General features: G+C 61.1%; 60 protein-coding genes and 1 pseudogene (2 of these 61 running past the window's edge). 41 read left to right on the forward strand and 20 right to left on the reverse strand.

Annotated elements, in window-relative coordinates:
* The 11 genes from AC1RME_RS27085 to flhB all read left to right on the forward strand — a co-directional run.
* Window positions 1-401: the 3' portion of an ATP-binding SpoIIE family protein phosphatase gene (locus tag AC1RME_RS27085; RefSeq protein WP_096822177.1), read on the forward strand. 1,303 nt of this gene lie to the left of the window's left edge; the window shows 401 of its 1,704 coding nt (coding positions 1,304-1,704); its start codon lies off the left edge, out of view; its stop codon occupies window positions 399-401.
* A 30-nt stretch (window positions 402-431) separates the two neighbouring features.
* Window positions 432-779, forward strand: coding sequence for an Hpt domain-containing protein (locus AC1RME_RS27090; protein WP_096822176.1), 348 nt, complete (start codon window positions 432-434; stop codon window positions 777-779).
* Between the two features lie 105 nt (window positions 780-884).
* Window positions 885-2,258 carry a flagellar hook-length control protein FliK gene (locus tag AC1RME_RS27095; RefSeq protein ID WP_096822175.1) on the forward strand — a complete coding sequence of 458 codons (1,374 nt, stop codon included), beginning with the start codon at window positions 885-887 and terminating at the stop codon, window positions 2,256-2,258.
* Window positions 2,259-2,403: 145 nt separating this feature from the next.
* On the forward strand, window positions 2,404-2,907 hold the full coding sequence (gene fliL / locus AC1RME_RS27100) for a flagellar basal body-associated protein FliL (RefSeq protein WP_096822174.1): 504 nt from the start codon (window positions 2,404-2,406) through the stop codon (window positions 2,905-2,907).
* A 9-nt stretch (window positions 2,908-2,916) separates the two neighbouring features.
* On the forward strand, window positions 2,917-3,885 hold the full coding sequence (gene fliM, locus AC1RME_RS27105; protein ID WP_003222890.1) for a flagellar motor switch protein FliM: 969 nt from the start codon (window positions 2,917-2,919) through the stop codon (window positions 3,883-3,885).
* Between the two features lie 56 nt (window positions 3,886-3,941).
* A complete protein-coding gene (gene fliN / locus AC1RME_RS27110) occupies window positions 3,942-4,400 on the forward strand; it encodes a flagellar motor switch protein FliN (RefSeq protein WP_096822173.1) in 459 nt (152 codons plus the stop codon).
* Window positions 4,401-4,859 carry a flagellar biosynthetic protein FliO gene (fliO, locus tag AC1RME_RS27115; RefSeq protein ID WP_173861342.1) on the forward strand — a complete coding sequence of 153 codons (459 nt, stop codon included), beginning with the start codon at window positions 4,401-4,403 and terminating at the stop codon, window positions 4,857-4,859. It begins immediately after the preceding gene.
* Window positions 4,859-5,617 carry a flagellar type III secretion system pore protein FliP gene (gene fliP / locus AC1RME_RS27120; RefSeq protein WP_096822171.1) on the forward strand — a complete coding sequence of 253 codons (759 nt, stop codon included), beginning with the start codon at window positions 4,859-4,861 and terminating at the stop codon, window positions 5,615-5,617. Before fliO ends, fliP begins: the two co-directional genes overlap by 1 nt.
* A complete protein-coding gene (gene fliQ / locus AC1RME_RS27125) occupies window positions 5,614-5,883 on the forward strand; it encodes a flagellar biosynthesis protein FliQ (RefSeq protein WP_096822170.1) in 270 nt (89 codons plus the stop codon). The genes fliP and fliQ overlap by 4 nt, the downstream gene beginning before the upstream one ends.
* Window positions 5,884-5,886: 3 nt before the next feature.
* On the forward strand, window positions 5,887-6,672 hold the full coding sequence (fliR, locus tag AC1RME_RS27130; RefSeq protein WP_096822169.1) for a flagellar biosynthetic protein FliR: 786 nt from the start codon (window positions 5,887-5,889) through the stop codon (window positions 6,670-6,672).
* 3 nt (window positions 6,673-6,675) lie between these two features.
* Window positions 6,676-7,815 carry a flagellar biosynthesis protein FlhB gene (flhB, locus tag AC1RME_RS27135; RefSeq protein ID WP_096822168.1) on the forward strand — a complete coding sequence of 380 codons (1,140 nt, stop codon included), beginning with the start codon at window positions 6,676-6,678 and terminating at the stop codon, window positions 7,813-7,815.
* Between the two features lie 122 nt (window positions 7,816-7,937).
* Here flhB and AC1RME_RS27140 read toward each other — a convergent pair whose 3' ends face one another.
* Window positions 7,938-8,312, reverse strand: coding sequence for a DUF6124 family protein (locus AC1RME_RS27140; RefSeq protein WP_096822167.1), 375 nt, complete (start codon window positions 8,310-8,312; stop codon window positions 7,938-7,940).
* 524 nt (window positions 8,313-8,836) lie between these two features.
* Between AC1RME_RS27140 and flhA the strand changes: the two genes are divergently transcribed.
* From flhA to AC1RME_RS27210, 14 genes are all read left to right on the forward strand, one after another.
* Window positions 8,837-10,966, forward strand: a complete 2,130-nt coding sequence (gene flhA / locus AC1RME_RS27145; protein ID WP_096822166.1) for a flagellar biosynthesis protein FlhA — start codon at window positions 8,837-8,839, stop codon at window positions 10,964-10,966.
* A gap of 11 nt (window positions 10,967-10,977) precedes the next feature.
* Window positions 10,978-12,318: a flagellar biosynthesis GTPase FlhF gene (gene flhF / locus AC1RME_RS27150; protein ID WP_096822165.1), complete on the forward strand. Its 1,341-nt coding sequence runs from the start codon at window positions 10,978-10,980 to the stop codon at window positions 12,316-12,318.
* Between the two features lie 113 nt (window positions 12,319-12,431).
* On the forward strand, window positions 12,432-13,262 hold the full coding sequence (gene fleN / locus AC1RME_RS27155) for a flagellar synthesis regulator FleN (protein ID WP_003222917.1): 831 nt from the start codon (window positions 12,432-12,434) through the stop codon (window positions 13,260-13,262).
* A complete protein-coding gene (gene fliA / locus AC1RME_RS27160; protein ID WP_011333070.1) occupies window positions 13,259-13,999 on the forward strand; it encodes an RNA polymerase sigma factor FliA in 741 nt (246 codons plus the stop codon). Before fleN ends, fliA begins: the two co-directional genes overlap by 4 nt.
* 167 nt (window positions 14,000-14,166) lie before the next feature.
* Window positions 14,167-14,538 carry a chemotaxis response regulator CheY gene (locus AC1RME_RS27165; RefSeq protein WP_003183998.1) on the forward strand — a complete coding sequence of 124 codons (372 nt, stop codon included), beginning with the start codon at window positions 14,167-14,169 and terminating at the stop codon, window positions 14,536-14,538.
* Window positions 14,539-14,555: 17 nt separating this feature from the next.
* The gene (locus tag AC1RME_RS27170) at window positions 14,556-15,344 is read left to right on the forward strand and encodes a protein phosphatase CheZ (RefSeq protein ID WP_096822164.1); all 789 of its coding nucleotides are present in this window, start codon (window positions 14,556-14,558) and stop codon (window positions 15,342-15,344) included.
* 39 nt (window positions 15,345-15,383) lie between these two features.
* A complete protein-coding gene (locus AC1RME_RS27175) occupies window positions 15,384-17,654 on the forward strand; it encodes a chemotaxis protein CheA (RefSeq protein WP_493091993.1) in 2,271 nt (756 codons plus the stop codon).
* A 49-nt stretch (window positions 17,655-17,703) separates the two neighbouring features.
* The gene (locus tag AC1RME_RS27180) at window positions 17,704-18,840 is read left to right on the forward strand and encodes a protein-glutamate methylesterase/protein-glutamine glutaminase (protein ID WP_102620345.1); all 1,137 of its coding nucleotides are present in this window, start codon (window positions 17,704-17,706) and stop codon (window positions 18,838-18,840) included.
* Entirely contained in the window at window positions 18,840-19,580 is a 741-nt protein-coding gene (locus tag AC1RME_RS27185) for a flagellar motor protein (protein ID WP_096822161.1), read from the forward strand. Before AC1RME_RS27180 ends, AC1RME_RS27185 begins: the two co-directional genes overlap by 1 nt.
* Window positions 19,581-19,592: 12 nt before the next feature.
* A complete protein-coding gene (motD, locus tag AC1RME_RS27190; protein WP_096822160.1) occupies window positions 19,593-20,483 on the forward strand; it encodes a flagellar motor protein MotD in 891 nt (296 codons plus the stop codon).
* A gap of 43 nt (window positions 20,484-20,526) precedes the next feature.
* On the forward strand, window positions 20,527-21,315 hold the full coding sequence (locus AC1RME_RS27195; protein WP_085710493.1) for a ParA family protein: 789 nt from the start codon (window positions 20,527-20,529) through the stop codon (window positions 21,313-21,315).
* Between the two features lie 2 nt (window positions 21,316-21,317).
* A complete protein-coding gene (locus tag AC1RME_RS27200; RefSeq protein WP_493091994.1) occupies window positions 21,318-22,283 on the forward strand; it encodes a CheW domain-containing protein in 966 nt (321 codons plus the stop codon).
* Between the two features lie 84 nt (window positions 22,284-22,367).
* A complete protein-coding gene (locus AC1RME_RS27205; protein WP_007959223.1) occupies window positions 22,368-22,853 on the forward strand; it encodes a chemotaxis protein CheW in 486 nt (161 codons plus the stop codon).
* Complete coding sequence (locus AC1RME_RS27210; protein WP_096822158.1) at window positions 22,854-23,246, forward strand: DUF2802 domain-containing protein; 393 nt, start codon at window positions 22,854-22,856, stop codon at window positions 23,244-23,246.
* Window positions 23,247-23,374: 128 nt separating this feature from the next.
* Here AC1RME_RS27210 and AC1RME_RS27215 read toward each other — a convergent pair whose 3' ends face one another.
* The 3 genes from AC1RME_RS27215 to fliK all read right to left on the reverse strand — a co-directional run bounded on the left by AC1RME_RS27215 (window position 23,375) and on the right by fliK (window position 26,873).
* Window positions 23,375-24,763, reverse strand: coding sequence for an RCC1 domain-containing protein (locus tag AC1RME_RS27215; RefSeq protein ID WP_493091996.1), 1,389 nt, complete (start codon window positions 24,761-24,763; stop codon window positions 23,375-23,377).
* Window positions 24,764-24,969: 206 nt separating this feature from the next.
* The gene (locus tag AC1RME_RS27220; protein ID WP_096822156.1) at window positions 24,970-25,299 is read right to left on the reverse strand and encodes an EscU/YscU/HrcU family type III secretion system export apparatus switch protein; all 330 of its coding nucleotides are present in this window, start codon (window positions 25,297-25,299) and stop codon (window positions 24,970-24,972) included.
* Entirely contained in the window at window positions 25,296-26,873 is a 1,578-nt protein-coding gene (fliK, locus tag AC1RME_RS27225; protein ID WP_096822155.1) for a flagellar hook-length control protein FliK, read from the reverse strand. Before fliK ends, AC1RME_RS27220 begins: the two co-directional genes overlap by 4 nt.
* A gap of 197 nt (window positions 26,874-27,070) precedes the next feature.
* On the opposite strand from fliK, the gene ccmA reads away from it, so the two are divergent.
* From ccmA to AC1RME_RS27275, 10 genes are all read left to right on the forward strand, one after another.
* On the forward strand, window positions 27,071-27,706 hold the full coding sequence (ccmA, locus tag AC1RME_RS27230) for a cytochrome c biogenesis heme-transporting ATPase CcmA (protein WP_096822154.1): 636 nt from the start codon (window positions 27,071-27,073) through the stop codon (window positions 27,704-27,706).
* Complete coding sequence (ccmB, locus tag AC1RME_RS27235; protein WP_096822153.1) at window positions 27,703-28,371, forward strand: heme exporter protein CcmB; 669 nt, start codon at window positions 27,703-27,705, stop codon at window positions 28,369-28,371. Before ccmA ends, ccmB begins: the two co-directional genes overlap by 4 nt.
* 78 nt (window positions 28,372-28,449) lie before the next feature.
* Window positions 28,450-29,205: a heme ABC transporter permease gene (locus tag AC1RME_RS27240; protein WP_096822152.1), complete on the forward strand. Its 756-nt coding sequence runs from the start codon at window positions 28,450-28,452 to the stop codon at window positions 29,203-29,205.
* On the forward strand, window positions 29,202-29,378 hold the full coding sequence (gene ccmD / locus AC1RME_RS27245) for a heme exporter protein CcmD (protein ID WP_008055370.1): 177 nt from the start codon (window positions 29,202-29,204) through the stop codon (window positions 29,376-29,378). The genes AC1RME_RS27240 and ccmD overlap by 4 nt, the downstream gene beginning before the upstream one ends.
* The gene (gene ccmE, locus AC1RME_RS27250; RefSeq protein ID WP_096822151.1) at window positions 29,375-29,830 is read left to right on the forward strand and encodes a cytochrome c maturation protein CcmE; all 456 of its coding nucleotides are present in this window, start codon (window positions 29,375-29,377) and stop codon (window positions 29,828-29,830) included. Before ccmD ends, ccmE begins: the two co-directional genes overlap by 4 nt.
* A gap of 3 nt (window positions 29,831-29,833) precedes the next feature.
* Window positions 29,834-31,822, forward strand: coding sequence for a heme lyase CcmF/NrfE family subunit (locus AC1RME_RS27255; RefSeq protein WP_102620350.1), 1,989 nt, complete (start codon window positions 29,834-29,836; stop codon window positions 31,820-31,822).
* Window positions 31,819-32,355: a DsbE family thiol:disulfide interchange protein gene (locus AC1RME_RS27260; RefSeq protein ID WP_007959246.1), complete on the forward strand. Its 537-nt coding sequence runs from the start codon at window positions 31,819-31,821 to the stop codon at window positions 32,353-32,355. Before AC1RME_RS27255 ends, AC1RME_RS27260 begins: the two co-directional genes overlap by 4 nt.
* Entirely contained in the window at window positions 32,352-32,822 is a 471-nt protein-coding gene (locus AC1RME_RS27265; RefSeq protein ID WP_011333089.1) for a cytochrome c-type biogenesis protein, read from the forward strand. The genes AC1RME_RS27260 and AC1RME_RS27265 overlap by 4 nt, the downstream gene beginning before the upstream one ends.
* Window positions 32,819-34,018 carry a c-type cytochrome biogenesis protein CcmI gene (ccmI, locus tag AC1RME_RS27270; RefSeq protein WP_096822149.1) on the forward strand — a complete coding sequence of 400 codons (1,200 nt, stop codon included), beginning with the start codon at window positions 32,819-32,821 and terminating at the stop codon, window positions 34,016-34,018. The genes AC1RME_RS27265 and ccmI overlap by 4 nt, the downstream gene beginning before the upstream one ends.
* A 25-nt stretch (window positions 34,019-34,043) precedes the next feature.
* Entirely contained in the window at window positions 34,044-34,451 is a 408-nt protein-coding gene (locus AC1RME_RS27275; protein WP_493065507.1) for a hypothetical protein, read from the forward strand.
* A gap of 52 nt (window positions 34,452-34,503) precedes the next feature.
* On the opposite strand, the pseudogene AC1RME_RS27280 reads toward AC1RME_RS27275, so the two are convergent.
* From AC1RME_RS27280 to AC1RME_RS27295, 4 genes and pseudogenes are all read right to left on the reverse strand, one after another.
* Window positions 34,504-35,079, reverse strand: a pseudogene (locus AC1RME_RS27280) (PIN domain-containing protein).
* A complete protein-coding gene (locus AC1RME_RS27285) occupies window positions 35,076-35,543 on the reverse strand; it encodes a helix-turn-helix domain-containing protein (protein WP_096822147.1) in 468 nt (155 codons plus the stop codon). The pseudogene AC1RME_RS27280 and the gene AC1RME_RS27285 overlap by 4 nt, the downstream one beginning before the upstream one ends.
* An 84-nt stretch (window positions 35,544-35,627) precedes the next feature.
* Entirely contained in the window at window positions 35,628-36,515 is an 888-nt protein-coding gene (locus tag AC1RME_RS27290) for a LysR family transcriptional regulator (RefSeq protein ID WP_096822146.1), read from the reverse strand.
* 21 nt (window positions 36,516-36,536) lie between these two features.
* Window positions 36,537-37,256, reverse strand: a complete 720-nt coding sequence (locus AC1RME_RS27295; protein ID WP_096822145.1) for an SDR family oxidoreductase — start codon at window positions 37,254-37,256, stop codon at window positions 36,537-36,539.
* Window positions 37,257-37,480: 224 nt separating this feature from the next.
* On the opposite strand from AC1RME_RS27295, the gene AC1RME_RS27300 reads away from it, so the two are divergent.
* On the forward strand, window positions 37,481-37,693 hold the full coding sequence (locus tag AC1RME_RS27300) for a type II toxin-antitoxin system HicA family toxin (protein ID WP_096822144.1): 213 nt from the start codon (window positions 37,481-37,483) through the stop codon (window positions 37,691-37,693).
* Window positions 37,693-38,097: a type II toxin-antitoxin system HicB family antitoxin gene (locus AC1RME_RS27305; RefSeq protein WP_096822143.1), complete on the forward strand. Its 405-nt coding sequence runs from the start codon at window positions 37,693-37,695 to the stop codon at window positions 38,095-38,097. Before AC1RME_RS27300 ends, AC1RME_RS27305 begins: the two co-directional genes overlap by 1 nt.
* A 46-nt stretch (window positions 38,098-38,143) precedes the next feature.
* Here the strand turns inward: AC1RME_RS27305 and AC1RME_RS27310 are convergent, their stop codons facing one another.
* Complete coding sequence (locus AC1RME_RS27310; RefSeq protein WP_096822142.1) at window positions 38,144-39,331, reverse strand: MFS transporter; 1,188 nt, start codon at window positions 39,329-39,331, stop codon at window positions 38,144-38,146.
* A 243-nt stretch (window positions 39,332-39,574) separates the two neighbouring features.
* Here AC1RME_RS27310 and AC1RME_RS27315 point away from each other — a divergent pair, with 243 nt between their 5' ends.
* On the forward strand, window positions 39,575-40,195 hold the full coding sequence (locus AC1RME_RS27315) for a DUF5666 domain-containing protein (protein WP_096822141.1): 621 nt from the start codon (window positions 39,575-39,577) through the stop codon (window positions 40,193-40,195).
* 53 nt (window positions 40,196-40,248) lie between these two features.
* On the opposite strand, the gene AC1RME_RS27320 is transcribed toward AC1RME_RS27315, so the two are convergent.
* The 8 genes from AC1RME_RS27320 to gcl form a co-directional block, all read right to left on the reverse strand.
* Window positions 40,249-41,247 (reverse strand): sulfate ABC transporter substrate-binding protein, encoded by a 999-nt coding sequence (locus AC1RME_RS27320; protein WP_096822140.1) that lies wholly within the window; start codon window positions 41,245-41,247, stop codon window positions 40,249-40,251.
* Between the two features lie 105 nt (window positions 41,248-41,352).
* Window positions 41,353-42,177: an ion transporter gene (locus tag AC1RME_RS27325; RefSeq protein ID WP_096822139.1), complete on the reverse strand. Its 825-nt coding sequence runs from the start codon at window positions 42,175-42,177 to the stop codon at window positions 41,353-41,355.
* A 21-nt stretch (window positions 42,178-42,198) separates the two neighbouring features.
* Window positions 42,199-43,113: an urea transporter gene (locus AC1RME_RS27330; RefSeq protein ID WP_096822138.1), complete on the reverse strand. Its 915-nt coding sequence runs from the start codon at window positions 43,111-43,113 to the stop codon at window positions 42,199-42,201.
* A 145-nt stretch (window positions 43,114-43,258) separates the two neighbouring features.
* Window positions 43,259-44,674 carry a pyruvate kinase gene (gene pyk, locus AC1RME_RS27335; protein WP_096822137.1) on the reverse strand — a complete coding sequence of 472 codons (1,416 nt, stop codon included), beginning with the start codon at window positions 44,672-44,674 and terminating at the stop codon, window positions 43,259-43,261.
* Window positions 44,671-45,945 (reverse strand): glycerate kinase type-2 family protein, encoded by a 1,275-nt coding sequence (locus AC1RME_RS27340; RefSeq protein ID WP_096822136.1) that lies wholly within the window; start codon window positions 45,943-45,945, stop codon window positions 44,671-44,673. The genes pyk and AC1RME_RS27340 overlap by 4 nt, the downstream gene beginning before the upstream one ends.
* An 88-nt stretch (window positions 45,946-46,033) precedes the next feature.
* The gene (locus AC1RME_RS27345; protein ID WP_007959284.1) at window positions 46,034-46,927 is read right to left on the reverse strand and encodes a 2-hydroxy-3-oxopropionate reductase; all 894 of its coding nucleotides are present in this window, start codon (window positions 46,925-46,927) and stop codon (window positions 46,034-46,036) included.
* 43 nt (window positions 46,928-46,970) lie between these two features.
* The gene (gene hyi, locus AC1RME_RS27350; protein WP_096822135.1) at window positions 46,971-47,753 is read right to left on the reverse strand and encodes a hydroxypyruvate isomerase; all 783 of its coding nucleotides are present in this window, start codon (window positions 47,751-47,753) and stop codon (window positions 46,971-46,973) included.
* A gap of 61 nt (window positions 47,754-47,814) precedes the next feature.
* A complete protein-coding gene (gene gcl, locus AC1RME_RS27355; protein ID WP_096822134.1) occupies window positions 47,815-49,590 on the reverse strand; it encodes a glyoxylate carboligase in 1,776 nt (591 codons plus the stop codon).
* Window positions 49,591-49,858: 268 nt separating this feature from the next.
* Here gcl and AC1RME_RS27360 point away from each other — a divergent pair, with 268 nt between their 5' ends.
* Together AC1RME_RS27360 and AC1RME_RS27365 are read left to right on the forward strand one after the other, a co-directional pair.
* A complete protein-coding gene (locus tag AC1RME_RS27360; protein ID WP_085710524.1) occupies window positions 49,859-50,299 on the forward strand; it encodes a GlcG/HbpS family heme-binding protein in 441 nt (146 codons plus the stop codon).
* Window positions 50,300-50,394: 95 nt separating this feature from the next.
* The gene (locus tag AC1RME_RS27365) at window positions 50,395-51,465 is read left to right on the forward strand and encodes an alpha/beta hydrolase-fold protein (protein ID WP_096822133.1); all 1,071 of its coding nucleotides are present in this window, start codon (window positions 50,395-50,397) and stop codon (window positions 51,463-51,465) included.
* Between the two features lie 80 nt (window positions 51,466-51,545).
* Here AC1RME_RS27365 and AC1RME_RS27370 read toward each other — a convergent pair whose 3' ends face one another.
* On the reverse strand, window positions 51,546-52,151 hold the full coding sequence (locus tag AC1RME_RS27370) for a TetR/AcrR family transcriptional regulator (RefSeq protein WP_096822132.1): 606 nt from the start codon (window positions 52,149-52,151) through the stop codon (window positions 51,546-51,548).
* 134 nt (window positions 52,152-52,285) lie between these two features.
* Between AC1RME_RS27370 and AC1RME_RS27375 the strand changes: the two genes are divergently transcribed.
* The gene (locus AC1RME_RS27375) at window positions 52,286-53,200 is read left to right on the forward strand and encodes a DUF808 domain-containing protein (protein WP_096822131.1); all 915 of its coding nucleotides are present in this window, start codon (window positions 52,286-52,288) and stop codon (window positions 53,198-53,200) included.
* Window positions 53,201-53,264: 64 nt separating this feature from the next.
* Here the strand turns inward: AC1RME_RS27375 and AC1RME_RS27380 are convergent, their stop codons facing one another.
* Together AC1RME_RS27380 and AC1RME_RS27385 are read right to left on the reverse strand one after the other, a co-directional pair.
* The gene (locus AC1RME_RS27380) at window positions 53,265-54,053 is read right to left on the reverse strand and encodes an MlaA family lipoprotein (RefSeq protein ID WP_096822130.1); all 789 of its coding nucleotides are present in this window, start codon (window positions 54,051-54,053) and stop codon (window positions 53,265-53,267) included.
* Window positions 54,046-55,265 carry the 3' portion of a serine/threonine protein kinase gene (locus AC1RME_RS27385; protein ID WP_096822129.1) on the reverse strand. Its footprint extends 79 nt past the window's final position, so only the last 1,220 of its 1,299 coding nucleotides appear in the window; its start codon lies off the right edge, out of view — the gene reads right to left on this strand; it ends in the stop codon at window positions 54,046-54,048. Before AC1RME_RS27385 ends, AC1RME_RS27380 begins: the two co-directional genes overlap by 8 nt.

Here is a 55,265-nt window from a genome sequence, read left to right on the forward strand (position 1 = left end):
GCTTGCGCACGCAGAGCGGGGCGTTGTACAGCGTGCTCGCCGAGCTTTACTCCAATGCGCTGGAGCACGGGGTGTTGGGGCTGGACTCCAGTCTCAAACGCGATGCTTCAGGCTTTGCCCGCTATTATGAGCAGCGTAATGCTCGACTGGATGCCTTGCAGGATGGCTATGTGCGCGTGCACTTGCAGGTCCGCCCGGAAGGCGAGGGTGGTTGTCTGATCGTGCGGGTGGAAGACAGTGGCAAAGGCTTTGACGTGGCCCGGGTGATGGAGCGGCCACTCGACGGTGTCCGTTTGTCGGGGCGTGGCGTCAGCCTGATCCGGCAACTGAGCAGGAATCCGAGCTGGTCAGACGATGGTCGCAGTGCTCGCGTGGAGTTTTTCTGGGAGGCTCTGGCATAATCCGCGCATTCTTGATCAAGGAGTGAACAAGTGACTGATGCCTGTGTAGATCGCGACGTACTGAGTGCGTTGCAAGAAGTCATGGAGGATGGCTATCCGGAGTTGCTGGATACGTTCCTGGCAGATTCCGAAGCGCGCCTGCGTGAATTGCAAAAGACCGCCGATGCCGACGCCTTGTCGTCGGTGGCTCATAGCTTCAAAGGCAGTAGCAGCAATATGGGGGCGACCCGTCTGGCCGAGCTTTGCCAGGAGCTGGAGCTGCACGCGAGGGACAAGAGCCCGTCCGAAATCATCAAGCTGGTGGCTGACATCCATAACGAGTTTGCGGATGTGCGCCCCGTCTATGAAGCCGAGCGACAGCGCTCTCCCGCCCATTGAGCCAGCCGTCCGGCGTTTTTATTCGGCGCCGGACAAAACTGGCCCGGCACTTGCAGTCATCTCGTTCAACTGTACCTACGATCCCAGTGCAGCGGAGACCGTGCCATGCCTGCTACCCCTAACATTCTTATTCAGACTGCCGCCCAGGCCAAGGCGCAAGCCGCCTCTGCCAAACCGTCAGTGGTGGCCGCAGGCCCCGGGGACAAGGCTTCAAGCTTCGCTCAGGTGTTTGCCGATCAGGGACAGAACAAGCCTTCCGTTACCACCGATAACTCGGTGAAACCTGCACGCGACAAGGACACCGGCAGCGTCAGCAAGAAGGACAGCGGCAAGGATCAGTCTGCCGCCCCCGAGCCGGCCGTTGCCGATAGCGGCAATGCCTTGCCCGCCGACAAAACGTCGTCGACCGCAACGGATGACGCGGTGGCCAGCGACGATACATCCGATACACCGACCACGCCGGTCGCCGACACCACGCCTGTCGTAGATCCGACGCTGGACCCGGCGCTGATGCAAGTCGCGCAGCCGGTCGTCACGCCGCCGGTCGTGGCGGCGCCAGTCGTTGAAACACCCGTGAAGCCTGAAACCCAGGCGCCAGCGGTGGCTGCATTGCCGGCGGCCGCCACGGCGGCGCCTGCCGCCGACAGTGATTTCGATCCCGAGGCCGATCCGCTCGACTCGATGCCGGCCGTGCGTATGGCGATGGAGCAGAGCGGTCACATTTCCGCTTCCAGCCAGTCGCAGCCCAAGGCGACGCCGGCCCAGGCCCAGGCTGATGGCGAGTTGACCTCGGCTCAGACCTTCGCCGCCGGCATGGCCAGCATGCTGGATGTGCAGGCTGACAAGGACAGCACCAGCCAGGGCGGGGAAAAGGCCTTCAGTGGTCTGATCGACGATGGTTTGAAAGACCTGAAATCCGCCACCAGCGATACCCGCGTGGATGACTTCGCCAACCGTCTGGCGGCGCTGACTCAGGCGGCCACACCGAAAACCGCCAACGCGGTGCCGGTGAACCAGCCGATCGCCATGCATCAGAGTGGCTGGACCGAGGAAGTGGTCAACCGCGTCATGTACCTGTCGAGCAACAACCTGAAAGCCGCCGATATCCAGTTGCAGCCGGCCGAGCTGGGTCGTCTGGACATTCGGGTGAACATGGTGCCGGACCAGCAGACCCAGGTGACCTTCATGAGCGCACACCCGAGTGTTCGCGAAGCGCTCGACGGCCAGATGCATCGTCTGCGTGACATGTTCACGCAGCAAGGCATGGGGCAGGTCGATGTCAACGTTGCCGACCAGAACCGTGGCTGGCAGGGGCAAGGCCAGGAACAGGCGCAACAGGGGCAGCAGGGTGGTCGCACCAGCGCCGCCGGCGGTCGCCTGGACTCGTCGGAAGAAGAGTTGACGCCTGCGGCCGTGGCTGAAGCCGCCGCTCAAACCACTAGCGTGATCGGCAGCAGCGCCGTCGACTACTACGCCTGATTCATCCTCCCCCGAGGGAGCGGCCCTGTCCGCTCCCTCGTCTGTTTTGCCACCGCTCTCCATTCCCCTCCGACACTTCTGGCATAACACTTGCTCTTGCCTTGCCGTGCGACTGTGAAAACCCGATTAGTGACGGATTATTGGCATGGCGAAGAGCGAAGCAGCAGCAGTAAAAGACCCCGCAACCAAAGGCAAACTCAAGATGATCATTGTGATCGTGCTCGGGTTGCTGCTGGCCATCGGCGCGTCTGTGGGGGCGACGTGGTTCTTCATGCACAGCGCCCAGAGCAAACCTGCGGCTGCCGCGGAAACCGCTCCGGTCGGCAAGCAGCCGGCGATTTTCGAGCCGATGGCGCCGGCCTTCGTGGCCAACTACAACCAGAACGGCCGTCAGCGCTACATGCAGGTGAGCATCACCATGCTGGCGCGCAACCAGGCCGATCTTGAAGCGCTCAAAGTGCACATGCCGGTGATCCGCAACAACCTGGTGATGCTCTTCTCCGGTCAGGACTTCGCCACTTTGGCGACGCCGGTCGGTCAAGAGATGTTGCGTCAGAAGGCCACGGCCAGCGTCCAGGAAGTGGCGCAGAAAGAGCTGGGCAAAGTGGTGATCGAACAGTTGCTTTTCACTAATTTCGTACTGCAGTAGGAACACGACATGGCCGTGCAGGATCTGCTGTCCCAGGATGAAATCGACGCGCTGTTGCATGGCGTCGACGATGGTCTGGTACAGACCGATAACGCTGCCGAACCCGGCAGTGTCAAAAGCTACGACCTGACCAGCCAGGATCGCATCGTCCGCGGACGCATGCCGACTCTTGAGATGATCAACGAGCGTTTTGCCCGTTACACCCGCATCAGCATGTTCAACATGCTGCGCCGCTCGGCGGACGTTGCCGTCGGTGGCGTACAGGTGATGAAGTTCGGCGAATACGTGCACTCGCTGTACGTGCCGACCAGTCTCAACCTGGTCAAGATCAAACCCCTGCGCGGCACCGCGCTGTTCATCCTCGACGCCAAACTGGTGTTCAAGCTGGTGGACAACTTCTTCGGCGGCGACGGCCGTCACGCCAAGATCGAAGGGCGTGAATTCACCCCGACCGAACTGCGCGTGGTGCGCATGGTGCTGGAGCAGGCGTTCGTCGACCTGAAAGAAGCCTGGCAGGCGATCATGGAAGTCAACTTCGAGTACATCAACTCGGAAGTGAACCCGGCCATGGCCAACATCGTCGGCCCGAGCGAAGCGATCGTGGTTTCCACGTTCCACATCGAACTCGACGGCGGTGGCGGCGACCTGCACGTGACCATGCCGTACTCGATGATCGAGCCGGTGCGCGAAATGCTCGACGCCGGTTTCCAGTCGGACCTCGACGACCAGGACGAGCGCTGGGTCAACGCCCTGCGTCAGGACGTCCTCGATGTCGACGTGCCGATCGGTGCCACCGTGGCTCGCCGCCAGTTGAAACTGCGCGACATCCTGCACATGCAGCCGGGTGACGTGATCCCGGTCGAGATGCCGGAAGACATGATCATGCGCGCCAACGGCGTGCCGGCCTTCAAGGTCAAGATGGGCTCGCACAAAGGCAACCTCGCGTTGCAGGTGATCGAGCCGATCGAGCGCCGCTGAAGCGGCGCAACACCCCTTTCGCATTTAACTGAATTGTTGCCCGCCGAGGACAAATGATGAACGACGATATGAACGCCCAGGACGATCAGGCACTGGCCGACGAGTGGGCTGCCGCCCTGGAAGAAACCGGTGAAGCCGGGCAGGCCGACATCGACGCGCTGCTGGCCGCCGACGCTGGTGTTTCGAGCTCCAACCGTCTGCCGATGGAAGAGTTCGGCAGCGTGCCGAAGAACAACGATCCGGTGACCCTCGACGGTCCGAACCTGGACGTGATTCTCGACATTCCGGTGTCGATCTCGATGGAAGTGGGCAGCACCGACATCAACATCCGCAACCTGCTGCAACTCAACCAGGGTTCGGTGATCGAGCTCGATCGTCTGGCCGGCGAGCCGCTGGACGTGCTGGTCAACGGCACCCTCATCGCTCACGGTGAAGTGGTTGTGGTCAACGAAAAGTTCGGCATCCGCCTGACCGACGTGATCAGCCCAAGCGAACGCATCAAGAAGCTGCGCTGAGTGAAAAAGGTTCTGGGTTCTTTGCTGGCCTCGGCGCTGGCGCTGCCATCGATCGTGATGGCCGCCGAGCCGGCGGCTGCCACTGCGGCGGCGGTGACGCCTGCGGTCAACAGCGGTGTCGCCGGGCAATTGACGCAGCTGGTGTTCGGCCTGTTGCTGGTGCTGGGGTTGATCTTCTTCCTCGCCTGGCTATTGCGCCGGGTGCAGCAGGCAGGCCCGGCGGGCAAGGGCCAGGTGATCGAGCTGATCGGTTCCCGGGCGCTCGGTCCGCGTGACCGACTGATGCTGGTGCAGGTCGGCAAGGAGCAGATCCTGCTGGGTCTCAGCCCCGGCACGATCACCGCGCTGCACGTACTCAAGGAACCGGTGGACGTCCCGGCGACCTCCGAAAAAGCGACTCCGGAATTTGCCCAGCATCTGTTGAAGATCCTCGGCAAGGATCAAAAGGATACGAAGTAATGGGTGCGTTGCGCATCGTCTTGACCCTGGCCTTGATGTTGGCCGCGCCACTGGCGTTCGCCGCCGATCCGTTGTCGATCCCGGCGATCACCCTGGGCACCAATGCCAACGGTGCGCAGGAATATTCGGTCAGCCTGCAGATCCTGCTGATCATGACGGCGCTGAGCTTCATTCCGGCCGCCGTCATCCTGATGACCAGCTTCACCCGGATCATCATCGTTTTCTCGATCCTGCGTCAGGCCCTCGGTCTGCAACAGACGCCGTCGAACCAGATCCTCACCGGCATGGCGCTGTTCCTGACCATGTTCATCATGGCCCCGGTGTTTGACCGGGTGAACAACGACGCCCTGCAACCGTATCTGGCGGAGAAACTCACCGCCCAGCAAGCGGTGGAAAAGGCTCAGGTGCCGATCAAGGACTTCATGCTCGCGCAGACGCGTTCCAGCGATCTGGAGCTGTTCATGCGCCTGTCCAAGCGCACCGATATCGCGACGCCTGATCAGGCACCGCTGACCATTCTGGTGCCGGCCTTCGTCACGTCTGAACTGAAAACCGCGTTCCAGATCGGCTTCATGATCTTCATTCCGTTCCTCATCATCGACCTGGTCGTGGCGAGTGTGCTGATGGCGATGGGTATGATGATGCTGTCGCCGCTGATCATTTCCCTGCCGTTCAAGATCATGCTGTTCGTGCTGGTGGATGGGTGGGCGCTGATCATCGGCACCCTGGCCAGCAGTTTCGGAGGTGTATCGCCATGACGCCAGAAGTTGCGGTCGACATTTTTCGCGAAGCCTTGTGGCTGACCACGATGATGGTCGCGATTCTGGTGATCCCGAGTCTGCTGGTGGGCCTGCTGGTGTCGATGTTCCAGGCCGCCACGCAGATCAACGAACAGACCCTGAGCTTTCTGCCGCGTCTGCTGGTGATGCTGGTGACCCTGATTGTCGGCGGTCCGTGGATCATCCAGACCTTCATGGAATACATCATCCAGCTGTACAAAAACATTCCGCTGGTCATCGGCTGAGTCATGCAGTCGCTGCTTCAGTTGACCGACACGCAGATCAGCACCTGGGTGGCGACGTTCATGCTGCCGCTGTTTCGCATCGGCTCGATGCTGATGGTGATGCCGGTGTTCGGCACCACGCTGGTTCCCAAACGCGTCCGTCTCTACCTCGCCCTCGCGATCACCGTGGTGATCGCGCCGAGCCTGCCGCCGATGCCGGCCGTCAGTCCGCTCGATCTCAGTGGCTTGCTGTTGATTGCCGAGCAGATCCTGGTCGGCGCCGTGTTGGGCTTCTCCTTGCAGCTGTTCTTCCAGGCCTTCGTGGTCGCGGGGCAGATCGTTGCGATTCAGATGGGCATGGGCTTCGCCTCGATGATCGACCCCACCAACGGCGTGTCGGTGGCGGTGATCGGGCAGTTCTTCACCATGCTGGTGACGCTGTTGTTCCTCGGCATGAACGGTCACCTTGTAGTCTTTGAGGTGCTGACTGAAAGCTTCACCACGCTGCCGGTCGGCGCGGGTCTGATGACCGCGCATTACTGGGAGCTGGCCGGCAAGCTCGGCTGGGTGCTGGGCGCGGCATTGATGCTGGTGCTGCCGGCTGTCACTGCGCTGTTGGTGGTCAACATTGCATTCGGTGTGATGACCCGGGCGGCGCCGCAACTGAACATCTTCTCGATCGGCTTCCCGCTGACCCTCGTGCTCGGCCTGTTCATTGTCTGGGTCGGGCTGGCGGACATTCTCAATCAGTATCAGCCGCTGGCCGTCGAGGCCTTGCAGTTGCTACGCGAACTGGCACAGGCGCGCTGAGTCATGGCAGAGAGCGAGAGCGGTCAGGATAAAACAGAAGACCCCACGGAGAAGCGCAAGAAGGACTCCCGGGAAAAAGGCGAGATTGCGCGCTCCAAGGAACTCAACACCTTGGCGATCATGCTCGCCGGCTCCGGTGCGCTGCTGGTGTTCGGCGGCATGTTGGCGCAGGACTTGATGGAGCTGATGCGCCTGAATTTCACGCTGTCGCGCGAAGTCATCATGGATCAGAGCTCCATGGGCAAGTTCCTGATGAATTCCGGGGTGATCGCACTGGTGGCGATCCAACCGATCATGATCACCTTGCTGCTGGCGGCGTTTCTGGGGCCGATCGCGCTCGGCGGCTGGCTGTTTGCTGCGGGTTCCCTGGCACCCAAGTTCAGTCGGATGAACCCTGGCGCGGGTCTCAAGCGCATGTTCTCCATGAAGTCGGTGATCGAACTGCTCAAGGCGCTGGCCAAGTTTCTGATCATTCTGGCGGTGGCGCTGGTGGTGTTGTCCGGGGATGTCGACGACTTGTTGCGCATTGCCCACGAACCGCTGGACCGGGCGATCATTCACAGTCTGCAACTGGTGGGCTGGAGCACTTTGTGGATGGCGTGCGGTTTGATCATCATCGCGGCCGTCGACGTCCCGGTGCAGCTCTGGGAGAGCATTAAAAAGCTCAAGATGACCAAGCAGGAAGTGCGCGACGAGCACAAGGACCAGGAAGGTCGGCCGGAGGTCAAACAGCGGATTCGTCAGGTCCAGCGCGAGATGTCGCAGCGGCGGATGATGGCGGCGATCCCGGATGCCGACGTGGTCATCACCAACCCGACGCACTACGCCGTGGCGCTCAAATACGACTCGGAGAAGGGCGGGGCGCCGATGCTGCTGGCCAAGGGCAGCGACTTCCTGGCGCTGAAAATCCGCGAAATCGCCGTGGCCAACAACGTCATGCTGCTCGAATCGCCGGCCCTGGCGCGTTCGATCTACTACTCCACCGAGCTGGAAGAAGAAATTCCCGGCGGTCTGTACCTGGCGGTCGCACAGGTACTGGCCTACGTCTACCAGATCCGCCAGCACCGCGCAGGCAAGGGCAAGTTCCCGGAACCGCTCAAGGACGATCTGCCGATCCCGCCGGATCTGCGGCGCGATTCCTGATGGTGATGAAGCAAAAAAACCGCCTCCGGTTGAGCCCGGTGGCGGTTTTTTTATGCCCGATGACCTGTGTTGCTTGTGAGGTCGCTTACGCGATCAGCAGCCGCGACACATCACTCAAGTCTTTACATGGGGATCTGCGACGGCGGTAGTTCCAGATTATTCAGCACCCGATTCGCTGCCAGTTCCCCGAGCATGATCAATTGCCCGATGCCCATCAGCGTCCTGCGCTGCGAGGCGGGCATGAGATGGGCGAAGTCATTGGCGATGGTTCTGGCAGAAGCGAGGGTTTCGCAGAGCTCGACCAGCAGCTCTTCGTTTTTGAAGTCTGCGGTGACGGCATACATTCTGCGGGTTTTGCGCGGTGGTGGCGTGGAGCCGGGCGGGCAGAGATAGTGATCGAGGGCGCGGTCGGCGGCTTCGTGAAGCTTTCTGGAATCGAGGGATTCGTAGGGCGAGGCGGGGTCGGTTTCGGGGGGATTGGGTGTTGGTTTGATCATGGTGAAGCTCCTATAAAGTGGAGCCGCCCTGAACTGTCGCTAAACAGGAAGGTGGCGGCTGTACGCGGGTTAGCGAACCGGTTATAGGCACCCGGCAGACCCGAGGGTCTCCCGCATACAGCCACCATAGCGGAGTTGCAGACATTGAGTCTGCGACAAGGCATGGAGCGCTGGTGCACCTATTTATGATTCGAGTCGCTAAACCCGATCGCTGATTCGTCAGCGACCGACCCACAATAGAACCCGACCCCAAGGCGCACAAGCCGGCGGATTCTGGCGTAGCTGTAGGCAACGGCGCAAGGATTCGTAGCCTGTAAGGCGTGTCTGAAGGTGTCTTTTAAACACCCGAGTTTAAAAGGTACTTTTTGCTGACTTCTTGCGAAGGCAACATCCCGCCCAGCAGAAAAACCGCGCTCAAACCCCTCTGTTTCAATCATCGGCAAAAGTTGGAAGGCTTCTTGCAGTAGCCGCCGTGCGCCTGCTTCGGGCGTCAAAAGTTTGCTTTAAAGGAACGGGGAAAACCGGTGGATCGCTCTCAGTTAATCAACAGTGCTCGCTCGAACATTGCCGATCTCAGTCGGGGCAATCTGGGTGTGCCGCTGTTGCTGCTGGTCATGCTGGCGATGATGATGTTGCCGGTGCCGCCGTTCCTGCTCGACGTCTTCTTCACCTTCAACATTGCCCTGTCGATCGTCGTGCTGCTGGTCTGCGTGTACGCGTTGCGGCCGCTGGATTTCGCGGTGTTCCCGACGATCCTGCTGGTGGCGACGCTGTTGCGACTGGCGCTGAACGTGGCGTCGACGCGGGTGGTGATGCTCCACGGTCAGGATGGCCACGCCGCTGCCGGTAAGGTGATCCAGGCCTTCGGTGAGGTGGTGATCGGCGGTAACTACGTGGTCGGTATCGTGGTCTTCGCGATTTTGATGATCATCAACTTCGTCGTGGTCACCAAGGGTGCCGGGCGGATTTCCGAGGTGAGCGCGCGTTTCACCCTCGACGCGATGCCCGGCAAACAAATGGCAATCGACGCCGACCTCAACGCCGGTCTGATCGACCAGAACCAGGCCAAGGCCCGCCGTTCTGAAGTTGCCCAAGAGGCAGAGTTCTACGGTTCGATGGACGGTGCCAGCAAGTTCGTTCGCGGTGACGCCATCGCCGGCCTGCTGATTCTGTTCATCAACCTCATCGGCGGCATGGCCGTCGGTATCTTCCAGCACAACATGACCTTCGCTGACGCGGGCAAGGTTTACGCCTTGCTGACCATCGGTGACGGTTTAGTGGCGCAATTGCCATCACTGTTGTTATCTACAGCGGCAGCGATCATGGTGACCCGTGCTTCCGGTTCGGAAGACATGGGCAAGCAGATCAATCGCCAGATGTTCGCCTCGCCGAAAGCGCTGGCGGTGGCGGCCGGTCTGATGGCGGTCATGGGCCTGGTGCCGGGCATGCCGCACTTCTCCTTCCTGAGCATGGCGGCCCTGGCGGCTGGTGGCGCGTACCTGTTCTGGAAAAAGCAGAACGTCGCCAAGGTGCAGGCGCTGCAAGAGGTTCAGCGTCAGCAGGAGCTGCTGCCTTCGCCGGCCCGCGCCATGGAAACCAAGGAGCTGGGCTGGGACGACGTGACGCCAATCGACATGATCGGCCTGGAAGTCGGTTATCGCCTGATTCCGCTGGTGGACCGCAACCAGGGCGGGCAATTGCTGGCGCGGATCAAGGGCGTGCGCAAGAAACTCTCGCAGGATCTGGGCTTCCTGATGCCGACCGTGCACATCCGCGACAACCTCGACCTGGCGCCGAGTGCCTATCGCCTGACCCTGATGGGCGTGATCCTGGCCGAAGCCGAGATCTACCCGGATCGCGAACTGGCGATCAACCCGGGGCAGGTCTACGGCACGCTCAACGGCATTACCGCCAAAGATCCGGCTTTCGGCCTGGAGGCGGTGTGGATCGAAGTCAGCCAGCGCGCCCAGGCACAATCGCTCGGTTACACCGTGGTGGACGCCAGCACCGTGGTCGCCACGCACTTGAACCAGATTCTGTACAAGCACTCCAGTGAGCTGATCGGCCACGAAGAAGTGCAGCAACTCATGCAATTGCTGGCCAAGAGCTCGCCAAAACTGGCGGAAGAGCTGGTGCCGGGTGTGGTGTCGCTGTCGCAACTGCTCAAGGTGCTGCAAGCACTGCTGGCCGAACACGTGCCGGTGCGCGACATCCGCAGCATTGCCGAAGCCATCGCCAACAATGCCGCCAAGAGTCAAGATACCGCCGCTTTGGTGGCCGCTGTGCGGGTCGGCGTTTCTCGCGCCATCGTCCAAAGCATTGTAGGGACTGAGTCGGAGCTGCCAGTTATCACGCTGGAGCCAAGGTTGGAACAAATATTGCTCAATAGTCTGCAGAAGGCAGGACAAGGCTCGGAAGAGGGCGTTCTGCTGGAGCCAAGCATGGCCGAGAAGCTGCAGCGTTCGCTCATCGAAGCGGCGCAGCGTCAGGAAATGCAAGGTCAGCCGGTGATCCTGTTGGTAGCAGGCCCGGTTCGCGCGATGCTCTCGCGCTTTGGCCGCCTGGCAGTCCCTGGACTGCATGTGCTGGCCTACCAGGAAATTCCGGACAACAAGCAAGTGACCATCGTTGCGACAGTAGGGCCCAACGGCTGAGGTAGTGGTTTATGCAAGTTAAGCGTTTTTTCGCCGCCGATATGCGTCAGGCCATGAAGCTGGTTCGTGATGAGCTGGGCGCTGATGCCGCCATCATTGGCAACCGCCGCATTGCCGGCGGCGTCGAGCTGACGGCGGCGCTGGATTACAAACTGTCGGCGCTGGCGCCACGGGTTCCGAACATGGAACTCGAAGACGAGCTGCGCAAGACCCAGTCGCGCATCGTCACCGCCCAGGCCGAACTGAGCATGCGTGGTGAAGCCGACGGCAACACCAATCGCCAGTTGTTCTCCGGTCTGCCATTGACCGCCGGCCTGCCGCTGACGGCTGCCGAGCCTCTGACAGAACCGACTTACGCTGCTCCGGCGCGTCCAGCTCCGGCACCTGCGCCGGCTGCCGCTGGCGTTGATCCGCGTGCGCTGGATTCGATGCGTTTCGAACTCAACAGCCTGCGCGAGCTGATGGAAGTGCAGCTCGGCACTCTGGCCTGGAATCAGCTGCAAGGCAGCCGTCCGGCTCAGGCGAACCTTTATCGTCGTCTGCAACGCATCGGCTTGTCCGGCCCGTTGTCCCGCGACCTGCTGGCGCTGACCAGCGATATCGAAGAACCTCGTCAGGCCTGGCGCATGTTGCTGGCGCACCTGGCGCGGATGATCGCCACGCCGGAAGTCGAGCCGCTGGAAGAGGGCGGGATCATTGCCATGGTCGGTCCGGCCGGCATGGGCAAGACCACCACCCTGGCCAAACTGGCCGCCCGTTACGTGCTCAAGTACGGCGCGCAGAACATTGCGCTGGTGAGCATGGACAGCTTCCGCATCGGTGCTCAGGAACAGTTGAAAACCCTGGGCCGGATCCTCAATGTGTCGGTGACCCACGTCGACCCGGGCCAGTCCCTGGTGCAGGCGCTGGATCCACTGCTGCGCAAACGCGTTGTGCTGATCGATACCGCCGGCCTGCAGGCCAGCGATCCGGCACTGCGCATGCAGCTGGAAAGCCTGGCCGGTCGTGGCATTCGGTCGAAAAATTATCTGGTACTGGCAACCACCAGCCAGAAACAGGTTCTAACCGCCGCTTATCACAGTTACAAGCGTTGCGGGCTCGCCGGGTGCATCCTGACTAAACTGGATGAGACGGCCAGCCTTGGCGAAGTGCTGAGCCTGGCGATCAGTCATGAACTGCCGGTCGCCTACCTGACCGACGGCCCACGGATTCCGGATGATCTGCATCTGCCGCGCCGTCATCAATTGGTCAGCCGCGCCGTCAGCGTGCAAATGCAGGAAGAACCCAGCGAAGAAGCCATGGCTGACATGTTCGCTGATATCTACCACAGTCCCACCAAGCAGGTTGGCTGAGGTAATGAACAGTTTTTGTACCTACATCGATGGTCTGCCATGCATTGTTCCGGTTGTGAACGCGCAGCCAGTAATGTGGCCTCCGTCTATGCAAGACAAGGTAAAGAAATAACATGGGCAGCATGCATCCCGTACAGGTGATCGCGGTGACCGGCGGCAAAGGTGGCGTCGGCAAGACTAACGTGTCAGTGAACTTGTCCCTGGCGCTGGCAGAGCTTGGCCGTCGGGTCATGCTGCTGGACGCCGACCTGGGTCTGGCGAACGTCGACGTTCTGCTGGGCCTCACGCCCAAACGTACCCTGGCCGATGTGATCGAGGGCCGCTGCGAGCTGCGCGACGTGCTGTTGCAAGGCCCCGGCGGGATCCGCATCGTGCCGGCCGCTTCCGGCACGCAGAGCATGGTTCACCTGAGCCCGGCCCAGCATGCCGGTCTGATTCAGGCGTTCAGCGACATCGGCGACAATCTCGACGTACTGGTGATCGACACCGCTGCGGGTATTGGTGACTCGGTAGTCAGTTTCGTTCGCGCAGCCCAGGAAGTGTTGCTGGTGGTCTGCGACGAGCCGACCTCGATCACCGACGCCTACGCCCTGATCAAACTGCTGAACCGCGATTACGGCATGAACCGCTTCCGCGTCCTGGCCAACATGGCCCAGAGCCCGCAGGAAGGTCGCAATCTGTTCGCCAAGTTGACCAAGGTCACGGATCGCTTCCTCGACGTCGCCCTACAATACGTCGGTGCGGTGCCTTACGACGAAAGCGTGCGCAAGGCGGTGCAGAAGCAGCGTGCGGTCTATGAAGCCTTCCCGCGTTCCAAGTGCGCACTGGCGTTCAAGGCGATCGCGCAAAAGGTCGACACCTGGCCGCTGCCCGCCAATCCGCGCGGCCACCTCGAATTTTTCGTCGAGCGCCTCGTGCAGCAAACGGCAGGACCTGTGCTATGACCGCCAGCGGTATGAATTTCTACAAGAAGTCGGCACGTGACGCGCAGTACGAGCTGATCGAGCGTTACGCGCCACTGGTCAAACGCATTGCTTACCACTTGCTGGCGCGATTGCCGGCCAGTGTGCAGGTCGAAGACCTGATCCAGGCCGGGATGATCGGCCTGCTCGAAGTCTCGACCAAATACGACGCCAGCAAAGGCGCCAGTTTCGAAACGTACGCGGGCATCCGGATCCGCGGCGCCATGCTCGATGAAGTACGCAAGGGGGACTGGGCACCGCGCTCGGTTCACCGCAACACCCGTATGGTCAGCGACGCGATTCGCTCGATTGAAGCTAAAACCGGCCGTGACGCTAAAGATCACGAGGTTGCGGCCGAACTCCAATTGAGTCTCGACGATTACTACGGGATTTTGAACGACACCCTGGGCAGCCGACTGTTCAGTTTCGACGACCTGTTGCAGGACGGCGAACACGAAGGGCTGCACGAGGATGGCGCAAGTGCTCATCTTGAGCCGTCGCGCGATCTGGAAGATGAGCGCTTCCAGGCTGCGTTGGCGGACGCGATTGCCAATTTGCCGGAGCGTGAGCGACTGGTGTTGGCGCTGTACTACGACGAAGAGCTGAACCTCAAGGAAATCGGTGAAGTCCTTGGCGTCAGTGAATCGCGGGTCAGCCAGTTACACAGCCAGTGCGCGGCCCGCTTGCGGGGGCGTTTGGGGGAGTGGCGAGCGCGCTGAAGGCAGTGTGGGGACGCTGCGAACGAGGCTGGTGCGGTGGTGAACGGCACCGGTCTTGCTCTGTTGTGCTCCAGACAGTCATCGAGTGCTTTGCCGGATTGATTGAAATGGCGCGTCCAGGTGCTGGGCGCGTTTAAGACTGCTTGGAGGTCGAATTGAACAAAGACATGAAAATCCTCATCGTTGATGACTTCTCAACGATGCGGCGGATCATCAAGAACCTGTTGCGTGACCTTGGGTTCACCAACACCGTTGAAGCCGACGATGGCACCACTGCCATTCCGGTGCTCAACAGCGGCAGCATCGACTTTCTGGTGACCGACTGGAACATGCCTGGCATGACCGGTATCGACCTGCTGCGTCACGTGCGCGCCGATGAAAAACTCAAGCACCTGCCAGTGCTGATGGTGACTGCTGAAGCCAAGCGCGAGCAGATCATCGAAGCGGCCCAGGCCGGCGTTAACGGCTACGTGGTCAAACCTTTCACGGCTCAGGCGCTGAAAGAAAAAATCGAGAAGATTTTCGAACGCATCGGCTGATGACGCGCGGGGGAGCTATGGAGCATAACGAATCTTCACAGGGCGACTTCGAGTCGACTCTGAAAAAACACGCGGTCGAACTGGTCGAAAGCCTTGAAAAAGGCAGGTTCGGCGACGCTGTGCAACTGATCCATGAGCTCAATCAGACCCGTGACCGTGGCCTGTACCAGGAAGTGGGCAAGCTCACGCGCGAACTGCACAGTGCAATCGTCAACTTCCAGATCGACCCGCATATGCCGCAGGCCGAGGAAGTGTCGCAGATCACTGATGCGACCGAGCGTCTGGGCTATGTGGTCAAGCTGACTGAAGCTGCGGCCAACCGCACCATGGACCTGGTGGAAAGCGCCACGCCGGTGGTCAATGGCCTGGCTGACGAAGCCCAGGCATTGAGTGCCGACTGGGGACGTTTCATGCGCCGTGAAGTCGGGGCTGAAGAGTTCCGCGAGCTGGCGCGTCGGGTCGACGGTTTTCTGGCACGCAGCAGCGCGGACAACCGCGCGGTGTCGAGCAACCTCAACGACATTCTGCTGGCCCAGGATTACCAGGACCTCACAGGTCAGGTGATCAAGCGCGTGACCCAATTGGTCACCGAAGTCGAAAGCAATCTGCTCAAACTCGTGCTCATGGCCAGTCAGGTGGACCGCTTTGCGGGCATCGAACATGACCGTGCGGCAATGCTCGCTGAAAAAGATCCACAAAAACATCTCTCGCAGGGTGAAGGTCCGCAGATTCATGCCGATAAACGAGAAGACGTTGTGTCCGGTCAGGACGATGTGGACGATTTGCTATCCAGCCTTGGATTTTGAGTTTTTTTGGGTTTTTAGACCTGTAGGAGCACCCCATTAATGAGCTTCGGCGCCGATGAAGAGATCCTTCAGGATTTCCTGGTTGAGGCCGGCGAGATTCTTGAGCAACTGTCCGAACAACTGGTCGAGCTGGAAAGCCGTCCGGATGACGCAGATCTGCTCAACGCAATTTTTCGCGGTTTCCACACTGTAAAAGGGGGCGCCGGCTTCCTTCAGCTCAATGAGCTGGTGGAGTGCTGTCACATCGCCGAAAACGTGTTCGACATCCTGCGCAAGGGTGAACGTCGCGTAGATGCAGAACTGATGGACGTGGTGCTCGAAGCGCTGGACGCGGTGAACAGCATGTTCAGCGAAGTCCGCGATCGCAGCCCGATTACTGCCGCAACCCCGGAATTGCTGGCCGCCCTGGCGCGTCTGGCTGAACCGCAATCGGCGGATGAAGCCCCGGCTTCGCCTGTTGCCGAGATGATCGAAGAACTGGTCGTCGAAGGCGATTCGGGCGATATCACCGATAACGAATTTGAACAGTTGCTGGACTCGCTGAACGCCGTCAAGGCCGAAGCCGAAGCCCCGGCGGCTGCCGCTGCGCCTGCTTCCGATGAAGCAGCCAGTGATGAAATCACCGACGCCGAATTCGAGTCGCTGCTCGACCAGTTGCACGGCAAGGGCCAGTTCGCGGCCGACGCCGTGGCACCGACAGCCGCTGCACCTTCTGCTCCGGTGGCGGGCGACAGCTCCGACATCACCGACGACGAATTCGAAGCCTTGCTCGATCAGCTGCACGGCAAGGGCAACTTTGCCGTCGATGCGCTGGAATCGGCGATTGCGTCGGTGCCTGCATCTGCTGCTCCGGCAGCGGCTGCGGCCGGTAGCGATCTGATCAGCGACCATGAGTTCGAATCGCTGCTCGACGATCTGCATGGCAAAGGCAAGTTCACTGACGTCGCCACCGGTGCCGTCGTGACGGCCGGCAATGCTTCTGCTGTTGCAGCGCCTGCCGCCAAGGCCCCGGCCGCTGCGGCAAAACCTGCTGCAAAAGCGCCTGAGCCTAAAGCCGAACCGGCCAAGCCAGCCGCCGCTGCTGCACCGGCTCCAGCCCGTGCACCGGCGACTCCGCCACCGGAAAAACCGGCGAGCGAAGCCGAAACCACCGTTCGTGTGGACACCGCACGTCTCGACGAAATCATGAACATGGTCGGCGAGCTGGTACTGGTGCGTAACCGTCTGGTGCGCCTGGGCCTGAACAGCGGCGACGAGTCGATGCAGAAGGCCGTGTCGAACCTCGACGTGGTTACCGCCGACTTGCAGACCGCGGTAATGAAGACCCGGATGCAGCCGATCAAGAAAGTCTTCGGCCGCTTCCCGCGTCTGGTTCGCGATCTGGCGCGTCAGCTCAAGAAAGAGATCAACCTGGAACTGGTGGGCGAAGAGACCGACCTCGACAAGAACCTCGTCGAGGCACTGGCCGACCCGCTGGTCCACTTGGTGCGCAACGCGGTCGACCACGGTATCGAGTCGCCGGAAGAGCGCGAAGCCTCGGGCAAGGCCCGTGGCGGCAAGGTGATCCTGGCCGCCGAGCAGGAAGGCGACCATATCCTGCTGTCGATTTCCGACGACGGCAAAGGCATGGACCCGAACGTCCTGCGTGCCATCGCCGTGAAACGCGGTGTGATGGACAAGGATGCCGCCGATCGCCTTAGCGACACCGAGTGCTACAACCTGATTTTCGCCCCGGGTTTCTCGACCAAGACCGAGATCTCCGACGTGTCCGGCCGCGGTGTGGGCATGGACGTGGTGAAGACCAAGATTTCCCAGCTCAACGGTTCGATCAACATCTACTCGACCAAGGGCGCCGGCTCGAAAATCGTCATCAAGGTGCCGCTGACGCTCGCGATCATGCCGACCCTGATGGTGATGCTCGGCAACCAGGCGTTCGCGTTCCCGCTGGTGAACGTCAACGAAATCTTCCACCTCGACCTGTCGACCACCAACGTGGTGGACGGCCAGGAAGTGGTGATCGTGCGGGACAAGGCGCTGCCATTGTTCTACCTCAAGCGCTGGCTGGTCAGCTCCGCGGCTCACGAAGAGCAGCGTGAAGGCCATGTGGTGATCCTTTCGGTGGGCACTCAGCGGATCGGCTTCGTCGTCGATCAACTGGTCGGCCAGGAAGAAGTGGTCATCAAGCCATTGGGCAAAATGCTGCAGGGAACCCCGGGCATGTCCGGCGCCACCATTACCGGTGACGGCCGCATTGCGCTGATTCTCGATGTTCCAAGCATGCTCAAGCGTTACGCCGCACGGCGTATTTGAATCCGGGGCGGCGGGGCGACAACGTCCCGCTGCACCTAATGGAGTGTTTATGGCAGTCAAAGTCCTGGTGGTGGACGATTCGGGTTTTTTCCGCCGCCGCGTCTCGGAAATTCTTTCAGCGGATCCGAGCATCCAGGTTGTCGGTACGGCAACCAACGGTAAAGAGGCGATCGATCAGGCCCTGGCCCTCAAGCCGGACGTGATCACCATGGACTACGAGATGCCGATGATGGACGGCATCACGGCAGTGCGGCACATCATGCAGCGCTGCCCGACCCCGGTGTTGATGTTCTCCTCGCTGACCCATGAAGGCGCCCGGGTAACCCTGGATGCGCTGGATGCCGGCGCGGTGGATTTCCTGCCGAAGAATTTTGAAGACATCTCCCGCAATCCGGAGAAGGTCAAGCAACTGCTGTGCGAGAAGGTTCACAGCATCTCGCGCAGTAACCGTCGTTTCAGTGCCTACAGTGCGCCGGCGCCTGCCGCTGCACCTGCGCCTGCGCCGACTCCGGCAGCGGCGCCGTCGAGCTTTGGTAGCCACAGTGCTCCGGCTCGTCCGGCACCCGCGCCTGCACCGGCTCGCGCTCCGGCGGCCAGTACTTCGTCGGCAGCGCCGAAACGCAAAGCCTACAAACTGGTGGCTATCGGCACGTCGACTGGCGGACCGGTTGCCCTGCAACGGGTTCTGACCCAGTTGCCGGCCAACTTCCCGGCGCCGATCGTGCTGATCCAGCACATGCCGGCAGCCTTCACCAAGGCGTTCGCCGAGCGTCTGGACAAGCTCTGCCGCATCAGCGTCAAGGAAGCCGAGGATGGCGACATCCTGCGTCCGGGCCTGGCGCTGCTGGCACCCGGTGGCAAGCAGATGATGATCGACGGCCGTGGCGCGGTGAAAATCCTGCCGGGCGACGAGCGTCTGAACTACAAGCCTTGCGTGGACATCACTTTCGGTTCCGCGGCGAAGTCCTACAACGACAAAGTTCTGGCGGTCGTGTTGACCGGCATGGGCGCCGACGGCCGCGAAGGCGCACGTCTGCTCAAACAGGGTGGCAGCACGGTCTGGGCCCAGGATGAAGCCAGCTGCGTGATCTACGGCATGCCGATGGCCATCGTCAAAGCGGATCTCGCGGATGCGGTTTACGGTCTGGACGATATCGGCAAGCACATCGTCGAGGCGTGTATCTGATGGATGTTCTAAGCCTTATCGGGATCATCATGGCGTTTGTCGCCATCATCGGCGGCAACTACCTTGAAGGCGGCCACCTCGGCGCGCTGGCCAACGGTCCGGCGGCGCTGATCGTGCTGGGCGGCACCATCGGTGCCGCGCTGCTGCAATCTCCGATGAGCGCGTTCAAGCGCGCCATGCAGATCCTCGCCTGGATTTTCTTTCCGCCGCGTGTGGATCTGGCCGGCGGCATCGACCGCGTGGTCAACTGGAGCCTCACCGCCCGCAAGGAAGGCCTGCTGGGTCTGGAAGGCGTGGCGGATGCCGAGCCTGATGCCTACTCGCGCAAAGGCCTGCAACTGCTGGTCGACGGCGCCGAGCCGGAAGCGATCCGCAGCATCCTCGAAGTGGATTTCTACACTCAGGAAGCCCGCGACATCGAGGCCGCCAAGGTCTTTGAAAGCATGGGCGGCTACGCGCCGACCATCGGTATCATCGGTGCGGTGATGGGCCTGATCCACGTGATGGGCAACCTGGCCGATCCGACGCAACTGGGCAGCGGCATCGCCGTGGCGTTCGTCGCCACCATCTACGGTGTGGCCAGTGCCAACCTGATCCTGCTGCCGGTGGCAGCCAAATTGAAGTCAATCGCGTTGCGGCAGTCGCGTTATCGCGAAATGTTGTTGGAAGGCATTTTGTCGATCGCCGAAGGTGAAAACCCACGCTCCATCGAGTTGAAGCTTCAGGGCTTCATGGATTAAGGGACTAACCTCATGGCACGTCGTCGCCAACATGAAGAGCATGTAAACCATGAACGCTGGCTGGTTTCCTATGCCGACTTCATCACCTTGCTGTTCGCTTTTTTCGTGGTGATGTACTCCATCTCGTCGATCAACGAAGGCAAGTACAAGGTCATCTCCGAAGCGCTGATCGGGGTCTTCACCGACTCCGACCGCTCGCTCAAGCCGATCCCGATCGGCGACGAGCGACCGAAGACCGTGACCCCGGCCAAGCCGCTGGTCAAGGACGCCGAACAGGTCGACGCCGGCATTGCCGGGGCCAGCGATCCGCTGAAAAGCATCGCCGATGACATCAGCGCCGCGTTCGGCGATCTGATTTCCTCGAACCAGATGACCGTGCGCGGCAACGAGCTGTGGGTCGAGATCGAACTCAACTCCAGCCTGTTGTTCGGCAGCGGTGATGCGATGCCGAGCGACATCGCGTTCAACATCATCGACAAGGTTGCAGCGATCCTCAAACCGTTCGACAACCCGATCCACGTTGAAGGCTTCACCGACGATCAACCGATCCGCACCGCGCAGTACCCGACCAACTGGGAACTGTCCTCGGCGCGTTCGGCGAGCATCGTGCGGATGCTGGCGATGCAGGGCGTCAACCCTGGCCGTCTGGCCTCGGTGGGCTATGGCGAATTCCAGCCGGTGGCCAACAACGCCACGGCCGAAGGTCGGGCGAAGAACCGTCGCGTGGTGCTGGTGGTGTCGCGCAATCTCGATGTTCGTCGCAGCCTCACAGGCACCGGAACCGCCAATGCGCAACCGGATGCCGCGTTGAAGCGTGCTGGCACACAAACTGCACCGACCCCGGTCAAGACGCCGGGACGCGAGAGTGCCGTCAATTCTCCGTCGCCCGCATTAATACGCTGAGCCATGTCTCGGCCGAGCATCTCGGCCGGGAGGAACAATCCGAATGAGAGTCTGGGCAGTCGCCAATCAAAAGGGTGGTGTTGGTAAAACCACTTCTTCCATCGCTTTAGCCGGTTTGCTGGCAGAGGCGGGCAAACGCGTGGTCGTGGTCGATCTCGACCCGCACGGCTCGATGACCAGCTATTTCGGTTACGACCCCGACAGCCTGGAACACAGCAACTACGACCTGTTCCTGCACAAGGGCAGTGTGCCGCAAGGTCTGCCGGGCCAGTTGCTGCTGTCGACCAGTGATGAACGCATTTCCCTGCTGCCGTCCAGCACCGCGCTGGCCACCCTCGAGCGCCAGTCGCCGGGGCAGAGTGGCCTGGGCCTGGTGATCGCCAAGAGTCTGGCGCAGCTGTGGCAGGACTTCGATTACGCGATCATCGACAGCCCGCCGTTGCTCGGCGTGTTGATGGTCAACGCCTTGGCCGCGAGCCAGCAACTGGTGATCCCGGTGCAGACCGAACACCTGGCCGTCAAAGGCCTGGAGCGCATGGTCAACACCCTGGCGATGATCAACCGCTCGCGCAAACAGGCGCTGCCGTTCAGCATCGTGCCGACCTTGTTCGACCGCCGCACCCAGGCGTCGATGGGCACCTTGCGCGTGCTGCGCGACAAATTCCCGGAAGAGATCTGGCAGGGTTACATCCCGGTCGATACGCGTCTGCGCGACGCCAGCCGTGCCGGTGTCACGCCTTCGCAATTCGACGGCAAGAGCCGTGGCGTGCTGGCCTACCGCGCGCTGCTCAAGCATCTGCTGGCGCAACAACTCGTTCCGCAGGTGGCCTGAGCATGAATCGGCCGATCAAACTGACTTCGCGTCCGCAACTGGCTTTGCAGTCCTATCTGGACAGCTTGCTGGAGGATGTGACGGAAGAGATCCCGCAGGAAATCGAAGCGCCTGTCGAGGTGGTTGAAAGCACCGCCGAGCTCGATGAGTTCCAGGCCGCGGTGCTTGAAGAACAGGCCCGCGATGCGCAGAAAGCCGCCAGGCCTGCTGCCCCGGTTGCAGCGCCTGCCGCTGTAGTGGCCAAGGCTCCCGCACCGCTGATCAAGGAACCCGAGCCGGTGCGTGTGGTGTCGACCCTCGCGCCGCTGCTGCAAACCCAGCTTCTGCAAGCGCAACCCGAGCCGGCCCCGGTGGAGCCGCCCGCGCCGTTGCCAGTCGTTGCGCCGGTCGAGCAGGTCGTCGAGCAGGCATTGGTTGCGCCGCTGGTGGAAGTGCATCTGCCACCAAGCAATACACCGCCACCGGTAGAGACTGATGGTCGCCCGGCCTGGGCGTCGGAAGCGTTCGAATGCCTGTTGTTCGATGTCGCCGGGCTGACCCTGGCGGTGCCGCTGGTGTGCCTCGGCTCGATCTATTCGCTGGCCGGCCATGAGCTGACGCCGCTGTTCGGTCAGCCGGAATGGTTCCTCGGCATCCTGCCAAGCCAGGCGGGGAACCTGAAGGTGCTGGACACCGCACGCTGGGTCATGCCGGATCGCTATCGCGATGATTTCCGTCAGGGCCTGCAGTACGTGATTTCGGTACAAGGTTACGAGTGGGGGCTGGCGGTGCATCAGGTCAGCCGCTCGTTGCGTCTGGATCCGAACGAAATCAAATGGAGGACTCACCGAGGTCAGCGGCCATGGCTCGCGGGCACGGTGATTGAACACATGTGCGCCTTGCTCGATGTCTCCGCTCTGGCCGAGTTGATCGCCAGCGGTGGGGCAAAGCACATGTCCGGCAGTAAGCCGAACCACAAACCGACATAACGCTTACATAACAGACAGACGCCGGCATGCATTGCCGGCACACGAGACACACACCGCCATTGCGGTATTTCGAGGGGCTAGGGTATGAACGACAAGGCGACGGCGGCAAAGGGTTCCGAAGATCCGATCCTGCAATGGGTAACCTTCAAGCTGGACAATGAAACCTACGGCATCAACGTGATGCGCGTTCAGGAAGTCCTGCGCTACACCGAAATCGCTCCGGTTCCGGGTGCACCCAGCTACGTGCTGGGCATCATCAACCTGCGCGGCAACGTGGTGACCGTGATCGACACCCGTCAGCGCTTCGGCCTGATGAGCGGCGAGATCAGCGACAACACCCGTATCGTCATCATCGAAGCCGACAAGCAGGTTGTGGGCATCATGGTCGACAGCGTCGCTGAAGTGGTTTACCTGCGTCAGTCGGAAATCGAAACCGCACCGAACGTCGGTAACGAAGAGTCGGCCAAGTTCATCCAGGGCGTGTGCAACAAGAACAACGAGTTGCTGATCCTGGTCGAGCTGGACAAGATGATGAGCGAAGAAGAATGGTCGGAACTGGAGAATATCTGATTGATTCTCGAGGTAGCGGTCATTGTCCTGTTCCTGTTCTGGGCAGGCACGCTGGCGATGTTTCTGGCGTACATCAAGGCGCAGCGCGTGATCGCTGCGCAACAGGCCCAGGGCGATGCGCTGCGTGATCAGCGCATCAAGGACCTGGCCAAGCGTGTCGACGATTACCAGAACGGCAACGTGCGCATGGGCGAAGCCCTGCACGAACTGCGCGCGGTCGTCGGCCCGATTCCGGACAAGCTCGCCCAGCTCGAACAGCGCGATCCTTCCAGCCTGTCATTCGCTCAAGCGGCGAAACTGGTCGGGATGGGCGCGAGTGTCGATGAGCTGACGCAGTCCTGCGGGTTGACCCAGGCTGAGGCGGAGTTGATGCGCAAGTTGCACAAGAACTGAAGTATCAAAAAGATCGTAGTCTGCGGCAGCTTCCACAGGTGCGCTTGATGCCACTGTTGATGCTTCGCACACTGCGATCTTTTTTGTCTCGCTCCATCATCAGGAACCGAGCCCTGCAATCACCTTTTTCAAGTGACTGCTTTCTTTGCGTAAGAAATCATTTGATAAAGTGCTTTTTGTTCTCCTGTGCCTCCGTATCCCTCATCTCCCCACGCTATGACCCGGTTGTCTTGACGTAATGCGGCAAAGGTATTGCCTCCCGCATATACAGCTCGAATATTGTTGAGCAAAGCGGTGTATTGCGTAGTTTCTCCACCGCCTTCAGGGTCTCCCCAGGCAACGGCAATACCATTACTGCGCAATGCGACGACAGCATTCTGGTTTGCGTTGATTGCGACAATATCTCTGAGTTCTCGGATGGCGGGAGGGATGTCACTGATAAAGAAAGCCGGATCAGCCCAGGCGTTTACTGATCCGTCGGCACACAGCACGACAAATCCTTTTGATGTGCCCATGATGTGCACGATGTCCGTTCGCGCCGCGATGTCCTTCGGTACGGGGGGTAGATGTCCCCATGCAGCGATTTTTCCGTTAGCCCTGAGAACCGCAAATCCTGTACTACAGCTCGCGATATCCACGATATCCCTGAGCGGTTCAATCTCTGGTGACAGCTCACCACCCCAGACTCTTGGCCCCCATGCCAGCACCTGCCCGTTATTACGAAGGACTGCGTATGCGTAAGTTGTGCAGGCGAGCTGTTGGACATCCCTTAACAACGAAATGTTTTCCGGCATTGGGTAAGGTCCACCCCAACTGACGACTGCGCCATTGCGGCGTAGTGCGAGGAACCCGTTTTGCCCACCGCGGGCCTTAACGACATCGGTTAATTCTGCAATAGGTGCGGGTATCGACCCTCCATTTTCAGGTCGTCCCCAAGCAACAATCCTGTCATTGGATTGATGCGCCACGAATACATAGCTGCTACCTGATAAAGCGTCGATGTTATTCAGTTTTGAAATGTCGCCAGGGACTACCCCTGCACTTGTCGCCAGACCCCAGGCATGGACATTTCCGCTTTCTTGTAAAACCGCGAATGCCCCCATACCCGCACTTAGTTCGGTTATGTTGCGAAGGTCTTTTATGGGTTTCGGTAATGAACCTCCTCCCTCCGGATGTCCCCAGGCATGCACGCTACCGTTGTTCAGTCTGGCACATAGCGCGAAGGAGGTTCCTGTGATGTTGGAGGGCTGGAGGAGGATGCTCTGTTTGTCTGAAATCACTTTCAGCGCTGCATAGGGGCGAACATCAAAAAAGTGATCTCCGGAGACAGACCTGGTTTCATCCTCGTATTGCCAGTTGGCGACACGTGGAGTCAGTGATGATGCGTCGAGTGCTACGAGTCGCCAATTGCGCGTATAAAAATTTCCAAGGCCGCCATGATTGCCGCGTGCGCCCATGACAAGCAATTCACCTGACGTTTTCTTCGATGACGACTTTTCGGTTTTTTTGCTTCTCATGACGTCATGTCCCCTCAAATTCGGGCGTTAAGTGGGAGCCGATAGAGTGGCTGTGCAACAAAGGCCTGACGACTGTCAGATCTGACAGTCGCGACGAGTGGTTATGAGTCGAGGAAGGGGACCACTGTGGCGCGGACGTTGGGAGCCTTGCCAGACACGGGTTGGGAAATGCCCTTTGGCAGGCCGGGGATGGGACTTTCGGAAGCTCAGTAATCGTCGCCGCGTTCGGTGACGTCCTTCTCGACCATCGGTGCATTCGGGTCCTGTCCCGCCGGGAACTTGCCCTTGAGGTTCCAGGCAAACGCGATGATCTCGGCAATCGTCAGGTAAAGCTCCTGCGGAATGCTGTCGCCCAGCTCCATCCGCGCCAGCAACTTCACCAGCTCGGCGTTCTCGTAGATCGGCACTTCATAGTCGCGGGCGATCCGCAGGATTTCTTCGGCCAGCTCTTCGTCGCCCTTGGCGGTGAGGGTCGGGGCGTGGCTGCCGTCGTATTTGAGGGCGATGGCCTGGCGTGGAGCAGTGGAATCGTTCATGCGGTTTCGTCGACCCAGCGGTGTTCGAGACGGGTTTGGTTGCCTTGCGGCGGGGTGCCGAGGTGGCAGTCGAGATCGCCGACGTTGAGACCCGAATCCAGCAGGCGCTGGCGCAGGGCGCTCAGGTTGTTTTCGATCAGGCTCGCGGTAAAGGGGCGTTCGGCCCAGAGCTGACTCGACAGGCTGCCACTGATCAGTTGCGCCTGAATCTGCATCGGCCCCAGCGGTTCCATGTCGAAGGCCAGATCGACGCGCCACAGCTGCTGTTTGGTTTCGCGCTCACTGTCTCGGCGGTCATTCTTCTGTTCTTCCTGCGGGGCTTCTTCGCGCTGGAACTTGACCTGCAACGGCACGATGTCCTGCATATTGCGCATCGGGATTTCCAGTTGCCAGGTGCTGAGCAGTCGACCGTCGTCGGTCACGCCGGTCTGTTCCAGGCTCGACAGCTGATGGCTTTGCAGGCGCGAGACAGCGGCGGCCGCCAGGCGCAGCAGATGTTCCAGATCACCTTCACCTTCCAGGCTTTGCAACAGCCGGTCCGGCAGCGGGAAGCTGCTCGGCACCGGTTTGGCGCTGACCTGACCGAGCATGCCGAGGGCATTGCGCACGAAGCTCGGCATCGCCTGGGCCAGTGTGTTGGCGGCGATGATGGCGTTCAGGTTGGTATTGCCGGGCAGGCCGGGGGTGAGTTGCGCGATCAGCTTGAGCAGATCGGCTTTCATGTCCGGGGTCAGCGTCGGGTTTTGCCCGGTCAACAGTTTGGCTTCAAGAAACGCGCCGCTGTTGAGCAGTGCCTGGGCCAGGCCTTTGGGCGTGGTCAGTTGCTCGACGTCCGGCAGATTGGCCAGCAGCCGGTCCACGGCGGCGCGCAGATCACTGGAGGTCTGATCGTCGGCGGGCGGCAGGCTCTGGAGCATTTTCAGCAAACCGTCCAGCGAACCCTGGCGGCTCTGCTGGCTGACCAGTTGCTGACTGACCGCCAATTGTTCCTGGCGATTGCTCAGCGGCAGGAATTTCAGGGTCTGGGAATCCTGTACCAGCGCCGACAGCAGGGTGCCGATGCGCAACGGTTGCGGGCTGTCGAGGCTCAGGGTGCTGCCGCTCAATACCGTGTTGAGCAGGCTGACCGTCGAGCGGAACACCGTCGGCTGCCCTGGCACTTGCGGCAAGGCCTGATTCGTCAGCACTTTGCCTTGCAGCAACGTACCGACCGGCAATTGCGCGGTATCGATGCGGGTTAGGGTGGCGACAGCCGTGGCGATGGCCTGTTGCACGGTGACCGCGAGATTGCCCGCCGACGGCTGGGTGACGGCCAGGTTGGTGCCTTGCGGCAGCGGCAGGGGGCTGGTCGCCTGCACGGTGGTCTGACGGCCGCTGTCGAGGGTGACCTTGAGCAGCACCTGAAAGGCCTGGTCCGCAGGCTTGAGCGACAACACCTCGGCCTTGGCGCTCTGGCCGGCGGCAATCAGTCCGTCCATCGGCGTCAGCAGCTTGAGCAGCTCGCCGCTGACCTGCAAACGTGAGTTCGCCGGTGTGGGTTGCGGGAGCGGGAGGATGTTCATTTCGCCTGTCATACGCGGACACAACCTGAGGAAAATGCGCTCGGGAGAGGGAGAGACGCCATGTATAATGCCGCCCGTCTTTCCGTTCGTTCAAAAAACATAGCAATTGTTTGACGCAGCTCTCTGGATTGAGCCGTCATTGCATTTATGCTGCAACTCTTTAACGGCCGCCCCAGAGCCGACTTGAACCGTATAAGGCCCGTGAACCCTTGACCAGTCCTGTCCTGCAAACCGTTGGCCTCGCGTGTGAGCGCGATCTCAGGCTGCTCTTCGAAAATCTCGAATTGAGACTGGCCAGTGGCGATATGGTGCAGATCAGCGGTCCCAACGGCAGCGGCAAGACCAGTCTCTTGCGTTTGCTGTCCGGCCTGATGCAACCGACCGACGGTCAGGTGCTGCTCAACGGCAAACCGCTGAGCGAGCAACGCAGCGAACTGGCGCGCAACCTGCTGTGGATCGGCCATGCCGCCGGCATCAAGGACCTGCTCACCCCGGAAGAAAACCTCGCCTGGCTCTGCGCCCTGCATCAACCTGCCGAACGCGACGCGATCTGGCAGGCACTGGCGGCGGTTGGATTGCGCGGTTTCGAAGATGTTCCCTGTCATAGCCTGTCCGCCGGTCAGCAGCGCCGCGTGGCGTTGGCGCGCCTTTACCTCGACAGCCCGCCGCTGTGGATTCTCGATGAACCGTTCACCGCGCTGGACAAGCAGGGCGTGGCGCAACTCGAAGAACACCTGGCCAATCACTGCGAGCAGGGCGGTCTGGTGGTGTTGACCACCCACCACACGCTGAGCCGGATGCCGGCCGGTTATCGCGACATCGATCTGGGGAATTGGGCGGTATGAGTGTGTTCGGCCTGCTGGTTGCCCGTGAATCCCGACTGCTGTTCCGCCGCCCGGCGGAGCTGGCCAATCCGCTGATTTTCTTCGCCATCGTCATCGCGCTGTTCCCGCTGGCCGTCGGACCGGAAACTCAAGTATTGCAAAACTTGTCCCCGGGGTTAGTCTGGGTGGCGGCACTCTTGTCGGTCCTGCTCTCGCTGGACGGGCTTTTTCGCAGTGATTTCGAAGACGGATCCCTTGAACAGTGGGTCCTTTCGCCGCACCCCCTGCCACTTCTGGTATTGGCCAAGGTGCTGGCACACTGGCTTTTTTCCGGGCTGGCACTGGTTTTGCTCTCGCCGTTACTGGCGTTGATGCTCGGGTTGCCGGCTGCGTGTCTGCCGGTATTGCTGCTTTCGTTGTTGCTGGGTACACCGGTGCTGAGCTTGCTCGGCGCGGTGGGCGCGGCGCTGACGGTCGGTCTGAAACGCGGTGGCCTGTTACTGGCGCTGCTGATTCTGCCGTTGTACATCCCGGTGTTGATCCTCGGCAGTGGCGCCTTGCAGGCGGCACTGCAAGGCATGCCGGCGATGGGTTATCTGTTGTGGCTTGGCAGCCTGACCGCCCTGGCGATAACCCTGACACCCTTTGCAATAGCTGCTGGCCTGAAGATCAGCGTCGGCGAATAATGAGGTCTGGTTAAAATTTAACCAGCAAAGACCCTGAGACTGCTCACACCGATGAGCGGCACCCGTGATGGAAACAGTATGAACTGGACCTGGTTTCACAAGCTCGGCTCGCCCAAGTGGTTCTATGGCATCAGCAGCAGGCTGTTGCCGTGGTTGAGCATTGCCGCGTTGCTGCTGATCACCGTTGGCGTCGTCTGGGGCCTGGCCTTCGCGCCGCCGGACTATCAGCAAGGCAACAGCTTTCGCATCATCTACATCCACGTACCCGCTGCGATGCTCGCTCAGTCGATCTACGTGATGCTGGCGGTGTGCGGTGTGGTCGGGCTGGTGTGGAAGATGAAACTGGCCGACGTCGCCCTGCAATGCGCCGCACCGATCGGCGCGTGGATGACCGCCGTGGCGCTGGTCACCGGGGCGATCTGGGGCAAACCGACCTGGGGTTCGTGGTGGGTCTGGGACGCGCGCCTGACCTCGATGCTGATTCTGCTGTTCCTGTATTTCGGCGTGATCGCCCTGGGCAACGCCATCAGCAATCGCGACAGCGCCGCCAAGGCCTGCGCGGTGCTGGCTATCGTCGGCGTGATCAACATTCCGATCATCAAATACTCGGTGGAGTGGTGGAACACCCTGCACCAGGGCGCGACTTTCACCCTCACCGAAAAACCGGCGATGCCCGCCGAAATGTGGCTGCCGCTGCTGCTGACGGTGCTGGGTTTCTACTGTTTCTTCGGCGCCGTGCTGTTGCTGCGCATGCGCCTTGAAGTGCTCAAGCGCGAGGCCCGCGCCAGTTGGGTGAAAGAAGAAGTGCAGAACAGCCTGGAGGCCGCTCGATGAGTTTCGCGTCATTCGGCGACTTCCTCGCCATGGGTCATCATGGCCTGTATGTCTGGTCGGCCTACGGCATCTGCCTGGCGGTGCTGGCCCTCAACGTGGCGGCGCCGATCCTGGCCCGCAAGCGGTATCTGCAACAAGAGGCGCGTCGTCTGCGCCGGGAGAACGGCAAGTGAATCCGCTGCGCAAAAAGCGTCTTATCATCATTCTGGCGATTCTGGTCGGGGTCGGCGCTGCCGTCGGCCTGGCCCTGAGCGCCCTGCAGCAGAACATCAATCTGTTTTACACCCCGACCCAGATCGCCAACGGCGAAGCGCCGCAGGACACCCGCATCCGCGCCGGCGGCATGGTCGAGAAAGGTTCGCTGCAACGCTCCTCGGACTCCCTGGACGTCAAATTCGTGGTCACTGACTTCAACAAGTCCGTGACCATCACCTATCGTGGAATCCTGCCGGACCTGTTCCGCGAAGGGCAGGGCATCGTCGCACTGGGCAAGCTCAACGCCGACGGCGTCGTGGTCGCCGATGAAGTGCTGGCCAAGCACGACGAGAAATACATGCCGCCGGAAGTGACCAAAGCACTGAAGGACAGCGGTCAATCCGCGCCAACCCCTGCGAAGGAGGGTTGATCGATGACATCCAGCATTTTCATTCCTGAGTTGGGCCATCTGGCCATGATCCTGGCGCTGTGTTTCGCGCTGGTGCAGGCCGTGGTGCCGTTGCTCGGTGCCTGGCGCGGCGACCGTCTGTGGATGGGCCTCGCCCAGCCAGCGGCGTGGGGGCAGTTTGCGTTCCTGTTGTTTGCCTTTGGCGTCCTGACCTACGCGTTCATGACCGACGATTTCTCCGTGGCTTACGTCGCGATGAACTCCAACAGCGCGCTGCCGTGGTACTACAAGTTCAGCGCGGTGTGGGGCGCCCACGAGGGTTCGCTGCTGCTGTGGGCCTTGATCCTCGGGGGCTGGACCTTCGCGGTGTCGGTGTTCTCCCGGCAACTGCCGCAAGTCATGCTTGCTCGCGTGCTGGCGGTGATGGGCATGATCAGCACCGGTTTCCTGTTGTTCCTGATCCTCACCTCCAACCCGTTTTCGCGAATCCTGCCGCAGATCCCGGCCGACGGTCGTGACCTCAATCCGTTGCTGCAGGATATCGGCCTGATCGTCCATCCGCCGATGCTGTACATGGGCTACGTCGGTTTCTCGGTGGCCTTCGCGTTCGCCATCGCCGCACTGCTCGGCGGTCGTCTCGATGCGGCGTGGGCGCGCTGGTCGCGTCCGTGGACGATTGTCGCCTGGGCCTTTCTCGGCATCGGCATCACCCTCGGTTCGTGGTGGGCTTACTACGAACTCGGCTGGGGCGGCTGGTGGTTCTGGGACCCGGTGGAAAACGCCTCGTTCATGCCTTGGCTGGTGGGCACGGCGCTGATCCACTCGCTGGCAGTCACGGAAAAACGTGGCGTGTTCAAGAGCTGGACGGTGTTGCTGGCGATTGCCGCCTTCTCCCTGAGCCTGCTCGGCACCTTCCTCGTGCGTTCCGGCGTGCTGACGTCGGTACACGCGTTTGCCTCCGATCCGGAGCGCGGCGTGTTCATCCTGATCTTCCTGCTGTTCGTGGTCGGTGGTTCGCTGACGCTGTTTGCCTTGCGCGCGCCGGTGGTCAAGAGCCAGGTCGGTTTTAACCTGTGGTCGCGGGAAACCCTGCTGCTGGGCAACAACCTGGTGCTGGTGGTGGCTGCGTCGATGATCCTGCTCGGCACGCTGTATCCGCTGATTCTCGATGCCATCAGCGGCGCCAAGTTGTCGGTCGGCCCGCCGTATTTCAACGCGCTGTTCATTCCGTTGATGGCCTTGCTGATGGTGGTGATGGCGGTCGGTGTGATCGTGCGCTGGAAAGACACACCGGTGAAATGGCTGGTCAGCATGCTCACTCCGGTGCTGCTGGGCAGCGTGGCGCTGGCCGTGGTGGCCGGTGTTGCCTATGGCGATTTCAACTGGGCGGTGCTGGCGACGTTCCTGCTGGCGGCCTGGGTGTTGCTGGCCGGCGTGCGCGACATCTTCGACAAGACCCGCCACAAAGGCCTGATCAAAGGTCTGCCAACTCTGACCCGCAGCTACTGGGGCATGCAACTCGCTCACCTCGGGATCGCCGTCTGCGCCCTGGGCGTGGTGTTGTCGAGCCAGAACAGTGCCGAACGCGACCTGCGTCTGGCGCCGGGCGAGTCGATGGAACTGGCCGGTTATCAGTTCGTGTTTGAAGGCGCCAAACATTTTGAAGGCCCGAACTTCACCTCCGACAAAGGCACCATCCGGGTGATCCGCGATGGCCGGGAAATCAGCGTGCTGCACCCGGAAAAACGCCTGTACACCGTGCAGAGTTCGATGATGACCGAAGCCGGGATCGACGCCGGTTTCACCCGCGACCTCTACGTCGCATTGGGTGAGCCACTGGGCGATGGCGCCTGGGCGGTGCGGGTACACGTCAAACCGTTTGTGCGCTGGATCTGGTTCGGTGGTCTGCTGACCGGTTTCGGTGGTTTGCTGGCGGCGCTGGATCGGCGCTACCGGGTCAAGGTCAAAGCCAAGGTGCGTGAAGCGCTGGGCATGGAAGGAGCCGCTGCATGAGACGTTGGTTGATGCTGGTGCCATTGGCGATTTTCCTGCTGGTGGCCGTATTCCTTTATCGCGGTCTGTACCTGGATCCGGCGGAGCTGCCGTCGGCGATGATCAACAAGCCGTTCCCGGAGTTTTCCCTGCCGGCGGTGCAGGGCGACAAGACCCTGACCAAGGCTGACATTCTCGGCAAACCGGCACTGGTCAATGTCTGGGGTACCTGGTGCATTTCCTGCCGGGTCGAGCACCCGGTGCTGAACAAACTCGCCGAGCGCGGCGTGGTGATCTACGGCATCAACTACAAGGACACCAACGCCGATGCATTGAAGTGGCTGGCCGAATTCCACAATCCGTATCAACTGGACATCCGCGACGACGAAGGCTCCCTGGGCCTGAACCTCGGTGTCTACGGCGCGCCGGAAACCTTCTTCATCGACGCCAAGGGCATCATCCGCGACAAGTACGTCGGGGTGATCGACGAGCAGGTCTGGCGCGAAAAACTGGCGGCCAAGTATCAGGCGCTGGTTGACGAGGCCAAGCCATGAAGCGCTTTTTAGCCGCCATGGTGTTGGGCTTGAGTCTGGCGGGTGTGGCTCACGCCGCCATCGACACCTACGAGTTCGCCAAAGAAGGCGATCGCGAGCGTTTCCGTGAGTTGACCAAGGAACTGCGCTGCCCCAAATGCCAGAACCAGGACATCGCCGATTCCAACGCGCCGATTGCCGCAGACCTGCGCAAAGAGATTTTCCGCATGCTCGGCGAGGGCAAGGACAATCAGCAGATCATCGACTTCATGGTCGACCGCTACGGTGATTTCGTGCGCTACAAACCGGCGCTCAATGCCAAGACCGCGCTGCTGTGGTTTGGCCCCGCCGGATTGTTGCTCGGCGGTTTTGTCGTCATCGCCGTGATCGTCCGCCGCCGTCGCGGGCAACGTGCCGAGACTCCGCAATCGCTGTCCCCTGAAGAGCGTCAGCGCCTCGACCAACTGTTGGATAAAAACCAAGAATGATTGATTTCTGGCTTGCCGCAGGGCTGTTGCTTCTGGTCGCCCTGAGTTTTCTGCTGATCCCCGTTCTGCGTGAACGACGCGCCCAGCGTGAAGAGGATCGGACTGCCCTGAACGTCGCGCTGTATCAGGAACGTGTCGCCGAGTTGCAATCGCAGCAGGCCGAGGGCGTTCTCGATGCCGCGCAAATGGACAGCGGCCGTGCCGAAGCGGCGCGGGAACTGCTGGCCGACACCGAGGGCGTGGCTCCAGCGCGGGTTTCGCGTCTGGGCAAACCATTGCCGCTGCTGGCGGCCGTGCTGGTGCCGGTGTTGGGCCTGGGCCTCTATATGCATTTTGGTGCCGCCGACAAAGTCGAACTGACCCGGGAATTCGCCCAGGCGCCGCAGTCGATGGAAGAGATGACCCAGCGTCTGGAACGCGCCGTGGCCGCGCAACCGGATTCCGCCGAAGGCCTGTACTTCCTCGGTCGTACCTACATGGCTCAGGATCGTCCGGCAGACGCGGCGAAGATGTTCGAACGCGCCGCCAACCTGGCCGGTCGTCAGCCGGAACTGCTCGGCCAGTGGGCGCAGGCGCAGTACTTCGCCGATGGCAAGAAGTGGTCGGAGAAGATTCAGGCCCTGACTGACGAAGCACTGAAGGCTGATCCGAAAGAAGTCACCAGCCTCGGCCTGCTGGGCATCGCCGCATTCGAAGGCGAGCGCTATCAGCAAGCCATCGATTACTGGAACCGTCTGCTGGCGCAACTGCCGCCGGAAGACAAATCCCGTGAGCCTCTGCAAGGCGGCATCGCCCGCGCCACTGAAAAACTTGAGGCCAGCGGCGGTAAGGTCGCCCAGGCTCCGGTCGCGAAAACCGCGCTGCTCAAGGTCAGCGTCGATCTGGCCGCCGAGCTCAAGGGCAAGGTGCAACCGGGTGACAGCGTGTTCATCTTCGCCCGCGCGGTCTCCGGTCCTCCAGCACCGCTGGCCGCCAAGCGACTGACCGTCGCCGACCTGCCGGTGACCGTCGAACTGGGCGACGCCGACGCAATGATGCCGCAATTGAAACTGTCGAACTTCCCCGAAGTCCAACTGGTTGCGCGCATCTCCCGAGCCGGTCAACCGACCGCCGGTGAGTGGGTCGGCCGCAGCGGGCCTCTGGCCAGCAGCACCACCGCGCCACAAAAACTGACCATCGACAGCCCGGACAAATAGCCGGAACCAACAGGAAAGCACCGCCATGAACGCCATCGCCCGAATCACAGTCCTCACACTGGCCCTGGGCTTGAGCGCATGTGCGGTGCAACGACCGGAGCCGACCACAAGGCTGCCGCCGATTCCGCCATCACAACCCGGCCCGACCCCGTCGACCACCCCGACGCCGGGCAAACCGGGCATCCCGGCCAAACCCGCGAAACCGGCCCCACGCACCTCCGCCAGCTTCGCCCCACCACCGGGCGGCAATAGCCACTGGGATCAGAAGCTGGGCGTGTATGTGCTGGATGACCAGACCAACACCTTCTACCGCCAGCGCACCTACTACCGCTGGAACAACGGCTGGAGCCGCTCGATCAGCCCGAACGGACCGTGGGAAGAAACCAATATCCACGGCGTACCGGCGGGGCTGGGCAAGCAGTTCGGGGAGTAATGGAAAACGGCGATCTTTGGATCGCCGTTTTGCTGTGTGGGGTAATGAACTTTCAAAGGATCACGTGATAGCCGCTGAGTGCCTGGACCGACTTAACCAGGCCTTGTCGTTGCAGTAGATCAAGAAAGGTTTCGACGTCCATGGCAGGCATTTTCAGCTGCCGACGCTGCTTTTGGGCCGCAGCAACCACAGCTGCAGGATCAAGCCCAAAGAGGTTATCGACGAACTCGTCCGGATGCTGCGCCTCGATGCCGAAAGGCTCCAGCGTTTTGCATGGAAAGTCTTTCTGGTTGAAGGTCACTATCACACTTGCGCCGCAACGGATGGCCGCTGCCAGAACATGACGATCATCGCAGTCAGGCAACGTGAGTCCGGTAATCAGATCTTCATAGTCATGGACGCAGGCGTCGGGTATCGCTTGATCCATCAGGCCGGACGTACGATCCAGCTGTTCCATCGTCAGGTCAGGGCGGTTCTTCAGCAGATTGCGTTTTCATTCGCAGTGAATCTCCTGAGTCCATCTCGCCCGAAATCGTCCTGAGAGCGCAAGCCACATCAGAAAATCTCTCAAGGGAGCGGGGTACAAGACGCATGCATCGTATACAACTGTGAAAGAGGAATGCCTCACTCGTATCCTGTCCTTAACGCCTGGGCTTGTTCCGCGAGAAGCGCCATTGCCTGCTCGCTGGCGGTGGTGCGCCGGTTCTTATAGTCCATCAGATCGGCAAAGCGCACACGTCGGTGCTTGCCTGTTTTGTGGTAGGACAACTCGCCGCTTTCCAGCAGTTTTATGAGGTGTGGACGTGAGACGTTGAGCAGGTCGGCGGCTTCCTGGGTCGTCAATTCGGCATGCACCGGAACGACCTGGACCGCGTTGCCGGCTGCCAGCTCCGCCAGAATGTCGATCAGCAGGCGCAGGGCGGAGGTGGGAAGTTCGACGCGATGAGCTTCGTTCCGCTCGTCGAAAATCTGAATGTGCTGAGTCTCGAAATGGGTCGCGAGGTAAGCAGCCAGAGCGCGCTGTCCTTCAATGGCGGCTTTTACTTCGCGTTCTACAGGGAGGCTGATCGAGGGATGGATAACGGTCGACATGGCGAGTCCGGCTTTGGGAATGAGGAATGCCGGAACGTTATTCGAAATAAGCGAAAATCGCAATAAACGAAACGAGTGCTGGTTTTACGACATTTCCGCCAACACCCCCTGCACATATTCAACAAACGCCCGCGCCTTCGCGCTGGCCATCCGTCCCGTCGGAAACACCGCCCACAGCTCCTGCTTCGGCAACACCCAGTCGCTCATGACAGCCTTCACTGCGCCACTGGCCAGTTCCGGTGCAAACATCCACTCCGAGCCCAGCCCCAGGCCCTGATGGGCGAGAACCGCCTCACGCAAACCTTCGGCAGCACTGACGCGCAGGCGGCCATTGACGGTCACGGACTGTTCTTCGCCATCCTTGTTGAAATGCCAGGTCGCGCCACCGCCGCGGTTGTAGATGACGGCGCGATGTTGGGTCAGATCGGCAGGGCAGGCGGGTTTACCGTGACTGGCAAAGTAGGCCGGTGTGCCCAGCACGACGCGCCGGCATTCGGCGATCTTGCGTACGGTCAGGCCGGAGTCGCTGAGCGGGCCCAGGCGCAGGGCAACGTCGATGCCTTCTTCCACGAGGTTGATGTTCTGGTCGTCGAGCAGCAGGTCGACATTGAGCTGCGGGTGTTGATCGAGGAACGGCCCCAGGTGTGGAACCACATGCATCCGGCCGAAGGTGACGGCGGTGCTGATGCGCAGGTTGCCACTCAGGCCGCTGGCGGCGCCGCGAGCTGCATTGTCGGCCTCGTCGGCTTCTTCGAGGGTGCGTTTGGCCCGTTCGAAAAACGCCAGCCCGGCTTCGGTCGGCGTCAGGCCTCGGGTCGAACGCAACAGCAGGCGCACGGCGAGTCGGGTTTCGAGTTGGGCGATGGTTTTCGACACGGCCGGCTGACCGATATTCAGCCGCCGGGCGGCAGCGGAAAACGAGCCGGTTTCCACGACGTAGACAAAGGTTTCCATGGCGGTGAGGCGGTCCATCGGGTGTCCTTGTGCCAGTAATCAGAACGCGGCTTTGCCCACCGAGGCGCCGCCGTCGACAAACAAGGTCTGCCCGGTGATGAATCCGCTTTGCTCGGACAACAGAAAGGCAATGGCCGAAGCGATCTCTTCCGGTTGCCCGAGACGGCCCATCGGCACCCCGGCCAGATACCGCGCTTCTCCTTCGCTGCCCGGCGGGTTGTTGGCGCGGAACAGTTCGGTCTCGGTCGGCCCCGGCGCGACGGCGTTGACGGTAATCCCGGTCTGCGCCAGTTCCAGCGCCCACGAGCGCGTGAAACTGACCAGCGCCGCTTTCGCCGCCGCATACGCGGTGCGCTGAGCGATACCAAGCACGGTCAGGCTGGAAATGTTCACCACCCGACCCCAGCCGCGCGTGCGCATGCCCGGCAACAATGCCTGAGTCGCCTGCAAGGCCGAATGCAGGTTGACCCGCATCACATCGTCGAACGCATCGAGATCGATGTCCCCCAACGCTTGCGGTCGCACCAGCCCGACATTGTTCACCAGTCCGTCGAACTCATAAGTGCGCGCCAGATCCGCCAGCACTTCACCGGCGAGCTTGCGATCACTCAGGTCCAGCGGAAACAGAATCCCCGGGAAACTCAGATCCGGCTTACGGGCAATCCCCACCACCCGATGCCCGGCCCGATCCAGATGCTCGGCCAGCGCCCGCCCGATACCCTTGCTGGCGCCGGTGATGAGGAAGGTACGACGGGTCATGGCAACTCCTTGGGGGGGGGGGCGGATTGTTCGGGCGGTTTTGATGGGGTGAGGGTGCTGAGTGTAATGCGGGTTGTGCGTGGCGTCCTCAAACGGCATGCGGTGATTGCAACGGTTCTGGAAAACACGCTGCAACATAACCGACCGTCGTTCTGCGAATTTCTGTGCTTGAGTAAATATAACTCTAGGGTTACTTTTGTTTGGCCGAAGCAAGGAGACGCTTGGTGCAGAGCAGGTTATTGATCAAGGAGCTGGAGGAGGCAGGCTGGACGCTGGATCGGGTTACCGGCAGTCATCACATCTTCACGCACCGTTACAACCCTTACACGATTCCCGTTCCTCACCCGAAAAAGGATTTGCCGGTCGGAACGGTCAAGAGCATCAGGAGGCGTGCCGGGTTGCACAACCCGCCAGCCAGTTACAAAGGAGATCCGTAATGCAATATCCAATCTGCATCGAGTGGGGCGACGAGAACACCGCCATCGGTATTCAGATCCCCGATATTCCCGGCGCTGTGACGGCCGGAGATACGTTTGAGGATGCCTACAACGCTGCCGTCGAGATTGCACACATCATGCTGCAGGAGATTGCAGCGGAAGGTGATTCGATTCCGATGCCGACTTCTGCGGCTGCTCATCGCAACAATCCAGAGTTCGCGGACATGGGTTGGGGCATGCTGGAGCTGGACATCTCGCCCTACATGGGCAAGACCGAAAAGGTCAATGTGACACTGCCCGGTTACGTCATCCAGCGGATTGACCGCTACGTGCGAGAACATAATGTCAAAAGCCGCTCTTCCTTTCTGGCGGATGCCGCCATGGAAAAACTGGTTCGGCATTGAGCATCAGGCACTGTCGGATCAGCGATCCGACAGTGCTTTCAAGTTTCTAGGCAGTCGCCAAAACACCCTTTTGCGAAACACTCAAGAACCGCACCAGTGCCAGTAACGGGAACACGCTGCCGACGATCACGATCCACAGCCAGCCGCCGTGCTCATACACCGCGCTGGCGATCGACGAGCCGAAGGCACCGCCGATGAAGATGCTGGTCATGTACAGCGCGTTGAGGCGACCGCGGCTTTTGGCGTCGAGGGAGTAGACCGCGCGCTGGCCGAGTACCATGTTCATTTGCACGCAGAAGTCGAGCACGACGCCGGTCACGGCCAGGCCTATCACGCTGTAGGCCGGGTGGATGAAGGCGGGCAGGAAGCTCAGGCTGGCGAACAGCATGGCCAGCAGCGAGGCGACGCGAGTGTGGCCGGCGTCGGCCAGGCGTCCGCTGATCGGCGCGGCAATCGCACCGATGGCGCCGACCAGGGCGAAGATCGCGATTTCACTCTGGGACAGGCCATGGTTGCGCGCCAGTTCCAGTGGCACGGCGGTCCAGAACAAGCTGAAGGTGGCGAACATGCAGGCCTGGTAGAACGCCCGCTGACGCAGCACCGGTTGCTTGCGCAGCAGTGTCCACAACGATCCGAGCAACTGGCCGTAGGAAGCGCTGTGATCCGGTTGGCGCTTGGGCACGGTCAACGCCAGGACGACGCTGATTGCCGCCATCAACCCTGCCGCGATCATGAACATCGCCCGCCAGCCAAAATGGTCGGCGACTACGCTCGACACCGGACGCGCCAGCAGAATGCCCAACAGCAGGCCGCCCATGATTCCGCCGACGACACGTCCGCGAGATTCCTCCGGCGCCAGGTGCGCCGCCAAGGGCACCAGCACCTGCACCGAAACCGAACTGAAACCCACCAGCAACGAAATCAGCAGGAACACATTGGGCTGATCGGTGAACGCCGCCCCGAGCAGGCTGGCAATCGCCACCACCGTGGTGATGATCATCAAGCGGCGGTTTTCCAGCAGATCCGCCAGCGGCACCAGGAAAAACAGGCCCAGCGCATAACCGATCTGGGTCAGCGACACGATGAAACTAGCCATGGTGTCGGTCAGACCGATGTCCGGGGCAATCAGGCCGATGATCGGCTGGGCGTAGTAGATGTTGGCAACGATGGCGCCGCAGCAGAAAGCGAACAGCAGCACCATGCCTCGGGTCATTGCGTGAGTTGTGGCGGTCATAGGGTTTCTCGATCCAGCGAAAAGGAATGCGGTGAGGCTAAGGGACGAACCGGGCCGGCGGTAGAAGCCTTGGATCGATATCAGTTATTCCGTTGCGGAATAGGTGGCGGCCGGTGAGGTGTCGTCCATCGGCGAACCTTGCGTCCGACCGGGGAGGGGCGATGATACATTCACTTACATCTTGTTCGATAGCGTGCTTATGTTGTCAGTGGATTTCCACCTGCAAACAACCGGAGGATTGCGATGTTTCGTCAGCTGCTTCGCCACACCACGACTCTTGCATTGATCGGCGTGCTCAGCGCCGGCAGCGTCTACGCCGGTGACGCCCCGGGGATGCGCATTGGCGTGCGCGGCGAAATCACCGGGGTCAGCCCCGAGTCGCTCAAGGTTCACGTCAACAGCGGTGAAAACGTGGTGGTTCAGTTGACCCCGGACACCAAGGTCCGCGCGGTTACCCTGGCCAATATCGAAGACATCAAGCCCGGCAGTTACATTGGCTCGGCAGCCATTCCCCAGGAGGATGGGACGCTCAAGGCGTTGGAGGTGCATGTCTTCCCGCCGGAGCTGGCCGGCAGTGGCGATGGCCATCGGCCGTTCGACCTGGCCAAGGGCAGCAGCATGACCAATGGCAGCGTCGGTGATCTGGTGGTGAGCAACGGCCGGGTGCTGACCGTCAACTACAAGGGCGGCCAGCAGAAGATCCTGGTGCCGGAGGATGTGCCGATCGTCAACCTGGCGCCCGGCGATCGCAGCCTGCTCAAGGTTGGGGTGAAGATCGTCACCTTCGTCACCCAGAGCGCGGACGGAACGTTGACCGCGCAATCGATCTCGGCCGGCAAGGATGGCGTGAAACCGCCGATGTGAACGCATAAAAAAGGCGACCTCTTCAGGTCGCCTTTTTCATGTCAGCTCACGCCTTACTGGCCGCTGTAGATCTGGTCGAAGATCCCGCCATCGTTGAAGTGGGTCTTCTGCACGGTGCGCCAGTCGCCGAAGGTCTTCTCGACCGACAGGAAGTCGACTTTCGGGAAGCGGTCGGTGTACTTGGCCAGTACCGCCGGGTCACGTGGACGCAGGTAGTTGGCGGCGGCGATCTCCTGGCCTTCCGGCGACCACAGGTACTTCAGGTATTCCTCGGCAGCGGCGCGAGAGCCTTTCTTCTCGACGACTTTGTCGACCACCGACACCGGCGGCTCGGCTTCGGCGGAGACGCTTGGGTAGATGACTTCGAACTGGTCGCGGCCGAACTCGCGGGCGATCATTTCGGCTTCGTTCTCGAAGGTCACCAGCACGTCGCCGATCTGGTTGGTCATGAACGTGGTAGTCGCGGCGCGGCCACCGGTGTCCAGCACTGGCGCTTGCTTGAACAGCTTGCCGACGAAGTCTTTCGCCTTGTTCTCGTCACCGCCGTTTTTCAGCACATAGCCCCACGCCGACAGGTAGGTGTAGCGGCCGTTACCCGAGGTTTTCGGGTTCGGCACGATCACCTGCACGCCGTCCTTGAGCAGGTCCGGCCAGTCTTTCAGGGCTTTCGGGTTGCCTTTGCGGACGATGAACACAGTGGCCGAAGTGAACGGCGCACTGTTGTTCGGCAGACGGGTGACCCAGTCTTTCGGCACCAGTTGACCGTTGTCCGCCAGGGCGTTGATGTCGGTGGCCATGTTCATGGTAATGACGTCAGCCGGCAGGCCGTCGATGACCGAGCGCGCCTGCTTGCTTGAGCCACCGAAAGACATCTGCACGGTGATGCTCTCTTTGTGTTCGGCCTGCCAGTGTCTCTGGAACGCAGCGTTGTAGTCCTTGTAGAAATCGCGCATCACGTCGTAGGAAACGTTGAGCAGGGTCGGTGCGGCTTGAGCGACGCTACCGAAGGCAAGACCAGCGGCGAGAAGTGAGGCGCCAAAGAGTTTTTTCACTGCGCATTCCTTGTTCTGTAGGGGGTGTCTTTACAAAGATGAGGCCATTTGCCAGCGACTATAGCGGGGCGCGCATAGTCACTTAAAGATTAAAAAAAACTTTGCTTATTCCATTTTCTTGAACAGCGCATTGCCACAACGGGAGCAGAACGACGCTTCCTGTTCATGGTTGTTTTTTGTGCACACCGGGCAGTCGTGCTGCAACTGACCCCCGCGCATGGCCGTGGCCAGTTCAGCGGTGAAAATCCCGGTGGGCACGGCGATGATCGAGTAACCAGTCACCATCACCAGCGACGAAATCACCTGGCCGAGAACGGTCTTGGGCACGATGTCGCCGTAACCCACGGTGGTCAGGGTCACGATAGCCCAATAGATGCCTTTGGGAATGCTGGTGAAGCCGTGTTCCGGGCCTTCGACCACGTACATCAAGGTGCCGAACACCGTGACCAGGGTGCAGACGCTGAGCAGGAACACGAGGATTTTCTGCTTGCTGCCGCGCAGGGCATCGAGCAGGTAATGCGCCTGTTTCAGGTACGGGCCGAGCTTGAGTACGCGGAAGATCCGCAGCATCCGGATCACCCGGATGATCAGCAGGTACTGGGCATCGCTGTAATACAGCGCGAGGATGCCGGGCACGATCGCCAGCAAGTCCACCAGCCCGTAGAAACTGAAGGCGTAGCGCAGCGGTTTGGGCGAGCAGTACAGGCGCAGCAGGTACTCGCCGAGGAAGATGACCGTGAAGCCCCATTCGATATACGCCAGCACATTGGCGTAGTTCTGGTGGACGTCGTCGATGCTGTCGAGGATCACGATCACCAGACTGGCGAAGATGATCAGCAGCAGGGTCTTGTCGAAACGGCGGCCAGCCACCGTGTCGGTCTGGAAAATGATCACGTACAGGCGATCACGCCACGTGTTGTTACCGTTCATGCACATCGCCTTGGCCATCAATCAGCGCAGCCTAGGTTGATTCTCCCCGTTAGCGCAAGGCGCGGCGTTGATCTGCGGTTGGCGCATCAGGCGAATGCCGGTGCGCAGCAGCCAGCAGGCGAGAATGAAGGGCGCCGTGAGGGTCGCCAGACCCAGGGCGCTGAACAGTGGCGTCAACAACAGTGCCAGGCCGATGCCGAACAGCGGCAACCACGGTTGCTGGCGTTGTGCGCTGAAGGCGAGGGCGGCGAGCACCGCGTTGTAGCCGCCCAGACCCAGCAGCGCGACCTGGCTGTCGTGGTGCAACAGGCTGGAACCGAGGCCAATCACCGAAGCCAACAGCGCCCAGGCGAAGGCTCGGCGATCGGCGATCAGCAAACCGGCAGCGATCAATCCACCGGCCAACGGATGGTCGAGGAACATCACCTGACCAAAGCCTTTCAGGGCAGCACCGAGCAGGTTCAGGGTGTTCAGTTCAAGTGCCGGTGCCGGCGTCGAAGGCTCGGCGAAACACAGGAATACCCAGCTCAGCAACACGAACGGCGCAGTGTAGGCGGGCAGGTATTCAGTGAGGCGTGCGCGTTTGAGCCACTGCTGCGTGATCATCGCGCTCAGACCACCGGCCGCCAGAATCAGCGGTGGCAGCATCGGCGACCAGGGGAAATACAGGCTCAGCAACAGGCCGACCAGCACGCCGTTGTAGCTGAACAGTCCGGCCTGGCGATCCGCCTTGGCATAGTTGCGGCGTTGCGCGGTGAGCAAACCGGCGACCGCGCCGAGCAGCGCGCCGGCGAACAGCACCGGCGCGGTGAATAAAATGGCCAAAAGGCACAGGAGTCCACACAGCGGATGGCGCTGGAGGAATATCTGACTGAAGCCGTTGAGCAAGGCCTCGGCCCAGTCGGGGCAGTGGGTGTTGAAATGGTTGGCAGGCATGTCTGGAGAATCTGGGCAGTGGGGAAATCAAAAGGTCTTGCTTGAAGCTGTGGCGAGGGAGCTCGTACCCGGCTAATGCGGTGTCTCTTGTGGAAACCGTCATGCCGAGCGACGGGAGCACGCTCCCGCGCCACACAGGTGTTACTTAAATCAATGTTTCGATCCGCAGCGAATTAGTCGACCCCGGTTGCCCAAACGGCACACCCGCGGTGATCAGCAACGTATCGCCACGCTCGGCCATTCCTTGAGCCTGAGCGATTTCCAGCGCGGTCGAGCACACCTCATCCACCTGACGCAGGCGATCATTGACCACCGAATGAATGCCCCACGCCACGCTCAGACGGCGGGCGGTCTGCAGGTTCGGTGTCAGGTTGAGGATCGGCGCCTTTGGCCGCTCCCGCGCCGCACGCAGACTCGATGCACCGGACTCGCTGTAATTGACCAGTACCGCCACCGGCAGCACGTTGCTGATGCGACGGATCGCGCAACTGATCGCATCGGACACGGTCGCTTCGGCTTTCGGCCGGCTGACGTCGAGTTGGGTCTGGTAATCCGGACCGTTCTCCACCTGGCGGATGATCTTGCTCATCATCTGCACGGCTTCCAGCGGGTACTCGCCGGACGCGGTTTCGGCCGACAGCATCACCGCATCGGCGCCTTCGGCCACGGCATTGGCAACGTCGGTGACTTCGGCGCGGGTCGGCGCCGGGGAGAAGCGCATCGATTCGAGCATCTGCGTCGCCACCACCACCGGTTTGCCGAGTTGGCGGCATGTGGTGATGATGTTTTTCTGGATTTGCGGCACGCTCTCGGCCGGCACTTCCACGCCGAGGTCACCGCGAGCCACCATGATCGCGTCGCTCAGTTCGGCGATTTCGCGCAGTTGCTCGACGGCCGACGGCTTCTCGATCTTCGCCATCAGGAACGCCTTGTCGCCGATCAGTGCGCGGGCTTCGATAATGTCCTGCGGACGCTGCACGAACGACAGCGCGACCCAGTCCACACCCAGCTCCAGACCGAAGCTCAAGTCGCGGCGATCCTTGGTGGTCAACGGGCTCAGGTCGAGCACCGCTTGCGGCACGTTCACGCCTTTGCGATCCGACAATTCGCCGCCATTGAGCACGGTGGTGTCGATCGCATCGGTGTATTTGGTGACGACGCGCAGACGCAGTTTGCCGTCATCCAGCAGCAGGTCCATCCCGGCTTCCAGCGCGGCGATGATCTCCGGATGCGGCAGGTTCACCCGGCGTTCGTCGCCCGGCGTCGCGTCCAGATCAAGGCGGAACGCCTGACCGCGATGCAACTGAACCTTGCCGTCAGCGAACTTGCCGACCCGCAGCTTCGGCCCTTGCAGGTCCATCAGGATCCCGAGCGGATAGTTGAGCTGGCGCTCGACTTCGCGGATCCACTGATAGCGCTTGGCGTGGTCGGCGTGATCGCCGTGGCTGAAGTTGAGGCGGAAGATATTGACCCCGGCCTCGACCAGCTCGCGGATGTCTTCAATGCCGTCGACGGCAGGCCCGAGGGTGGCGAGGATTTTGACCTTTTTGTCAGGCGTCATGATTTAGAGCTCTCGAGGATCAGGATGGCGCGGAAGTCGTTGACGTTGGTGCGGGTCGGCTCGGTGACGATCAGCGCATCGAGCGCCTCGAAGTAGCCGTAACCGTTGTTGTTATCCAGCTCGTCGCTGGCGCTCAGGCCCAGGGCGGCGGCGCGGGCGTAGCTGTCCGGGGTCATGATCGCGCCGGCGTTGTCTTCCGAGCCGTCGATGCCGTCGGTGTCACCGGCCAAGGCATAGACGCCCGGCTGGCCCTTGAGGCTGTCGGTGAGGCTGAGGAGGAATTCGGCGTTGCGTCCGCCACGGCCATTGCCGCGCACGGTCACCGTGGTTTCGCCGCCTGAGAGGATCACGCACGGCGCTGCCAGCGGCTGGCCGTGATGAATGATCTGGCGGGCGATGCCGGCGTGGACTTTCGCCACTTCGCGGGATTCGCCTTCCAGGTCGCCGAGAATCAGCGTGCTGAAACCGGCCTGACGGCATTTCACCGCCGCCGCATCCAGCGATTGCTGAGGGCGGGCGATCAACTGGAAGTGACTGCGGGCCAGGCTCGGATCACCGGGTTTGACGGTTTCCGATTCCGGGCTTTGCAGCCAGCTGCGCACCGACGCCGGAATCTCGATGCCGTAGCGCTTGATGATCGCCAGCGCTTCGGCGCTGGTGCTCGGGTCGGCCACGGTCGGGCCGGAGGCGATGACCGTGGCGAGGTCGCCCGGTACATCGGAAATCGCATAGGTATAAACAGTCGCAGGCCAGCAGGCCTTGCCCAGGCGTCCGCCCTTGATCGCCGAGAGGTGCTTGCGCACGCAGTTCATCTCGCCGATGGTCGCGCCGGATTTGAGCAGGGCTTTGTTGATCGACTGCTTGTCGGCCAGGGTGATGCCTTCGGCCGGCAGCGCCAGCAGGGCAGAGCCACCGCCGGACAGCAGGAAAATCACGCGGTCGTCTTCGGTCAGGTGGCTGACCAGTTCCAGCACCCGTTTGGCCACGGCCAGACCGGCAGCGTCCGGCACCGGGTGCGCGGCTTCGACCACTTCGATTTTTTCGCACGGGGCGCCGTGACCGTAGCGGGTCACCACGAGGCCCGAGACTTCGCCTTCCCAGCAGCGTTCGACCACTTGCGCCATGGCAGCGGCAGCCTTGCCGGCGCCGATGACGATCACGCGACCGCTGCGATCGGCAGGCAGATGGGCTTCGAGGACCTGGTTCGGATGGGCCGCGTCGATGGCTGTGGCAAACAGCTCGCGCAGCAGTTGTTGCGGATCGACCGACATGGCGGGCTCCCGGAATTCTTGTTATTGGAAGGGCAACTCGGTCCAGTGTGGAAGCAGGGCTGCTTCCACACTGGGGGCAGGGCAGGGCTTACTTCTTGTCGCGAATCGAGAAGTTGGCCATGTGTTCCAGGCCCTTGATCAGCGCCGAGTGGTCCCAGTTGCTGCCACCGATGGCCGCGCAGGTGCTGAACACTTGCTGGGCGTTGGCGGTGTTCGGCAGGTTGATGTTCAGCTCCTTGGCGCCTTGCAGGGCCAGGTTCAGGTCCTTCTGGTGCAGGCTGATGCGGAAGCCCGGATCGAAGGTGCCTTTGATCATGCGGTCGCCATGCACTTCGAGGATCTTCGAGGACGCGAAGCCGCCCATCAGCGCTTCACGCACCTTGGCCGGATCGGCACCGTTTTTCGAAGCGAACAGCAGGGCTTCGGCGACGGCCTGAATGTTCAGGGCGACGATGATCTGGTTCGCGACTTTGGCGGTCTGACCGTCGCCATTGCCACCGACCAGGGTGATGTTCTTGCCCATGGCCTGGAACAGCGGCAGTGCGCGTTCGAAGGCATCGGCGTCGCCGCCGACCATGATGCTCAGGGTCGCAGCCTTGGCGCCGACTTCACCACCGGACACTGGAGCGTCGAGGTATTGCGCGCCTTTTTCGTTGATCTTCGCCGCGAAAGCTTTGGTGGCGGTCGGCGAGATCGAGCTCATGTCGATCACCACCTTGCCTTTGCCGATGCCGGCAGCGACGCCGTCGGCGCGGAACAGCACGTCATCGACCTGCGGGGTATCCGGCACCATGACGATGATGAATTCAGCTTCCTGCGCCACTTCGCGCGGGTTGGCCAGGGCGACGGCGCCAGCGGCGACCAGGTCGGCAGGGGCGGCGTCGTGGTGCGCCGACAGGAACAGGCTGTGACCGGCTTTCTGCAGGTTCGCCGCCATTGGGTGGCCCATGATGCCGGTGCCGATGAATCCGATTTTAGCCATGAGAAATTCCTCTTGTTTTTGTCTTGCTCAAGCAAATAGGGGGTCAGATCGCGTTGTGGCTCTTCAGCCAGCCGAGACCTGCTTCAGTGGTGGTCAGCGGTTTGTATTCGCAGCCGACCCAGCCCTGATAACCGATGCGATCGAGGTGTTCGAACAGGAAGCGGTAATTGATTTCGCCAGTGCCCGGCTCGTTGCGGCCCGGGTTGTCGGCCAACTGCACATGGTTGATCTCGGCCAGGTGCGATTGCAGCGTGCGGGCCAGATCGCCTTCCATGATTTGCATGTGATAGATGTCGTATTGCAGGAACAGATTGGCGCTGCCGACCTGTTCGCGAATCGACAGGGCCTGCGCCGTGTTGTTCAGGTAGAAACCCGGGATGTCGCGGGTGTTGATCGCTTCCATCACCAGTTTGATACCGACGGCTTGCAGCTTGTCGGCGGCGTACTTGAGGTTGGCGACGAAGGTCTTTTCAACGGTGGCATCGTCCACGCCCTGCGGACGGATACCGGCCAGGCAGTTGACCTGGGTGTTGCCCAGCACCTGGGCGTAAGCGATGGCCAGATCGACCCCGGCGCGGAACTCTTCGACCCGGTCCGGCAGGCACGCGATACCGCGCTCGCCCTTGGCCCAGTCACCGGCCGGCAGGTTGAACAGCACTTGGGTCAGACCGTTGGCGTCGAGTTTGGCCTTGATTTCGGCAGAGCTGAAATCGTAGGGGAACAGGTATTCAACACCGCTGAAGCCAGCCTTGGCGGCGGCGTCGAAACGGGCAAGGAAATCCTGTTCGGTGAACAGCATGGACAGGTTGGCTGCGAAACGCGGCATGGTGGTCTCCCGTTAGAGTGATCGTTCCCGCGCCCGGCGCGGGAACGAACGGCAAGCAGTTTTAATCGAGCAGCGAAATCGCCGTTGGCGCATCGTTGCCGACCAGCGCCAGGTCTTCGAATTCGTTGACGGCGTTGATCTCGGTGCCCATGGAGATGTTGGTCACACGCTCCAGAATGATCTCGACGATCACCGGCACCTTGAACTCTTCGATCATCTGTTCGGCCTTGCGCAGGGCAGGGGCGATTTCAGATGGTTCGAACACACGCAGCGCCTTGCAGCCCAGGCCTTCGGCAACCGCGACGTGGTCGACACCGTAACCGTTGAGTTCCGGCGCGTTCAGGTTATCGAAGGACAGCTGCACGCAGTAGTCCATTTCGAACCCGCGCTGGGCCTGACGGATCAGCCCCAGGTACGAGTTGTTCACCACGACGTGGATGTACGGCAGATTGAACTGAGCGCCGACCGCCAGTTCCTCGATCATGAACTGGAAGTCATAGTCCCCCGACAGGGCCACGACTTTACGGTTCGGATCGGCCTTCACCACGCCCAGCGCTGCCGGAATGGTCCAGCCCAATGGGCCCGCCTGGCCGCAGTTGATCCAGTGACGCGGCTTGTAGACGTGCAGGAACTGCGCGCCGGCAATCTGCGACAGACCGATGGTGCTGACGTAGCAGGTGTCTTTGCCGAACACCTGGTTCATTTCTTCATACACGCGCTGCGGCTTGACCGGCACGTTGTCGAAGTGGGTCTTGCGTTGCAGGCTGGACTTGCGCTGCTGGCAGTCTTGCAGCCATGCACTGCGGTTTTTCAGTTTGCCGGCGGCTTGCCATTCACGAGCGACTTCGATGAACACGGTCAGCGCGGCGGCAGCGTCGGAAACGATGCCCAGGTCCGGGGTGAACACGCGGCCGATCTGGGTGCCTTCGATGTCGACGTGAATGAACTTGCGACCTTCGGTGTACACGTCGACCGAACCGGTGTGACGGTTGGCCCAGCGGTTACCGATGCCCAGCACCACGTCGGATTTCAGCATCGTGGCGTTGCCGTAACGGTGCGAAGTCTGCAGACCGACCATGCCGACCATCAGCGGGTGATCGTCCGGAATGGTGCCCCAGCCCATCAGGGTCGGGATGACCGGGATGCCGGTCAGCTCGGCGAACTCCACCAGCAGGTCGCTGGCGTCGGCATTGATGATGCCGCCACCGGCCACCAGCAATGGACGCTCGGCCTGATCGAGCAGTGCCAGGGCCTTTTCAACCTGCACGCGAGTCGCGCTTGGCTTGGCCAGCGGCAGTGGCTGGTAGGCGTCGATGTCGAATTCGATTTCGGCCATCTGCACGTCGAACGGCAGGTCGATCAGCACCGGGCCCGGACGGCCGGAGCGCATTTCAAAGAAGGCTTTCTGGAACGCGTAAGGCACCTGGCCCGGCTCCAGAACGGTGGTCGCCCACTTGGTCACTGGCTTGACGATGCTGGTGATGTCGACCGCCTGGAAGTCTTCCTTGTGCATACGGGCGCGAGGGGCTTGCCCTGTGATGCAGAGGATCGGGATCGAGTCCGCGGAGGCGCTGTACAGACCGGTGACCATGTCGGTGCCGGCAGGGCCGGAAGTACCGATGCACACGCCGATGTTACCGGCCTTGGTGCGAGTGTAGCCCTCGGCCATGTGCGAGGCGCCTTCAACGTGGCGAGCAAGGACGTGATCGATGCCACCGACTTTCTGCAGGGCGGAATACAGCGGGTTGATTGCAGCGCCCGGAATGCCAAAAGCGGTATCAACCCCTTCACGGCGCATCACCAGAACGGCGGCTTCGATTGCTCTCATTTTGCTCATGGTTTTGTGCCTCTTTACGTTTTGTAATTGTATACAAGTGGCTTTGCGCAGAGTGTATTCACGGCGGACGGCGCAGGTCAATCCATTTTCTCAAGCGGCTGTTTTATTCGTCGGAAGCCTGTTCTGCTGTGGCTTTTCGTCGCATGGAGCGCTTTTCGAGAATTATTGTATACAAAAAAATAATTCATTGTGTTCTATTTGTTGCATCGGGCTGCGGCACAAACGCGCAGCCCAACGGCTTTCCCAATAACAAAATGAGGACGGCACCATGAGCGCTTTAACCTTGAAAGTCGCAGTCAACCTGGTCAACGAAGCCATCAGCGCAGGGCGGGCGATCTCCGCCGCGCCGCTGACCATTGCAGTACTGGATACCGGCGGCCACCTGGTCACCTTGCAACGCGAAGACGGCGCCAGCCTGCTGCGCCCGAACATCGCCATCGGCAAAGCCTGGGGCGCCATCGCCCTGGGCAAGGGCTCGCGCCTGCTGGCGCTGGACGCGCAACAACGCCCGGCCTTCATCGCCGCGCTCAACAGCATGGGGCAGGGCAGCGTCGTGCCGGCACCGGGTGGTGTGTTGATTCGTGATCAGGCGGGGAACGTGCTGGGAGCGATCGGCATCAGCGGCGATCTGTCGGATGTCGATGAGCAAGTGGCGATCAAGGCTGTGGAGGCCCTGGATCTGCGGGCGGATGCGGGGGTGGCGGCCTGACGGGAACTGAATCACCCCGGTTGGTATTGAGGTGATGACGAATCGGGGTGGCGTCGATAGACTGCCGCCCCGTTTTTGTATCAAGGAAGATCAGCGTGAAGACGCTACTTGGCTTTTCTCTGGCCACGGCCATGACCCTCATCACTCCCTTTCTGCACGCCGCCGAACCGCTGGACGCCGAAGACATCGCGTTCCAGGCGCTGAGCCCGGTAGTTACCGCGCTGATCAATGCCGACGATGTTCCTGAATTGATGGCGCGGGCCGAGAAGCTCGAAGACACCGATACCTTGCAGGCCATTGCTGTTTATCTGGCGGCCACTCGTGAAGACCCCAAGCAGATGCTCGCGCCTTATCAGGTTGCCGCGCTGTTTGCCCGCCGTGGTGACGACAAACTGGCCTTGCGCTTCCTGCAAGAGGCTGACGATCGTGGCATGTGGTTCGGCCCATTGCTGGCCGGCGACGAGGATTTTTCCGACCTGCGCGAGACCTCCACCTACAAAGCCGTATTGGCCAGTGCGCAGCAGCGCTACAAGACCATCGCTCCCGGCAAGGTCGGCGCCATTTCAGTGCTCAACCCGTCGGCGGATATTCCCGCGCCCAAGGCGTGCCGTCCGGTGGTGGTCTGGCTGCACGGCTACGGTATCAACGGCGAGCTCGACGAGAGCTACCAACCACTCGCTGATACCGGGGCCATTATCCTTGGCATCAACGGTACCGAGATGATCAATGCGGTGGACAGCTTCCGCTGGATCGGCCCGGGCTTTGAAGGCACCCATCAGACGGTGCAGAACGGCTTGAAGCAATTGGAGGCGCAGCAATGCATCGATCGCAAGCACGTCTACCTGATGGGCTTCTCTCAAGGTTCACAACACGCGGGCGCCTTGCTGGCGCAACATCCGGATGACTACGCAGGTGCTCTGTTGCTGTCACCTGGCGGCCGACAGCCGACACCGACGGTGAGCAAGGCGCACGGCAAAAGGGTGTTTGTGATCAACGGCAAGATGGAAGGGTCGGGCAATCAGCAGATGGCCACTGACTTCCGCAAACTGTTCAGTGACGGCAACGAAGTCAAATCCCGTACCCATGAAGGCGGGCATTCCTTCCCGGACGACTGGAGCACCTCCTTGCCGCAAGCGCTGCGCTGGTTGATGGGTAGCGACGCCTGAAACAAAAAAATCGCAGGTCTGGCCACGTCTTCAGGACGCTTTGGCCAGGCCTGCGATTTTTTTGCGTGTGTGTCGCGCTGTCAGTCCGGTTCGCAGCCCTTGAGGACCAACCGGATGATGGTTTGCGCCGCGGCTTCATAGTCGGCTTCGTCGAGCTTTTCCTTGCCGGTCACGGCGGAGATCTGCCAGTCGAAGTCGGCGTAGGTCTGGGTCGCGGCCCAGATGCTGAACATCAGGTGATTAGGGTCGATCGGGGCGATCTGGCCGCGGTCGATCCAGCTCTGGATGCAGTCGATGTTGTGCTTGGCCTGGCTGTTCAGTTGCTCGACCAGGTCGGCGCTCAGGTGCGGGGCGCCGTGCATGATTTCGCTGGCGAACACCTTCGAGGCAAACGGCAGGTCGCGGGAGATGCGGATCTTCGAGCGGATGTAGCCGCTCAGCACTTCGCTCGGTACGCCGTCCGGGTTGAACGGGGTCGAGGCCTGCAGGATCGGCACGATGATGCTTTCCAGAACCTCGCGGTAGAGGTTTTCCTTGGACTTGAAGTAGTAGTAGACGTTGGGCTTGGGCAATCCTGCCTTGGCGGCGATGTCGCTGGTTTTGGTCGCAGCGAAGCCCTTGTCGGCGAACTCCTCACTGGCGGCACGCAGGATCAGTTCTTTGTTGCGCTCGCGGATTGTGCTCATAAACCCGGTGGTTCCTTGCCTGTACTGGCGGTTGCGCATGGTAGCACCGGCCTCGCGCGGCGCTCAACAATGCCCCGTGTGGTCTGCAGTCGCGGTATGCTGCGCGGCATTATTCACATAAGGAAACAAGATTCATGGCAGGAAGCAGTTTGCTGGTGCTGATCGACGACATCGCCACCGTTCTGGATGATGTGGCGTTGATGAGCAAAATGGCCGCCAAGAAGACCGCCGGGGTGCTCGGCGATGACTTGGCGCTCAATGCCCAGCAGGTCTCTGGCGTGCGCGCCGAGCGGGAAATTCCCGTGGTGTGGGCGGTGGCCAAGGGCTCGTTCGTCAACAAGCTGATCCTGGTGCCGTCGGCGCTGGCCATCAGTGCCTTTGTGCCGTGGCTGGTGACGCCGCTGTTGATGGTCGGCGGCGCGTATCTGTGCTTCGAGGGCTTCGAGAAACTCGCGCACCCGCTGCTGCACGGCAAGGACGAAGATCAGGCCGAGCATGCACAGTTGACCGAAGCGGTGGCCGATCCTGCGACCGATCTGGTGGCCTACGAGAAGGACAAAATCAAAGGCGCAATCCGCACCGACTTCATCCTCTCGGCGGAAATCATTGCCATCACCCTTGGCACCGTGGCCGAGGCTTCGCTGACGCAGCAAGTGATCGTGATGTCGGGCATCGCCATCGTCATGACCGTGGGCGTTTATGGTCTGGTGGCCGGCATCGTCAAACTCGATGACCTCGGCCTGTGGCTGACCCAGAAACCTGGCGCTGCGGCGAAACGCATCGGCAACGCGATCCTGCGCGCTGCGCCTTACATGATGAAAGGCCTGTCGGTGATCGGCACGGCGGCGATGTTCCTGGTTGGCGGCGGCATCCTGACCCACGGCGTACCGGTGGTGCATCACTGGATCGAGAGCGTAGGCGCAGCGGCGGGTAGCGTAGGGTTTGCAGTACCCGTGTTGCTCAATGGTGTGGCGGGGGTTGTCGCGGGTGCGGTGGTGCTGGTTGTTGTATCGGTCGTCGGCAAGTTCTGGAAAGCGCTGAAGGGCTGATCTTCTGCTCAATGAAAAAGGCCATTCGATTCGCATCGAATGGCCTTTTTTGTGGCTGCCGGTTTTACTCGGCGATCTGCAGTTTGCGCGATTCGGTGTACACGTAGCGTACCTTCTCGTACTCGAACGGCGAGTTCATCTGACCGTAGCGGAAGTGGGTCTGATAGCGCTTGTCGACTGCACGCAGCGCCCAGATTTCCGGGTGGTTTTCGCTGACTTTCGACACGTTCAGGTAGTTGATCGCCGATTCGGCGGTGTAGTCCACGGCGAGGCCGGCGGTGTCGCGGATGTTCGACGGGCCGAGGATCGGCAGCACGAAGTAGGCGCCGCCCGGTACGCCGTAGAAGCCCAGGGTCTGGCCGAAGTCTTCGCTCTGGCGCGGCAGGCCCATGGCGGTGGCCGGGTCCCACAGGCCGGCGATGCCGATGGTGGTGTTGAGCAGCAGGCGCGCGGTGGTTTCCATCGAACGCTTGCCCTTGAACTGCAACAGGCTGTTGACCAGGTTCGGCACGTCGCCGAGGTTGTTGAAGAAGTTGCTCACGCCGGAACGCACGAAACCGGGTGTGACGTAGCGATAGCCGTCGACCACCGGCAGGAACACCCATTGGTCGAAGCGGTAGTTGAAGTGGTAGACCCGGCGGTTCCACGATTCCAGCGGGTCATAGACGTTCAGCGCGTTGAGCGTCGAGCGCTCGAATTCGCGCTGGTCCAGCCCCGGGTTGAACTTGAGTTTGGACAGCGGCTCCTTGAAGCCGTCACTGTCGACTACCACGGGTGCGTTGGCTTTGCTGTTGTCGGCCTGGGCCACGCCTGCACAGAGTAACGCTGCAAACAGCAGGAGATATTTAGCCACGGAAGAACTCCAGCATGGCGTCGCTGTTGACGCGGTAGTTAAGGTTGCCGCAATGGCCGCCCAGTGGATAAACCGTCAGGCGATCGCCGAAGGTCTTGCGCAGGAAACCGAGGTCGCCCGGGCCGAGGATCACGTCGTCGGCGTTGTGCATCACGGCGATTTTCGGGCTGTCGTGCAGGTAATCCTTGAGGGCATACAGGCTGACCTGATCGATCAGTTGCAGCAGGCTGCCGCCATCGGTGCGGGCGCGCCACATCGGGATCACCTGTTCGGTGAGGTAGCAGTCGAAGTCACATTGCAGCGCACGCTTGAGGAACGGCGTGAGGCTGGTGCCTTCGGTGATCGGGAATTTCGGCGGGGTGATCAGGCCGCGACGGTTGATCAGGTCCGAGGTGAAGGCAATGTCCGCCGCCGAGAAGCGGAACGAGGTGCCGATCAGCATCGCCATCTGCTCGTTGCTCAGGTGCTGCTTGGACTGTTGGAAGTCATAGAGCAGGGCATCGTTGAGATCGATGTAGCCTTTCTGCTGGAAGTAACGGGTCAGCTTGCCCAGCACCAGTTCATAGAACGTGGTGCTGTTGTTGATGCCCTTGACCTCGGTCTGCACCAGCTTGTCGAGGTTGGTGACCGAGGTGTAGAGGTTGACCGGCGGGTTGAGCAGCAGGACTTTCTTGAAGTTGAAGCTGCGGCGGGTTTCGTCCAGGTGGGCGACGAACGCCGCGTCCAGCGCGCCGAGGCTGTAGCCGCTGAGGTAATAGTCGGTGACCGGCAGTTTCGGGTTCTGCGCACGCACGGCCTGCATCACCCGGTACATGTCTTCGGCGTCTTCCTTGGTCACGCCGGGGGTGGCGAAACGCGAGGCGGCGCTCATGAAGTCGAAACTGGTCGGGGAGGACAGCTGCACCACGTGGTAGCCAGCCTTGTAGTAGAGCTTTTTCAGGTATTCGTTGAGGGTGCTGTCATAGCGTGCGCCGGTGCCGGCGATCAGGAAGATCAGCGGGGCGGCCTTGTCCTGGGTGGCGATGCGATACGTCAGTTTTTTCACCGGCCAGAAATTGTCCGGCAGGATGAATTCGCGTTCCGGGCGCAGGGTGACGCTGCGGTCGGTCTGATTGATGTCGTCGTCCGACGGCAACTCCGGGCGCAGGTCCGGTGGCGTGGTGGCGATGGTCGCTTCGAACGGGTTGGTCAGGGGATAGCCATAACTGGCGG

It is taken from the genome of Pseudomonas sp. GW822-FHT03F08 (genome assembly GCF_058801265.1).

Excerpts from the sequence above, each read along its gene's own strand:
- AC1RME_RS27200 (WP_493091994.1), top strand. The coding sequence starts at position 21,318 with ATGAATCGGCCGATCAAACTGACTTCGCGTCCGCAACTGGCTTTGCAG.
- AC1RME_RS27240 (WP_096822152.1), top strand. The coding sequence starts at position 28,450 with ATGAACTGGACCTGGTTTCACAAGCTCGGCTCGCCCAAGTGGTTCTAT.
- AC1RME_RS27315 (WP_096822141.1), top strand. The coding sequence starts at position 39,575 with ATGTTTCGTCAGCTGCTTCGCCACACCACGACTCTTGCATTGATCGGC.
- AC1RME_RS27360 (WP_085710524.1), top strand. The coding sequence starts at position 49,859 with ATGAGCGCTTTAACCTTGAAAGTCGCAGTCAACCTGGTCAACGAAGCC.
- AC1RME_RS27345 (WP_007959284.1), bottom strand. The coding sequence starts at position 46,927 with ATGGCTAAAATCGGATTCATCGGCACCGGCATCATGGGCCACCCAATG.
- AC1RME_RS27185 (WP_096822161.1), top strand. The coding sequence starts at position 18,840 with ATGGATGTTCTAAGCCTTATCGGGATCATCATGGCGTTTGTCGCCATC.
- AC1RME_RS27330 (WP_096822138.1), bottom strand. The coding sequence starts at position 43,113 with ATGCCTGCCAACCATTTCAACACCCACTGCCCCGACTGGGCCGAGGCC.
- AC1RME_RS27180 (WP_102620345.1), top strand. The coding sequence starts at position 17,704 with ATGGCAGTCAAAGTCCTGGTGGTGGACGATTCGGGTTTTTTCCGCCGC.
- flhF (WP_096822165.1), top strand. The coding sequence starts at position 10,978 with ATGCAAGTTAAGCGTTTTTTCGCCGCCGATATGCGTCAGGCCATGAAG.
- AC1RME_RS27220 (WP_096822156.1), bottom strand. The coding sequence starts at position 25,299 with ATGAACGATTCCACTGCTCCACGCCAGGCCATCGCCCTCAAATACGAC.
- fliA (WP_011333070.1), top strand. The coding sequence starts at position 13,259 with ATGACCGCCAGCGGTATGAATTTCTACAAGAAGTCGGCACGTGACGCG.
- AC1RME_RS27205 (WP_007959223.1), top strand. The coding sequence starts at position 22,368 with ATGAACGACAAGGCGACGGCGGCAAAGGGTTCCGAAGATCCGATCCTG.
- ccmB (WP_096822153.1), top strand. The coding sequence starts at position 27,703 with ATGAGTGTGTTCGGCCTGCTGGTTGCCCGTGAATCCCGACTGCTGTTC.
- fleN (WP_003222917.1), top strand. The coding sequence starts at position 12,432 with ATGGGCAGCATGCATCCCGTACAGGTGATCGCGGTGACCGGCGGCAAA.
- fliP (WP_096822171.1), top strand. The coding sequence starts at position 4,859 with ATGGGTGCGTTGCGCATCGTCTTGACCCTGGCCTTGATGTTGGCCGCG.
- hyi (WP_096822135.1), bottom strand. The coding sequence starts at position 47,753 with ATGCCGCGTTTCGCAGCCAACCTGTCCATGCTGTTCACCGAACAGGAT.
- flhB (WP_096822168.1), top strand. The coding sequence starts at position 6,676 with ATGGCAGAGAGCGAGAGCGGTCAGGATAAAACAGAAGACCCCACGGAG.
- AC1RME_RS27275 (WP_493065507.1), top strand. The coding sequence starts at position 34,044 with ATGAACGCCATCGCCCGAATCACAGTCCTCACACTGGCCCTGGGCTTG.
- AC1RME_RS27215 (WP_493091996.1), bottom strand. The coding sequence starts at position 24,763 with ATGAGAAGCAAAAAAACCGAAAAGTCGTCATCGAAGAAAACGTCAGGT.
- AC1RME_RS27375 (WP_096822131.1), top strand. The coding sequence starts at position 52,286 with ATGGCAGGAAGCAGTTTGCTGGTGCTGATCGACGACATCGCCACCGTT.
- AC1RME_RS27310 (WP_096822142.1), bottom strand. The coding sequence starts at position 39,331 with ATGACCGCCACAACTCACGCAATGACCCGAGGCATGGTGCTGCTGTTC.
- fliK (WP_096822155.1), bottom strand. The coding sequence starts at position 26,873 with ATGACAGGCGAAATGAACATCCTCCCGCTCCCGCAACCCACACCGGCG.
- AC1RME_RS27165 (WP_003183998.1), top strand. The coding sequence starts at position 14,167 with ATGAAAATCCTCATCGTTGATGACTTCTCAACGATGCGGCGGATCATC.
- AC1RME_RS27175 (WP_493091993.1), top strand. The coding sequence starts at position 15,384 with ATGAGCTTCGGCGCCGATGAAGAGATCCTTCAGGATTTCCTGGTTGAG.
- AC1RME_RS27285 (WP_096822147.1), bottom strand. The coding sequence starts at position 35,543 with ATGTCGACCGTTATCCATCCCTCGATCAGCCTCCCTGTAGAACGCGAA.
- fliN (WP_096822173.1), top strand. The coding sequence starts at position 3,942 with ATGAACGACGATATGAACGCCCAGGACGATCAGGCACTGGCCGACGAG.
- motD (WP_096822160.1), top strand. The coding sequence starts at position 19,593 with ATGGCACGTCGTCGCCAACATGAAGAGCATGTAAACCATGAACGCTGG.
- AC1RME_RS27265 (WP_011333089.1), top strand. The coding sequence starts at position 32,352 with ATGAAGCGCTTTTTAGCCGCCATGGTGTTGGGCTTGAGTCTGGCGGGT.
- ccmI (WP_096822149.1), top strand. The coding sequence starts at position 32,819 with ATGATTGATTTCTGGCTTGCCGCAGGGCTGTTGCTTCTGGTCGCCCTG.
- AC1RME_RS27255 (WP_102620350.1), top strand. The coding sequence starts at position 29,834 with ATGACATCCAGCATTTTCATTCCTGAGTTGGGCCATCTGGCCATGATC.
- fliR (WP_096822169.1), top strand. The coding sequence starts at position 5,887 with ATGCAGTCGCTGCTTCAGTTGACCGACACGCAGATCAGCACCTGGGTG.
- AC1RME_RS27260 (WP_007959246.1), top strand. The coding sequence starts at position 31,819 with ATGAGACGTTGGTTGATGCTGGTGCCATTGGCGATTTTCCTGCTGGTG.
- fliM (WP_003222890.1), top strand. The coding sequence starts at position 2,917 with ATGGCCGTGCAGGATCTGCTGTCCCAGGATGAAATCGACGCGCTGTTG.
- gcl (WP_096822134.1), bottom strand. The coding sequence starts at position 49,590 with ATGAGCAAAATGAGAGCAATCGAAGCCGCCGTTCTGGTGATGCGCCGT.
- fliL (WP_096822174.1), top strand. The coding sequence starts at position 2,404 with ATGGCGAAGAGCGAAGCAGCAGCAGTAAAAGACCCCGCAACCAAAGGC.
- AC1RME_RS27170 (WP_096822164.1), top strand. The coding sequence starts at position 14,556 with ATGGAGCATAACGAATCTTCACAGGGCGACTTCGAGTCGACTCTGAAA.
- AC1RME_RS27095 (WP_096822175.1), top strand. The coding sequence starts at position 885 with ATGCCTGCTACCCCTAACATTCTTATTCAGACTGCCGCCCAGGCCAAG.
- AC1RME_RS27295 (WP_096822145.1), bottom strand. The coding sequence starts at position 37,256 with ATGACCCGTCGTACCTTCCTCATCACCGGCGCCAGCAAGGGTATCGGG.
- AC1RME_RS27325 (WP_096822139.1), bottom strand. The coding sequence starts at position 42,177 with ATGAACGGTAACAACACGTGGCGTGATCGCCTGTACGTGATCATTTTC.
- AC1RME_RS27305 (WP_096822143.1), top strand. The coding sequence starts at position 37,693 with ATGCAATATCCAATCTGCATCGAGTGGGGCGACGAGAACACCGCCATC.
- AC1RME_RS27195 (WP_085710493.1), top strand. The coding sequence starts at position 20,527 with ATGAGAGTCTGGGCAGTCGCCAATCAAAAGGGTGGTGTTGGTAAAACC.
- AC1RME_RS27290 (WP_096822146.1), bottom strand. The coding sequence starts at position 36,515 with ATGGACCGCCTCACCGCCATGGAAACCTTTGTCTACGTCGTGGAAACC.
- fliQ (WP_096822170.1), top strand. The coding sequence starts at position 5,614 with ATGACGCCAGAAGTTGCGGTCGACATTTTTCGCGAAGCCTTGTGGCTG.
- ccmD (WP_008055370.1), top strand. The coding sequence starts at position 29,202 with ATGAGTTTCGCGTCATTCGGCGACTTCCTCGCCATGGGTCATCATGGC.
- AC1RME_RS27340 (WP_096822136.1), bottom strand. The coding sequence starts at position 45,945 with ATGTCGGTCGATCCGCAACAACTGCTGCGCGAGCTGTTTGCCACAGCC.
- AC1RME_RS27370 (WP_096822132.1), bottom strand. The coding sequence starts at position 52,151 with ATGAGCACAATCCGCGAGCGCAACAAAGAACTGATCCTGCGTGCCGCC.
- AC1RME_RS27140 (WP_096822167.1), bottom strand. The coding sequence starts at position 8,312 with ATGATCAAACCAACACCCAATCCCCCCGAAACCGACCCCGCCTCGCCC.
- pyk (WP_096822137.1), bottom strand. The coding sequence starts at position 44,674 with ATGACGCCTGACAAAAAGGTCAAAATCCTCGCCACCCTCGGGCCTGCC.